Annotated in this window: 53 protein-coding genes and 1 pseudogene (1 of these 54 cut by a window edge); 37 read left to right on the top strand and 17 right to left on the bottom strand. The window is 71.3% G+C overall.

The genetic code is table 11. From position 1 onward, the window contains the following. Together ACIOKD_RS08460 and ACIOKD_RS08455 are read right to left on the bottom strand one after the other, a co-directional pair. Window positions 1-237 carry the start of a hypothetical protein gene (locus ACIOKD_RS08460; protein ID WP_402080020.1) on the bottom strand. The gene continues 807 nt to the left of window position 1, outside the view, so the window shows 237 of its 1044 coding nt (coding positions 1-237); its start codon is at window positions 235-237; its stop codon lies off the left edge, out of view. A 207-nt stretch (window positions 238-444) separates the two neighbouring features. Next, window positions 445-2025: an oxidoreductase gene (locus ACIOKD_RS08455; RefSeq protein ID WP_402080018.1), complete on the bottom strand. Its 1581-nt coding sequence runs from the start codon at window positions 2023-2025 to the stop codon at window positions 445-447. Between the two features lie 231 nt (window positions 2026-2256). Between ACIOKD_RS08455 and hisD the strand changes: the two genes are divergently transcribed. The 10 genes from hisD to ACIOKD_RS08405 all read left to right on the top strand — a co-directional run bounded on the left by hisD (window position 2257) and on the right by ACIOKD_RS08405 (window position 10215). Continuing rightward, window positions 2257-3594: a histidinol dehydrogenase gene (hisD, locus tag ACIOKD_RS08450; RefSeq protein WP_402080016.1), complete on the top strand. Its 1338-nt coding sequence runs from the start codon at window positions 2257-2259 to the stop codon at window positions 3592-3594. Beyond that, window positions 3591-4808 carry a histidinol-phosphate transaminase gene (locus tag ACIOKD_RS08445; protein ID WP_402080013.1) on the top strand — a complete coding sequence of 406 codons (1218 nt, stop codon included), beginning with the start codon at window positions 3591-3593 and terminating at the stop codon, window positions 4806-4808. Before hisD ends, ACIOKD_RS08445 begins: the two co-directional genes overlap by 4 nt. After that, on the top strand, window positions 4805-5398 hold the full coding sequence (hisB, locus tag ACIOKD_RS08440) for an imidazoleglycerol-phosphate dehydratase HisB (RefSeq protein ID WP_402080011.1): 594 nt from the start codon (window positions 4805-4807) through the stop codon (window positions 5396-5398). Before ACIOKD_RS08445 ends, hisB begins: the two co-directional genes overlap by 4 nt. 3 nt (window positions 5399-5401) lie before the next feature. Continuing rightward, window positions 5402-5566, top strand: coding sequence for a hypothetical protein (locus tag ACIOKD_RS08435; protein ID WP_384808052.1), 165 nt, complete (start codon window positions 5402-5404; stop codon window positions 5564-5566). Then, a complete protein-coding gene (hisH, locus tag ACIOKD_RS08430) occupies window positions 5557-6216 on the top strand; it encodes an imidazole glycerol phosphate synthase subunit HisH (protein WP_402080007.1) in 660 nt (219 codons plus the stop codon). Before ACIOKD_RS08435 ends, hisH begins: the two co-directional genes overlap by 10 nt. 3 nt (window positions 6217-6219) lie before the next feature. Beyond that, window positions 6220-6945, top strand: coding sequence for a bifunctional 1-(5-phosphoribosyl)-5-((5-phosphoribosylamino)methylideneamino)imidazole-4-carboxamide isomerase/phosphoribosylanthranilate isomerase PriA (gene priA, locus ACIOKD_RS08425; RefSeq protein ID WP_402080004.1), 726 nt, complete (start codon window positions 6220-6222; stop codon window positions 6943-6945). After that, entirely contained in the window at window positions 6942-7355 is a 414-nt protein-coding gene (locus ACIOKD_RS08420) for a RidA family protein (protein WP_402080001.1), read from the top strand. The genes priA and ACIOKD_RS08420 overlap by 4 nt, the downstream gene beginning before the upstream one ends. After that, the gene (gene hisF / locus ACIOKD_RS08415) at window positions 7352-8107 is read left to right on the top strand and encodes an imidazole glycerol phosphate synthase subunit HisF (protein WP_402079998.1); all 756 of its coding nucleotides are present in this window, start codon (window positions 7352-7354) and stop codon (window positions 8105-8107) included. The genes ACIOKD_RS08420 and hisF overlap by 4 nt, the downstream gene beginning before the upstream one ends. A gap of 188 nt (window positions 8108-8295) precedes the next feature. Continuing rightward, a complete protein-coding gene (locus ACIOKD_RS08410) occupies window positions 8296-8883 on the top strand; it encodes an ArsR/SmtB family transcription factor (RefSeq protein WP_402079995.1) in 588 nt (195 codons plus the stop codon). 87 nt (window positions 8884-8970) lie between these two features. After that, window positions 8971-10215, top strand: a complete 1245-nt coding sequence (locus ACIOKD_RS08405) for an MFS transporter (RefSeq protein ID WP_402080688.1) — start codon at window positions 8971-8973, stop codon at window positions 10213-10215. A 54-nt stretch (window positions 10216-10269) separates the two neighbouring features. Here ACIOKD_RS08405 and ACIOKD_RS08400 read toward each other — a convergent pair whose 3' ends face one another. Beyond that, window positions 10270-10905: a TIGR03085 family metal-binding protein gene (locus tag ACIOKD_RS08400; protein WP_402079992.1), complete on the bottom strand. Its 636-nt coding sequence runs from the start codon at window positions 10903-10905 to the stop codon at window positions 10270-10272. Window positions 10906-11021: 116 nt separating this feature from the next. Between ACIOKD_RS08400 and hisI the strand changes: the two genes are divergently transcribed. The 11 genes from hisI (at window position 11022) to lgt (ending at window position 20290) form a co-directional block, all read left to right on the top strand. After that, entirely contained in the window at window positions 11022-11450 is a 429-nt protein-coding gene (hisI, locus tag ACIOKD_RS08395) for a phosphoribosyl-AMP cyclohydrolase (protein ID WP_402079989.1), read from the top strand. 11 nt (window positions 11451-11461) lie between these two features. Then, on the top strand, window positions 11462-12949 hold the full coding sequence (locus ACIOKD_RS08390) for an anthranilate synthase component I (RefSeq protein ID WP_402079986.1): 1488 nt from the start codon (window positions 11462-11464) through the stop codon (window positions 12947-12949). Window positions 12950-13088: 139 nt separating this feature from the next. Further along, window positions 13089-13730, top strand: coding sequence for a TIGR02234 family membrane protein (locus tag ACIOKD_RS08385; RefSeq protein WP_402079983.1), 642 nt, complete (start codon window positions 13089-13091; stop codon window positions 13728-13730). Between the two features lie 276 nt (window positions 13731-14006). Next, entirely contained in the window at window positions 14007-14240 is a 234-nt protein-coding gene (locus ACIOKD_RS08380; RefSeq protein WP_402079981.1) for an HGxxPAAW family protein, read from the top strand. 87 nt (window positions 14241-14327) lie between these two features. Then, on the top strand, window positions 14328-14777 hold the full coding sequence (locus tag ACIOKD_RS08375; RefSeq protein WP_402079978.1) for a DUF2752 domain-containing protein: 450 nt from the start codon (window positions 14328-14330) through the stop codon (window positions 14775-14777). 176 nt (window positions 14778-14953) lie between these two features. Next, window positions 14954-15763: an indole-3-glycerol phosphate synthase TrpC gene (trpC, locus tag ACIOKD_RS08370; RefSeq protein WP_402079976.1), complete on the top strand. Its 810-nt coding sequence runs from the start codon at window positions 14954-14956 to the stop codon at window positions 15761-15763. A 9-nt stretch (window positions 15764-15772) separates the two neighbouring features. Continuing rightward, on the top strand, window positions 15773-16036 hold the full coding sequence (trpM, locus tag ACIOKD_RS08365; protein ID WP_402079973.1) for a tryptophan biosynthesis modulator TrpM: 264 nt from the start codon (window positions 15773-15775) through the stop codon (window positions 16034-16036). A 169-nt stretch (window positions 16037-16205) separates the two neighbouring features. Then, a complete protein-coding gene (trpB, locus tag ACIOKD_RS08360; protein ID WP_402079971.1) occupies window positions 16206-17498 on the top strand; it encodes a tryptophan synthase subunit beta in 1293 nt (430 codons plus the stop codon). Continuing rightward, complete coding sequence (gene trpA / locus ACIOKD_RS08355; protein ID WP_402079968.1) at window positions 17495-18313, top strand: tryptophan synthase subunit alpha; 819 nt, start codon at window positions 17495-17497, stop codon at window positions 18311-18313. The genes trpB and trpA overlap by 4 nt, the downstream gene beginning before the upstream one ends. A gap of 75 nt (window positions 18314-18388) precedes the next feature. After that, window positions 18389-19165: a DsbA family protein gene (locus ACIOKD_RS08350; protein WP_402079965.1), complete on the top strand. Its 777-nt coding sequence runs from the start codon at window positions 18389-18391 to the stop codon at window positions 19163-19165. Between the two features lie 126 nt (window positions 19166-19291). Beyond that, entirely contained in the window at window positions 19292-20290 is a 999-nt protein-coding gene (gene lgt, locus ACIOKD_RS08345) for a prolipoprotein diacylglyceryl transferase (RefSeq protein WP_402079962.1), read from the top strand. A gap of 72 nt (window positions 20291-20362) precedes the next feature. On the opposite strand, the gene ACIOKD_RS08340 is transcribed toward lgt, so the two are convergent. From ACIOKD_RS08340 to ACIOKD_RS08315, 6 genes are read right to left on the bottom strand one after another with little or no spacing between them, the layout of a single operon-like run. Further along, complete coding sequence (locus ACIOKD_RS08340; RefSeq protein ID WP_402079958.1) at window positions 20363-21202, bottom strand: HpcH/HpaI aldolase/citrate lyase family protein; 840 nt, start codon at window positions 21200-21202, stop codon at window positions 20363-20365. After that, a complete protein-coding gene (locus ACIOKD_RS08335) occupies window positions 21199-22437 on the bottom strand; it encodes a CaiB/BaiF CoA transferase family protein (protein WP_402079956.1) in 1239 nt (412 codons plus the stop codon). The genes ACIOKD_RS08340 and ACIOKD_RS08335 overlap by 4 nt, the downstream gene beginning before the upstream one ends. Then, complete coding sequence (locus tag ACIOKD_RS08330) at window positions 22434-23939, bottom strand: ADP-ribosylglycohydrolase family protein (protein WP_402079953.1); 1506 nt, start codon at window positions 23937-23939, stop codon at window positions 22434-22436. Before ACIOKD_RS08330 ends, ACIOKD_RS08335 begins: the two co-directional genes overlap by 4 nt. Next, the gene (locus ACIOKD_RS08325) at window positions 23936-25174 is read right to left on the bottom strand and encodes an ADP-ribosylglycohydrolase family protein (RefSeq protein ID WP_402079950.1); all 1239 of its coding nucleotides are present in this window, start codon (window positions 25172-25174) and stop codon (window positions 23936-23938) included. Before ACIOKD_RS08325 ends, ACIOKD_RS08330 begins: the two co-directional genes overlap by 4 nt. 8 nt (window positions 25175-25182) lie before the next feature. Further along, window positions 25183-26430, bottom strand: coding sequence for an ADP-ribosylglycohydrolase family protein (locus ACIOKD_RS08320; protein ID WP_402079948.1), 1248 nt, complete (start codon window positions 26428-26430; stop codon window positions 25183-25185). Then, window positions 26427-27440, bottom strand: coding sequence for an ADP-ribosylglycohydrolase family protein (locus ACIOKD_RS08315; RefSeq protein WP_402079945.1), 1014 nt, complete (start codon window positions 27438-27440; stop codon window positions 26427-26429). Before ACIOKD_RS08315 ends, ACIOKD_RS08320 begins: the two co-directional genes overlap by 4 nt. Window positions 27441-27733: 293 nt before the next feature. Here ACIOKD_RS08315 and ACIOKD_RS08310 point away from each other — a divergent pair, with 293 nt between their 5' ends. From ACIOKD_RS08310 to ACIOKD_RS08300, 3 genes are all read left to right on the top strand, one after another. After that, window positions 27734-28465, top strand: a complete 732-nt coding sequence (locus ACIOKD_RS08310) for a VIT1/CCC1 transporter family protein (RefSeq protein ID WP_402079942.1) — start codon at window positions 27734-27736, stop codon at window positions 28463-28465. Between the two features lie 496 nt (window positions 28466-28961). Then, window positions 28962-33473: a glutamate synthase large subunit gene (gltB, locus tag ACIOKD_RS08305; RefSeq protein ID WP_402080685.1), complete on the top strand. Its 4512-nt coding sequence runs from the start codon at window positions 28962-28964 to the stop codon at window positions 33471-33473. Further along, window positions 33466-34926, top strand: a complete 1461-nt coding sequence (locus tag ACIOKD_RS08300; protein WP_402079939.1) for a glutamate synthase subunit beta — start codon at window positions 33466-33468, stop codon at window positions 34924-34926. The genes gltB and ACIOKD_RS08300 overlap by 8 nt, the downstream gene beginning before the upstream one ends. Window positions 34927-35186: 260 nt before the next feature. On the opposite strand, the gene ACIOKD_RS08295 is transcribed toward ACIOKD_RS08300, so the two are convergent. Then, window positions 35187-36017, bottom strand: a complete 831-nt coding sequence (locus ACIOKD_RS08295; protein WP_402079936.1) for a chitosanase — start codon at window positions 36015-36017, stop codon at window positions 35187-35189. Between the two features lie 53 nt (window positions 36018-36070). Here ACIOKD_RS08295 and ACIOKD_RS08290 point away from each other — a divergent pair, with 53 nt between their 5' ends. From ACIOKD_RS08290 to ACIOKD_RS08280, 3 genes are all read left to right on the top strand, one after another. Continuing rightward, entirely contained in the window at window positions 36071-36310 is a 240-nt protein-coding gene (locus ACIOKD_RS08290; protein WP_402079934.1) for a hypothetical protein, read from the top strand. 11 nt (window positions 36311-36321) lie between these two features. Continuing rightward, on the top strand, window positions 36322-37425 hold the full coding sequence (locus tag ACIOKD_RS08285; RefSeq protein ID WP_402079931.1) for a hypothetical protein: 1104 nt from the start codon (window positions 36322-36324) through the stop codon (window positions 37423-37425). 524 nt (window positions 37426-37949) lie between these two features. Further along, a complete protein-coding gene (locus tag ACIOKD_RS08280) occupies window positions 37950-39581 on the top strand; it encodes a cytochrome bc complex cytochrome b subunit (protein WP_402079928.1) in 1632 nt (543 codons plus the stop codon). A 30-nt stretch (window positions 39582-39611) separates the two neighbouring features. On the opposite strand, the gene ACIOKD_RS08275 is transcribed toward ACIOKD_RS08280, so the two are convergent. Together ACIOKD_RS08275 and ACIOKD_RS08270 are read right to left on the bottom strand one after the other, a co-directional pair. After that, window positions 39612-40625, bottom strand: a complete 1014-nt coding sequence (locus tag ACIOKD_RS08275; RefSeq protein WP_402079925.1) for an acyl-CoA dehydrogenase family protein — start codon at window positions 40623-40625, stop codon at window positions 39612-39614. Then, window positions 40625-41785, bottom strand: coding sequence for an acyl-CoA dehydrogenase family protein (locus tag ACIOKD_RS08270; RefSeq protein ID WP_402079923.1), 1161 nt, complete (start codon window positions 41783-41785; stop codon window positions 40625-40627). The genes ACIOKD_RS08275 and ACIOKD_RS08270 overlap by 1 nt, the downstream gene beginning before the upstream one ends. Before the next feature lie 118 nt (window positions 41786-41903). On the opposite strand from ACIOKD_RS08270, the gene ACIOKD_RS08265 reads away from it, so the two are divergent. From ACIOKD_RS08265 to ACIOKD_RS08255, 3 genes are all read left to right on the top strand, one after another. Further along, window positions 41904-42710, top strand: a complete 807-nt coding sequence (locus ACIOKD_RS08265; RefSeq protein WP_402079921.1) for an SDR family oxidoreductase — start codon at window positions 41904-41906, stop codon at window positions 42708-42710. A gap of 161 nt (window positions 42711-42871) precedes the next feature. Then, a complete protein-coding gene (locus ACIOKD_RS08260; RefSeq protein WP_210883560.1) occupies window positions 42872-43483 on the top strand; it encodes a TetR/AcrR family transcriptional regulator in 612 nt (203 codons plus the stop codon). Between the two features lie 42 nt (window positions 43484-43525). Further along, window positions 43526-44683, top strand: a complete 1158-nt coding sequence (locus ACIOKD_RS08255; protein ID WP_402079917.1) for an acetyl-CoA C-acetyltransferase — start codon at window positions 43526-43528, stop codon at window positions 44681-44683. Here the strand turns inward: ACIOKD_RS08255 and ACIOKD_RS08250 are convergent. The 4 genes from ACIOKD_RS08250 to ACIOKD_RS08235 are packed head-to-tail and all read right to left on the bottom strand — an operon-like array spanning window position 44680 to window position 48375. Beyond that, entirely contained in the window at window positions 44680-45813 is a 1134-nt protein-coding gene (locus ACIOKD_RS08250; protein ID WP_402079914.1) for an NAD(P)H-dependent flavin oxidoreductase, read from the bottom strand. The genes ACIOKD_RS08255 and ACIOKD_RS08250 overlap by 4 nt on opposite strands. Beyond that, window positions 45813-46607, bottom strand: coding sequence for a CoA-transferase subunit beta (locus ACIOKD_RS08245; protein WP_402079912.1), 795 nt, complete (start codon window positions 46605-46607; stop codon window positions 45813-45815). Before ACIOKD_RS08245 ends, ACIOKD_RS08250 begins: the two co-directional genes overlap by 1 nt. Then, window positions 46604-47467, bottom strand: coding sequence for a CoA transferase subunit A (locus ACIOKD_RS08240; RefSeq protein ID WP_402079909.1), 864 nt, complete (start codon window positions 47465-47467; stop codon window positions 46604-46606). Before ACIOKD_RS08240 ends, ACIOKD_RS08245 begins: the two co-directional genes overlap by 4 nt. Window positions 47468-47469: 2 nt before the next feature. Then, window positions 47470-48375, bottom strand: coding sequence for an enoyl-CoA hydratase family protein (locus ACIOKD_RS08235; protein ID WP_402079906.1), 906 nt, complete (start codon window positions 48373-48375; stop codon window positions 47470-47472). A gap of 187 nt (window positions 48376-48562) precedes the next feature. Between ACIOKD_RS08235 and ACIOKD_RS08230 the strand changes: the two genes are divergently transcribed. Beyond that, window positions 48563-49321 carry an SDR family oxidoreductase gene (locus ACIOKD_RS08230; RefSeq protein WP_402080683.1) on the top strand — a complete coding sequence of 253 codons (759 nt, stop codon included), beginning with the start codon at window positions 48563-48565 and terminating at the stop codon, window positions 49319-49321. An 8-nt stretch (window positions 49322-49329) separates the two neighbouring features. Beyond that, window positions 49330-50259, top strand: a complete 930-nt coding sequence (locus tag ACIOKD_RS08225) for an SDR family oxidoreductase (RefSeq protein ID WP_402079904.1) — start codon at window positions 49330-49332, stop codon at window positions 50257-50259. Window positions 50260-50488: 229 nt separating this feature from the next. Here ACIOKD_RS08225 and ACIOKD_RS08220 read toward each other — a convergent pair whose 3' ends face one another. Further along, a complete protein-coding gene (locus tag ACIOKD_RS08220) occupies window positions 50489-51427 on the bottom strand; it encodes a hypothetical protein (protein WP_402079902.1) in 939 nt (312 codons plus the stop codon). A 184-nt stretch (window positions 51428-51611) separates the two neighbouring features. On the opposite strand from ACIOKD_RS08220, the gene ACIOKD_RS08215 reads away from it, so the two are divergent. From ACIOKD_RS08215 to pepN, 5 genes and pseudogenes are all read left to right on the top strand, one after another. Beyond that, entirely contained in the window at window positions 51612-52406 is a 795-nt protein-coding gene (locus ACIOKD_RS08215; protein ID WP_402079900.1) for a S1 family serine peptidase, read from the top strand. 264 nt (window positions 52407-52670) lie between these two features. Beyond that, a pseudogene (locus ACIOKD_RS08210) lies at window positions 52671-52775 on the top strand (AraC family transcriptional regulator); the annotation flags it as partial. Window positions 52776-52890: 115 nt separating this feature from the next. Beyond that, window positions 52891-53235 (top strand): chorismate mutase, encoded by a 345-nt coding sequence (locus tag ACIOKD_RS08205; protein ID WP_402080680.1) that lies wholly within the window; start codon window positions 52891-52893, stop codon window positions 53233-53235. Between the two features lie 152 nt (window positions 53236-53387). After that, the gene (locus tag ACIOKD_RS08200) at window positions 53388-53900 is read left to right on the top strand and encodes a two-component system response regulator (RefSeq protein ID WP_402079897.1); all 513 of its coding nucleotides are present in this window, start codon (window positions 53388-53390) and stop codon (window positions 53898-53900) included. 298 nt (window positions 53901-54198) lie between these two features. Continuing rightward, window positions 54199-56709, top strand: coding sequence for an aminopeptidase N (gene pepN / locus ACIOKD_RS08195; protein WP_402079894.1), 2511 nt, complete (start codon window positions 54199-54201; stop codon window positions 56707-56709). Window positions 56710-56927 lie beyond the last annotated feature (218 nt).

Below are 56927 nucleotides of genomic sequence, written 5' to 3'. Positions count from 1 at the left end.
GGCCGCGAGGCGGGTCGTGTACCGGTCCCGGTTCTCCCACTCTGCGGACTCGCGGGTGGTGGACAGGAGCTTGGCCGCCGGGCCGTACTCGCCGCGGCCCGCCGCGACCAGGGCTGGGCCGAGCCGCTCGTCCGGGGCGTCGAGCAGCACCTCGTCGTCGTCGGGCAGACCGGCGGCGAGACTCGAAGTGTTCCGCGCCATCCGGACCGTACGGAGGAGCGCTCGCAGCAGTGCCATGGTGGGTCCATTGAAAACCGCAGGTCGGACGTGTACCAGTGGGTGTGCGGTGACGCTTTCGTAACCGTGGTTTGGTTGCGCGAGGATCGGTCAAGGGCAGGTAAAAGGTGACTGTCGCTCAGGTGTCAGAAGGCTGTACGGCGCCCACGCGGCCGGCGCCGCACCCCTCGCGCGACAGCCGTGGCTCAGCCGCCGTTCAGTCGCCGCTCAGCCCCTGCGGAGTGTGCGGGTCGCGCCCGCCGCCACCGTCGTCGCCAGGACCCAGCCCAGCAGGATCACCACCGCGGACAGCCACTGCCAGCCGCCGCGCAGCTGCCAGAAACCGGCCTGGCCGAGGTCGATGAGCGGCAGCAGCAGGTCGAGGGCGAAGATCGACGGGTTCCACGGCGGATGCTCACCGCTCTTGAGCGGCGGATGGGCGGCGTGCGCGAAGGCGAAGGAGGTCACCGCCCACAGCACGCCCATCCAGACGGCCGCACGCCCCGGCCGGTACCCGTAGGCGACCGTCCAGTCCTGTACGTAACCCCACAGCTTCGCCGCGATTGGCAGGTTCTCGCGGCGGTGGCGCTGCTTGGCGAGCAGCACCTCGCGCGCCTCCTCGTCCTCGCCGCCGTTGCGCAGCACGGTCGCCAGTCGCTCGTACGGCTCAGGGTTGTACTCGGGAGTGGCCGCGGCCACCCACTGCAGGCGCCGGGCCAGCGGGAACGGGCCGCGCGGCACCAGGTACTCGTACTGGAAGCCGGCCATCTGCAGCTGGCCCGCGCCCGGCCAGCTGGTCGCCTGGTCGATGAGGGTGACCACCCGCGCCCCGTTCAGCACGACCCGCCCGCGCTGCGGACGCCGGCCGAGGAACCGCAGTTCGGGCACCTGGACGCGGCGCATCGAGATCTCCTGGTCGTCGCGCAGGGTGAGGCGGGCCTGCTCGAAGTCCACCGCGTCGCCGAACCGGCCGTCGTCCAGCCGGATCCCGCCCTCGCACTCGAACCGCTGCACCCGGGTACCGCGCGCGGGGGTCCGGCCGCTGGTCAGCACGGGGTCGCCGATGCCCGCGGGGGTCAGATACATGGTGCGTTCGACGGTCAGCTGCGGTGTGTTCAGCGCCCGGCGCCCGTACGGATTGGACAGTCGGCTGCCGCGCAGGCTGAGCGAGACGCCGACCTTCGCGCCGCGCAGGCTCAGCTCGCCGTGCGACTCCATCATCTCGGCCTGGAGGTCCTGCCCGATGGTCATCCCGTCGCCGACGAGGGAGTTGTCGCGCCGGTCCCGGTAGATCACCGCCTGGTTGAGCAGCAGGTCCGTGCCTATCTGCGCGTCGGTGAGGCGCACGCCGTTGTGGAAGCGGCAGCGCGGCAGATGCAGATCACCCTCGGTGTGCAGCCGGGCCGCCTCCAGCCGCGGTATCGCGCAGTCCACCAACCGCAGAGTAGTGAACCGGGACTCCGGCAGCAGGATCTCCTTCTCGAAGCGGCAGCCCTTCATCTCGACGTACGGCTCGACGGTGCCGCCCGCGAGATCGAGCGGGTCGACGATCCGCACCCCGGCCAACTTGAGGGAGGCCACGCGGCCGTCCAGCGCGGGCGGCCCGTTCAGCAGCAGCCGGCACACGATCCGGGCCCGCACCGTGCGCTCAGGGCCCCAGGGGCGGTCGCCGTGCGGATCGTCGACGTCGTCGTCCCCGGCGCGCAGGTCGTACACGCTGCCGTCGCGGAATGCCTGCCACATGCCGGCCTCGACCGTGCTCAGGTCGTCGGGCAGTTCGCCGACGCGCGGGCCGGCCCCATCGGTCACGGTTTTCTCGCACTCCTCAGTTACTCGCCAGTTCGTACAGCCGTCCCTGTGATGCCCGCTGAGTCGGCGTCTGAACGCTGAGAGTGACGATGGTGACTCTCGGTGACTTTCGAGAGGTCGGATCAAGCCACCCGCCGACCGGCGATCCGCGGCTCGTATCAGCGATTGATACAGCCGTCCGACGCCCGACGGCCGTCTGAGAGAATTGGCTACGTGCTGCAACATTTCGCTATGGCCCGAATCGATCTGCGCGGCGACGCCCTCCCCGAGGGCCCCGCCCTGCGCGACCTGCTGCCCCGAGCCGACTTCGACGTCTCGGCCGCCCTGGAGAAGGTGCGTCCGATCTGCGAGGCCGTGCGTCATCGGGGCGACGCGGCGCTGATCGACTACGCGGAGAAGTTCGACGGCGTCCGCCTGGAGTCCGTACGGGTCCCCGCGCAGGCCCTCACGGACGCGCTCGAACAGCTCGATCCGGCTGTCCGCGAGGCCCTGGAGGAGTCGATCCGCCGCGCCCGGATCGTCCACCGCGAGCAGCGCCGCACCACGCACACCACCCAGGTGGTCCCCGGCGGATCGGTGACCGAGAAGTGGGTGCCGGTCGACCGCGTCGGGCTGTACGCGCCCGGCGGCCGGTCGGTCTACCCGTCGTCCGTGATCATGAACGTGGTCCCGGCGCAGGAGGCCGGCGTCGAGTCGATCGCCCTCGCCTCGCCCGCTCAGGCCCCCCGTTTTGGAAATGACGCAGCCGGCGGGCTTCCCCACCCGACGATCCTGGCCGCCTGCGCGCTCCTCGGCATCGACGAGGTGTACGCGGCCGGCGGCGCGACCGCCGTGGCGATGTTCGCGTACGGCACCGAGTCCTGCCCGCCCGCCAACATGGTCACCGGACCGGGCAACATCTGGGTCGCCGCCGCCAAGCGCTACTTCGCCGGCCGGATCGGTATCGACGCCGAGGCCGGTCCGACCGAGATCGCGATCCTCGCCGACGAGAGCGCCGACCCCGTGCACGTCGCCTCCGACCTGATCAGCCAGGCCGAGCACGACCCGCTCGCCGCCGCCGTCCTCGTCACCGACTCGGTCGCGCTGGCCGACGCGGTCGCCAAGGAACTGGAACCGCAGGTCGCCGCCACCAAGCACGTCGAGGACCGGATCGTCCCGGCGCTCGGCGGCAGGCAGTCCGCGATCGTGCTGGTCGACGGTGTGGAGGAGGGCCTGCGGGTGGTCAACGCCTACGGCGCCGAGCACCTGGAGATCCAGACGGCCGACGCGCACGCGGTCGCCGACCGGGTCACGAACGCCGGCGCGGTCTTCGTCGGCCCCTGGGCGCCCGTCTCGCTCGGCGACTACGCGGCCGGCTCCAACCACGTCCTGCCGACCGGCGGCTGCGCCTGCCACTCCTCGGGCCTGTCCGTCCAGTCGTTCCTGCGCGGCATCCACATCGTCGACTACACCCGTGACGCGCTCGCGGAGGTCGCCCACCACGTGGTGACGCTCGCCGAGGCGGAGGATCTCCCCGCCCACGGCGCGGCGGTCAAGGCCCGGTTCGGCTGGAAGGTGCCCGGCAAGTGAGCGCTCCCGGCGGTTCCTCCGACAGCTCCTCCGACAGCTCCTTCGGTATAAAAGACCTGCCCGTCCGCGACGAGCTGCGCGGGAAGTCCCCGTACGGCGCCCCGCAGCTCGACGTCCCCGTACGGCTGAACACCAACGAGAATCCGTACCCGCTGCCCGAACCGCTCGTCGAGCGGATCACCGAGCGGGTGCGCGAGGCCGCGCGCCACCTCAACCGCTACCCAGACCGGGACGCGGTGGAGCTGCGCACCGAGCTGGCCGCCTATCTGACGAAGACCGGCAAGCACGTGGTCGGCGTCGAGAACGTGTGGGCGGCCAACGGCTCGAACGAGGTCATCCAGCAGCTGCTGCAGACCTTCGGCGGACCCGGCCGCTCCGCGATCGGCTTCGAGCCCTCGTACTCGATGCACGGGCTGATCTCTCGCGGCACCGGGACCGGATGGATCTCCGGCCCCCGCAACGACGACTTCACGATCGACGTCGCCGCGGCGGAGAAGGCCATCGCCGAACACCGGCCCGACGTCGTGTTCATCACCACCCCCAACAACCCCACGGGCAACGCGGTGCCGCCCGCCACGGTCCTCGCGCTGTACGAGGCGGCGCAGGCGGCCAGGGCCGGGACCGCCGGCGCGATGGTCGTCGTGGACGAGGCGTACGTCGAGTTCAGTCACGGTGAGTCACTGCTGCCGCTGCTCGAAGATCGGCCGAATCTCGTCGTCTCGCGCACCATGTCGAAGGCGTTCGGCGCGGCCGGGCTGCGCCTCGGCTACCTCGCCGCCCACCCGGCGGTCGTGGACGCCGTCCAGCTCGTACGGCTGCCGTACCACCTGTCGGCCGTCACCCAGGCGACCGCGCTGGCCGCCCTGGAGCACACCGACACACTGCTCGGGTACGTCGAGCAGTTGAAGACCGAGCGTGACCGGCTGGTGGCCGAACTGCGCGCGCTGGGCTTCGCGGTGACCGAGTCCGACGCCAACTTCGTCCAGTTCGGACGGTTCGACGGCGCGAGCGGGTCGCACGAGGCCTGGCGGCGCATCCTCGACCGGGGCGTCCTGGTCCGGGACAACGGCGTACCGGGATGGCTGCGGGTCACCGCCGGCACCCCCGCCGAGAACGACGCGTTCCTCGACGCGGTCCGTGCGTTGCCGCGAGAGTTGCAGACATCCGTGCCCGTGGGAGACACCCCCGCACCCCCGAAGGAGCAGAGCGCATGAGCCGCGTAGGCCGGGTCGAACGGATCACCAAGGAGACCTCCGTCGTCGTCGAGATCGATCTCGACGGCAGCGGAAAGGTCGATGTGTCGACAGGCGTCGGCTTCTACGACCACATGCTCGACCAGCTCGGCCGGCACGGTCTGTTCGACCTGACCGTGAAGACCGAGGGCGACCTGCACATCGACTCGCACCACACCATCGAGGACACCGCCCTCGCCCTGGGCGGCGCCTTCAAGCAGGCACTCGGCGACAAGGTGGGCATCTACCGCTTCGGCAACTGCACCGTCCCGCTGGACGAGTCGCTCGCCCAGGTGACCGTCGACCTCTCCGGGCGCCCCTACCTCGTGCACAACGAGCCCGAGAAGATGGCGCCGATGATCGGCGAGTACGACACGACGATGACCCGGCACATCCTGGAGTCCTTCGTCGCCCAGGCGCAGATCGCCCTGCACGTGCACGTGCCGTACGGGCGCAACGCCCACCACATCGTGGAGTGCCAGTTCAAGGCGCTCGCCCGGGCCCTGCGGTACGCCTCCGAGCGCGACCCCCGCGCGGCGGGCATCCTTCCCTCCACGAAGGGCGCGCTGTAAGCCATGAGCGGCCTCTCCACCATCCTGATCGTCGTCGGGCTCTTCCTGCTCGGCGGCATCTACTCCTTCGTCAAGCAGCAGATGCCCAAGAGCCTCATCATCCTGCTGTCCATCGGCGCGGCCATGTGTCTCGTGGCCGGCGTCGTCCGCCTGGAGGTGTGGAATTGAGTACCCCCGCCACCCCTTCGAAGCGCGTGGTCGTCTTCGACTACGGCTTCGGGAACGTCAGGTCCGCCGAACGCGCTCTCGCGCGCGCGGGCGCCGAGGTCGAGATCACCCGCGACTACGACAAGGCCATGAACGCGGACGGGCTGCTGGTGCCGGGCGTCGGCGCCTTCGCCGCCTGTATGGGCGGGCTGCGGGAGGCGCGCGGCGACTGGATCGTCGGCCGCCGACTCGCCGGGGGCCGCCCGGTGCTGGGCATCTGCGTCGGTATGCAGATCCTCTTCGAGCGCGGCATCGAACACGGCGTCGAGACCGAGGGCCTCGACGAGTGGCCGGGTTCGGTCGAGCCGCTCCAGGCCGACATCGTGCCCCACATGGGCTGGAACACCGTCGAGCCGCCGGCCGGCTCACGGCTCTTCGCCGGCCTGGACGACGACGCGCGCTTCTACTTCGTGCACTCGTACGCCGTCCACGACTGGTCCCTGGAGACCGCGAACCCGGCGATGCGCTCACCGCTCGTCACCTGGTCCACGCACGGCAAGCCCTTCGTGGCGGCCGTCGAGAACGGCGCCCTGTGGGCCACCCAGTTCCACCCCGAGAAGTCCGGCGACGCCGGAGCCCAGCTGCTCTCCAACTGGATCGGAACCCTGTAGACCATGGCCAAGCTCGAACTCCTCCCCGCCGTCGACGTCCGCGACGGCCAGGCCGTCCGGCTCGTGCACGGCGAGTCCGGCACGGAGACCTCGTACGGTTCCCCGCTCGATGCCGCCCTCGCCTGGCAGCGGTCCGGTGCCGAGTGGCTGCACCTGGTGGACCTGGACGCCGCGTTCGGCACGGGCGACAACCGCGCGCTGATCGCCGAGGTCGCCCGCGCCATGGACATCGAGGTGGAGCTGTCCGGCGGCATCCGCGACGACGACACGCTCGCCGCCGCCCTCGCCACCGGCTGCACCCGCGTCAACCTCGGCACCGCCGCCCTGGAGACCCCCGAGTGGGTCGCCAAGGTCATCGCCGAGCACGGCGACAAGATCGCGGTCGGTCTCGACGTACGCGGCACCACCCTGCGCGGCCGCGGCTGGACCCGTGACGGCGGCGACCTCTACGAGACGCTGACGCGCCTCGACAAGGAGGGCTGCGCGCGGTACGTCGTCACGGACATCGCCAAGGACGGCACGCTCCAGGGCCCGAACCTGGAGCTGCTGAAGAACGTCTGCGCGGCCACCGACCGTCCCGTGGTCGCCTCCGGAGGCGTGTCCTCGCTGGACGACCTCCGGGCCATCGCCGACCTCGTGTCGCTCGGCGTCGAGGGCGCGATCGTCGGAAAGGCCCTCTACGCCAAGGCGTTCACCCTGGAAGAGGCGCTCGCGGCGGTGGCCGCATGAGCGCCCTGCGACGCGTCACGACCGGCGCGCCCTGGGAGGAGGCCTTCGGCTGCTCCCGCGCGGTGGAACTGCCGAACGGCCTGGTGCTGGTCTCCGGCTGCACCTCCGTGGTGGACGGCCAGATGGCCGGCGGCGGCCCGTACGAGCAGGCCGTCACTTCCTTCAAGGTCGCCCTCGCGGCCCTGGAGCAGCTCGGCCTCGGCCGCGAGCACGTCGTCCGTACGCGCATGTACCTCACGCACGCCCGGGACGTGGAGGACATCGGCCGCGCCCACAAGGAGTTCTTCGACGCGGTCCGGCCGGCCGCCTCGGTGATCATCGTCTCCGGTTTCGTGGACCCCGGCCTGGTGGTCGAGGTCGAGGTGGAGGCGTACCGGGAGGCGGCCCCGGGGGAGGCGTCCGCGTCATGACCCTGGCCGTACGTGTCATCCCCTGCCTGGACGTCGACAACGGCCGGGTCGTCAAGGGCGTCAACTTCCAGAACCTGCGCGACGCGGGCGACCCCGTCGAGATGGCCAAGGTGTACGACGCCGAGGGCGCCGACGAGCTGACGTTCCTGGACATCACCGCGTCCTCGGGCAACCGCGAGACCACCTACGACGTGGTGCGCCGCACCGCCGAGCAGGTGTTCATCCCGCTCACGGTGGGCGGCGGCGTGCGCACCGCCGAGGACGTCGACAAACTTCTGCGGGCCGGCGCCGACAAGGTCGGCGTCAACACCGCCGCCATCGCCCGCCCCGACCTGATCCGCGAGATCGCGGAGCGCTTCGGACGGCAGGTGCTCGTCCTGTCGGTGGACGCCCGCAGGACGGCCGCCGGGACCTTCGAGGTGACCACCCACGGCGGTCGCGAGGGCACCGGCATCGACGCCGTCGAGTGGGCGCACCGGGCCGCCGAGCTGGGCGCGGGCGAGATCCTGCTCAACTCGATGGACGCCGACGGCACCAAGGACGGCTACGACCTGGAGATGATCGAGGCGGTGCGCAAGCACGTCACGGTCCCGGTCATCGCCTCCGGCGGCGCGGGCCGGCTGGACGACTTCGCGCCGGCCGTCACCGCGGGCGCGGACGCCGTGCTCGCCGCCTCCGTCTTCCACTTCGGCGATCTGCGGATCGGCCAGGTGAAGCAGGCGCTGCGGGAGGCGGGACACCCCGTGCGGTGACGATCCGCCCGACGCTATACCGATACCCATACCGATACTGATACCGATACCGATACCGATGAGAGCCCCGGCCGCGGCCGGGGCTCTTTTTCGCGCTGATACGAAGGACAAGTCGCGCAGTTCGTATTGCGCAGTCGTATTGCGCAGTTTTTATTGCGCAACTTTTCTTTCGTATCTACGGTGACGGTATGACCGGCACGGAGAACCACCCGATCACGGACCTCGGCACCCTCAAGGCCCTGGCCCACCCCCTGCGGATGCAGCTGTACCGGGGCCTGTGCGTGGCCCGTACCGCCACCGCCTCCCAGCTCGCCGAGCAGGTCGACGAGGCCGTCTCACTGGTCAGCTACCACCTGCGCAAACTCGCCGAGCACGGGCTGATCGAGGCGGCCGACCCGCAGAGCGGCGACGCCCGCGAGCGCTGGTGGCAGCCCGCCACCCAGGGCGTGAGCATCAGGGACAGGGACTTCCGGGACGCGCCCGAGAGAGCCGCCGCGCACCTGGCCGCCACCCGGCTCTTCCACCGGCAGCGCTCCGACATGTACCGCCGCTACCTCGACGAACGCCTCACCTGGGGCCCCGAGTGGAACTCCGCCGCCCCGGACAACGAGTCCCTGCTACGGCTGACCGCCGCCGAACTCGCCGAGCTGAGCGCGGAGTTGCTGGCCCTGGCGAAGAAGTACGACGAGAAGGGGCGGGCCGCCGAGGCCGCCGGCGAGACCGAGGGGCGCGAGAACGTCGCGCTGCACGCGCTCGCGTTCCCGTTCCGCACCTGAGAGACCTGAGAGACCTGAGACCTGAGACCTGCAACCTGAGACCTGAGAGACCTGAGAGAGGCCGTCGATGTGACCGCCACCCCCGCGATGTCCGAACCGGTGACCGGGGAACGACCCGCGCACCGCGACCCCGACGTCCTGCGCTGGCTCGGCGCGTACGCCGCCTCGGCGACCGGCGACAACGTCTACTACATGGCGCTGTCCTGGGCCGCCGTACAGGCCGGTACGCCCTCGCAGGCCGGGCTCGTGATGGCCGCGAGCGCCGTACCGCGTGCCCTGCTCATCCTGGGCGGGGGAGTGATCGCCGACCGTTTCGGCCCGCGTCGCGTGCTGCTCACCAGCAGCGGCGTGCGGTGCGCGGCGGTGGTCACCGTCGCCGTCCTGCTGCTCGTCAGCAGTCCCGGGCTGTGGCTGCTCGGGGTGCTCGCTCTGGTCTTCGGCGTGGTCGACGCCGTGCTCATGCCCGCGCTCGGCGCGCTGCCGGCCCGGATCACCGCCCGCGGCCAACTGGCCCGCGTACAGGGCATGCGGGGCATGGCGAGCCGTCTCGCAAACGTCGTGGGCGCTCCGCTCGGCGGCCTCGGAGTGGCCCTCGGTGGCGCCGCGGCGGCCTTCGGCACGGCGGCGCTGCTCTTCGCGGTCTCACTGCCGCTGCTGGCGACCGTCCGGATGAGGCGCCGGCCGTGGGACGGGGCTGTCGGACAGGACCTGCCCCCACGGCCGACGGCCGCACGGGAACTGCGCGACGGACTGAGCTACATCCGGCGCAGCCCCGTCCTCGCCCGGCTCATGGTGGTCATCGCGCTGAGCGACCTGGGTTTCGTCGGCCCGCTGAACGTCGGACTGACCCTGCTCGCGGACGAACGCGGCTGGGGCGCCTCGGGGATGGGCTGGGTGCTGGCCGGCTTCGGGGCCGGGGCGGGAGCGATGTCCCTGCTGCTGACCGTGCGGGGGCGGGTGCCGCGCGCGGGGCTGGTGCTGTCCGTGACGATCGCCGTCGGGGCCGTCGCCGTCGGGGCGATCGCGTACATGCCGACGCTCGCCGCGGCCGTCGGCGTGGCGCTGGCCGTCGGCCTGCTCGCCGGGCTGAGCGGGGCGTTGTGCGGGGCGCTGATGCAGACCGAGTCGGATCCCGCGTACATCGGACGGGTGACCTCCGTGGCGAATCTCTTCAACCTGGGGCTCGCCCCGCTCACGTTCCCGCTGACCGGCGCGGCGATCGCGCTGTGGGGGACCGGCCCCGTCTTCGCCGCCAGCGCGGGCGTGTGCGCGCTCGGTGGGCTGACAGGGCTTGGCTCCCGGGCGTTGCGCCACGCGGAACTTCCCCGGTAGCGGCCACCCGTCCAGCCACCCGCGCCCTCGCGGGGCACGGGTGCGCGGACCGGCCTACAGACCCAGTTGCTTCGTCTCCTGGAGCCTGGCGATCGCGTCCTTGTCGCCGTCCACCTCCACATCGGCCACACCCTGCCGGCCGTGGGCGAAGAGGACCAGCTCGGAGGGGTCACCGGTGACCGTGACCACGGGGGTGCCCTTGTGGGCCACGACCGTCTGGCCGTCCGGGCGGCGCAGGACCAGGCCGGTGGGCGCGCCCCGGCCCATCAGCCGGGCCGCGCGTTCGAGACGGGACCACAGGGCGTCCTGGAAGACCGGGTCGAGCACCCGGGGGACCCAGTCGGGCCGGGCACGGCGTACGTCCTCGGTGTGGACGTAGAACTCGATCGCGTTCGACGCCTCGTCGATCTGCTTCAGGGAGAACGGCGAGAAACGCGGCGGTCCCGTACGGATGAGCTGGATCAGCTCCTCGTACGGCTTCGCGGCGAACTCCGCCATCACCCGGTCGAGCCTTGAGGCGAGCTGCTTGATGAGGATGCCGCCGGCGGCGTCCGGGCGGCGCTCGCGCACTACGACATGGGCGGCGAGATCCCGGGTGTTCCAGCCCTCGCACAGAGTGGGGGCGTCCGGTCCCTCGGCCTCCAACAGATCGGCGAGGAGAAGTCGTTCACGCTTCGCATGGGTCGACATGTCTGCCAGCCTACGACCGCCCCGGCGGTCCGCCCACTCCTGCGGACCGACGATCTCCGCTCTCAGCCAGTGGACGCCGTCCGGGAGCGGTTGGCCGGCGCGGCACAATGGTCGGCATGACCAGCACGCCCACGCCCAGCACGCCCAGCGGCCTGGACCCCGAGATCGCCGCACGCCTCAGGCGCAGCGCCGACGGGCTCGTACCCGCCATCGCCCAGCAGTACGACACCGGTGAGGTGCTGATGCTCGGCTGGATGGACGACGAGGCGCTGCATCGCACGCTGACGACCGGGCGGTGCACCTACTGGTCGCGCAGCCGCCGGGAGTACTGGGTCAAGGGCGACACCTCCGGGCACTTCCAGTGGGTCAGGTCCGTCGCGCTCGACTGCGACGCCGACACCGTGCTGGTCAAGGTCGACCAGGTGGGCGCCGCCTGCCACACCGGCGACCGCACCTGCTTCGACGCCGACGTGCTCCTCAAGGACGCCGGGGACGCCGGGGACGCCGGGGACGCCGGTTCCGGCGTGCCTGCCGCGGATCAGTAAGGTCAGCGGCCATGGACCTCGACACCTTCCGCAAGCTGGCCACCGACCGGCGTGTCATCCCCGTCAGCCGCAAGCTCCTCGCGGACGGCGACACGCCCGTCGCGCTCTACCGCAAGCTCGCCGCCGAACGCCCCGGCACCTTCCTCCTGGAGTCCGCGGAGAACGGTCGCACGTGGTCCCGCTACTCCTTCGTGGGCGTCCGCTCCGCCGCCACCCTCACCGAGCGCGACGGACAGGCGCACTGGCTGGGCACCCCGCCCGTCGGGGTCCCGGCCGACGGCGACCCCCTCGCGGCCCTGCGCGCCACCATCGAGACCCTGCACACCCCGCACGACCTCGCCGACGGCCAGGCGCTTCCGCCGTTCACGGGCGGCATGGTCGGCTACCTCGGCTACGACATCGTGCGCCGCCTGGAGAAGATCGGCCCCGGCGAGCGCGACGACCTGAAACTGCCCGAACTGACCATGCTGCTGACCAGCGACCTCGCGGTCCTGGACCACTGGGACGGCTCGGTCCTGCTGATCGCCAACGCGATCAACCACAACGACCTCGACTCGGGTGTCGACGAGGCCTACCACGACGCCGTGGCCCGCCTCGACGCCATGGAGGCGGACCTCTCACGGCCCGTCTCGCAGCCGCCGGCCGCGCTTCCGCCGTCCGAACTCCCCGAGTACACCGCGCTGTGGGGTGGCCCCGACTACCAGGTCGCCGTCGACGACATCAAGGAGCGCATCCGGGCCGGCGAGGCCTTCCAGGTCGTCCCCTCCCAGCGCTTCGAGACGGCGTGCACGGCGAGCGCGCTGGACGTCTACCGGGTCCTGCGGGCGACCAACCCCTCCCCGTACATGTACCTCTTCCGCTTCGACGGCTTCGATGTCGTGGGGTCCTCCCCGGAGGCACTGGTCAAGGTCGAGGACGGGCAGGCGATGGTCCATCCCATCGCGGGCACCAGGCCGCGCGGCGCCACCGTCCAGGAGGACCAGGCCCTCGCCGACGAGTTGATCTCCGACCCCAAGGAGCGCGCCGAGCACCTGATGCTCGTCGACCTGGGCCGCAACGACCTGGGGCGAGTCTGCGAGCCGGGTTCGGTGGAGGTCGTCGACTTCATGTCCATCGAGCGCTATTCGCACGTCATGCACATCGTGTCGACCGTCACCGGCAAGGTCGCCGAGGGCCGTACGGCCTTCGACGTACTCACCGCCTGTTTCCCCGCCGGTACGCTCTCGGGCGCCCCCAAGCCCCGCGCGATGCAGATCATCGACGAACTGGAGCCCTCGCGGCGCGGTCTGTACGGCGGCTGCGTCGGCTACCTCGACTTCGCGGGCGACTCCGACACCGCCATCGCCATCCGCACGGCCCTGCTGCGGGACGGGACGGCGTACGTGCAGGCGGGCGCCGGGGTCGTCGCCGACTCGGACCCCGTCGCCGAGGACGCCGAGTGCCGCAACAAGGCGGCGGCGGTCCTGCGCGCGGTCCACACGGCCAACCGGCTCTCCTGACAGGGGGCGCCGGCCGTCACCGGGGCGCCGGTCGTCGCGGGGGCACCGGTCGTCAAGAGGTCGACAAGCAGACATTCGCGGGCAGTGCGACGTGGCTCACGTGTCCTCGGGTGACGGTTCGCCCTGAGTTCAGGCGATAGTGGGGTACGTGACTGCTGTACCGCACCCCCGATCCGAAGCTCCCGGGCCCGCCCGCTCCGGCCGCCGAAGCCTCGCCGTCGCCCTGTCTTCCGGCGCGCTCGGCGCGGCCCTCGTGCTGCTCGCCACCCGGCGCGGCTGGTCGGGCGGCAGGGCGACCGTGGCCGGTGGCGACTTCCCGCTGAGCGCCTCAGGCAGTGACGTCACGGGCGTCCCCGCCTCCCTGGCGATCGTGGGACTCGCCTCCCTCGTCGCCGTCTTCGCCGTCCGCCGGGCCGGCCGCTTTCTGGTCGCCGGGCTCCTCGCGCTCTCGGGCGCCGGCACGATCGCCGCGGCGGTGCTCGGTCTCTCCGACAGCTCCGCGCTGGACGAGAAGGCCGCCGCGGCCACCGGGGACACGGCCGCGACCGTGGGAACCATGACGCACACCGGCTGGCCGTACGTGGCCGCGGTGGGCGGTCTGCTGCTGCTTCTCGCGGGGCTTCTGGCACTGCGGTACGGGCGGTCGTGGCCGACCATGTCGGGGCGGTACGAGCGGGACGGGACGCCTCGGCCCCGGCGCGTCCGGGCGCCGGTCGATCCGGACCGGCCGGAGGAGATCTGGAAGGCGCTGGACCGGGGCGAGGATCCTACCGGGGCGTGACCGTTCCACCGGCGGGTCGCGTTCTCGGCCGCGGGCCGGTGAGGGCCGTTCGCGCCGTTCCCCGCGCCCCCGAAGGCGGAAAGATTGCGCCGTTCCCCGCGCCCCTGAGGGCGGCAGTTGGGGTGTGGCCCCGTTTTTGGGGGTGCGGGGAACTGCGCGGCTGACCCCCGCGCACCCGCACCCGTCCGTGAACCCCAGTGGAAGCGCGCACACTCCCGTGCGGGACAATGGGGGCGAGCGTCCGGCTCACACACGTACAGCAACGAGGAGCAAGTCATGGCGGGCAGCAGCCACGGCCACACCCCGGCCGCCTGGACCGGTGTCATCATCGCCTTCATCGGTTTCTGCGTCTCCGGTGCCTTCATGGTGCTGGCCAGCCCGCTGGGCTTCTGGGCCGGCATGGTCATCGTCGTCCTCGGTGGCGTGGTCGGCACGGCCATGCGCGCGGCGGGCCTCGGCCAGCCGAAGAACTCGCACCCCACCCACCAGGTGGCGTCGGCCGACAGCTGACCACGGAGTCGCCCAGCAGACGGGTTCGGCTCTTCGGGCGCCGGGGCCGCCTCCCGCCGTGTGCGGCCGGCACCCCGGCGCGGCAGAATGCGACGCGTGAACGCCGACTATCCGAGGGTGACGCCCGCTCGCGGATCCGCGGCCGTGGTACGACGGCTCGCCGTGCCCGGCGGGCTTCTCGTGGCCGTCGCCGCGGCCTTCGCGTATGTGGGAACCGTCGACCCGAACGAACCCGGCCACTACCCCGCCTGCCCCCTGCTCCGCTACGCGGGCCTGTACTGCCCCGGCTGCGGAGGGCTGCGCAGCGCCCACGCCGTCGTGCACGGGGATTTCGGGGCGGCCCTCGGGGCCAACGCGCTCGCCGTCATCGGCTATCTGGTCTTCGCCGTGCTGTGGACCGTCTGGGTGGTCCGCACGGTCCGGGGCCGTCCGACGCGCGTCGATCCCGGGCCTGCCCTGCTGTGGTCGCTGGGCGCGTTGTCGCTGGTCTTCACCGTTGTCCGGAACCTGCCGTTCGGTGGCTGGCTGCACCCTTGATCAATCAGGGAACGTCCAGGTAGTGGGACCGCCGTCAACCGGATGTGAGGCCCAAGCCCTCCTGCGGATACCATCGCAGTGACCACCGGTTTCGTCCGATGCGACGAAACCCCGGTCCACAGCAGAACCGATTCAACCGCTTGAACCGTTCACCGTCAGGGAAGGGGGCCGCTCGCGTGAGTGTGCTCGACGAGATCATCGACGGAGTCCGTGCCGACCTCGCGGAACGGCAGGCGCGCGTCAGCCTCGACGAGCTCAAGGAGCGCGCCGCGAAGGCCCGGCCTGCCAAGGACGGTGTCGCGGCCCTGCGCGGCGACGGCGTCAAGGTCATCTGCGAGGTCAAGCGCTCCAGCCCGTCCAAGGGCGCCCTCGCCGCGATCGCCGACCCCGCGGCCCTCGCCGCGGACTACGAGGCGGGCGGCGCGGCCGTCATCTCCGTGCTCACCGAGCAGCGCCGCTTCGGCGGCTCGCTCGCCGACCTGGAGGCCGTCCGGGCCCGGGTCGACATCCCGGTGCTGCGCAAGGACTTCATCGTCACGTCGTACCAGCTGTGGGAGGCCCGGGCGTACGGGGCCGACCTCGCGCTGCTCATCGTGGCCGCCCTCGACCAGCCCGCCCTGGAGTCCCTCATCGAGCGCGCCGAGTCCATCGGACTCACCCCGCTCGTCGAGGTGCACGACGAGGACGAGATCGACCGGGCGGTGGACGCCGGGGCGAAGGTCATCGGCGTCAACGCGCGCAACCTCAAGGACCTCAAGGTCGATCGCGGCACCTTCGAGCGCATCGCGCCCGAGATCCCCGCGCACATCGTGAAGATCGCCGAGTCCGGTGTCCGCGGCCCGCACGACCTCATCGCCTACGCCAACGCGGGCGCCGACGCCGTACTCGTCGGCGAGTCCCTCGTGACCGGCCGGGATCCCAAGACCGCCGTCTCGGACCTGGTCGCCGCGGGCGCGCACCCCGCGCTGCGGCACGGACGGGGCTGACATCTCCCGATGAGCACCGGCCGAACCCCCGCCGCGACCACCCGTCCGGGCGCCCGCCCCGACGGTGGTCCGGCGTGTGTCCGGTCCGTCGACGCGGGACTCTCGCCGGCTCCCGGCCCCTACGCCCGGCTCGCCCGCGGCTGCCGTCCGCGCGGCTGCCGGGCGCCCGCGCGGCGCGTGCACGGTCGTCGGGTGCGGTATGTCATCGGCGACGAGCCGGGACAAGTCAACGGCATGCGATGGCGTCGGCGCGTGTCACCCGTGGCGAGCTGAGCCGCGTCTCCTGAACACCGGGTGTGTCGCCGTCGCGGCGGGGAGGTCGTTCCCGCGGCGAGGTCGTTCCCGCGGCGGGACGAAATGTGCTGCTCACCGAAGGTGCCACGCGACCCACGTGACCCCTTTCCGACCGATTACGGGGCCGACGCCCCTGCGAGGTAACCGCATGTCCAGCGAGTTCTTCATTCCCGACCCCGAGGGCCGGGTTCCCAGCGCCGAGGGCTACTTCGGCGCGTTCGGCGGCAAGTTCATCCCGGAGGCGCTGGTCGCCGCCGTGGACGAGGTCGCCGTCGAGTACGACAAGGCCAAGTCCGACCCCGAGTTCGCCCGGGAACTGGACGACCTGCTCGTCCACTACACCGGCCGGCCCAGCTCCCTCACCGAGGTGGAGCGGTTCGCCGAGCACGCCGGGGGCGCCCGCGTCTTCCTGAAGAGGGAGGACCTCAACCACACCGGCTCCCACAAGATCAACAACGTGCTCGGCCAGGCCCTGCTCACCAGGCGCATGGGCAAGACCCGCGTCATCGCCGAGACCGGCGCCGGCCAGCACGGCGTCGCCACGGCCACCGCCTGCGCGCTGTTCGGCCTCGAATGCACCATCTACATGGGCGAGATCGACACCGAGCGCCAGGCCCTGAACGTGGCCCGGATGCGCATGCTCGGCGCCGAGGTCATCGCCGTGAAGTCCGGCAGCCGCACGCTGAAGGACGCCATCAACGAGGCCTTCCGCGACTGGGTCGCCAACGTCGACCGCACCCACTACCTGTTCGGCACGGTCGCCGGACCGCACCCCTTCCCGGCGATGGTCCGCGACTTCCACCGCGTCATCGGCGTCGAGGCCCGCCGCCAGATCCTGGAGCGCGCGGGCCGCCTCCCCGACGCGGCGATCGCCTGTGTCGGCGGCGGCTCCAACGCCATCGGCCTCTTCCACGCCTTCATCCCGGACGCGGACGTACGCCTCATCGGCTGCGAGCCCGCCGGACACGGCATCGAGACCGGCGAGCACGCGGCCACCCTGACGGTCGGCGAACCGGGCATCCTGCACGGCTCCCGCAGTTACGTCCTCCAGGACGAGGAGGGCCAGATCACCGAGCCCTACTCGATCTCGGCCGGACTCGACTACCCGGGCATCGGCCCCGAGCACGCCTACCTCAAGGACAGCGGCCGGGGCGAGTACCGCGCCGTCACCGACGACGCGGCCATGCAGGCACTGCGCCTGCTCTCCCGCACCGAGGGCATCATCCCGGCCATCGAGAGCGCCCACGCGCTCGCCGGGGCCCTGGAGGTCGGCAGGGAACTCGGTCCGGACGGCCTGATCGTCGTCAACCTCTCGGGCCGCGGCGACAAGGACATGGACACGGCCGCGCGGTACTTCGGCCTGTACGACGAGGGCGCCGACGCCGTCGTCGAGGCGGACGCCGGCAGCGACACCGCCGAGATCGAGGGGGACGCCAAGTGAGCGGCAACGTACAGCTGTTGAGTGACACCCTCGCCGGGGCGAAGGCGGAGGGCCGGTCCGCGCTGATCGCCTACCTGCCGGCCGGCTTCCCGACCGTGGACGGCGGTATCGCGGCGATCAAGGCCGTCTTCGAGGGCGGCGCGGACGTCGTCGAGGTCGGGCTGCCGCACAGCGACCCCGTCCTGGACGGACCCGTCATCCAGACCGCCGACGACATCGCCCTGCGCGGCGGCGTCAAGATCGCGGACGTGATGCGCACGGTCCGCGAGGCCTACGAGGCGACCGGCAGGCCCGTCCTCGTGATGACGTACTGGAACCCCATCGACCGCTACGGGGTGGAGCGCTTCACCGCCGAACTGGCCGAGGCGGGCGGCGCCGGGTGCATCCTGCCCGACCTCCCCGTCCAGGAGTCGGCACTGTGGAGGGAGCACGCCGAGAAGCACGGGCTCGCGACCGTCTTCGTCGTCGCGCCCAGCAGCAAGGACGCCCGCCTCGCCGACATCACCGAGGCCGGTTCCGGCTTCGTGTACGCGGCCTCGCTGATGGGTGTCACCGGCACCCGCGCGTCCGTGGGCGCCCAGGCGCAGGACCTCGTCCGGCGCACCAAGGCCACCACCGACCTCCCGGTCTGTGTCGGCCTCGGCGTCTCGAACGCCGTACAGGCGGCCGAGGTCGCGGGCTTCGCCGACGGCGTCATCGTCGGTTCGGCCTTCGTGAAGCTGATGCTGGACGCCCCCGACGAGGCCGCGGGCCTGGACGCCGTACGCGCTCTCGCCGCCGACCTCGCCAAGGGCGTGCGCGGCGCGATGCAGTAAACGGTTTACTCACTCGAACGGGTGGACCTGGGGCCGGGGAGGCGCGGTGCGCCTCCCCGGTTCGTTCTGCGGGATGTGAGCGAGAAGAACCGTGAGGGAAAGCGCACCGCCCGCGAGCGGCTGGCGGAAGAGCGAGACAAGCAGAAGACGGCCGACAAGCGCCGCCGGGTGCTGGTCGTGGGCGGAGCGATCGTCTGCGTACTGGCCCTGGCCGGGGTGATCGGCGTCCTGGCCGCGAACTCGGGCGACGACAAGGCGGACACCGAGGCGGGACCGCTGACGGCTCCCTCGGGGGCGAACGGCGACGACAGCCTCGCCATCCCCGTCGGCAGGGAGAGCGCGAAGTCGACCCTCACCGTGTGGGAGGACTTCCGCTGCCCGGCCTGCAAGAGCTTCGAGGACGGCTACCGCTCGACGATCCACGAGCTGACGGATTCCGGACAGCTGAAGGTCGAGTACCACCTGGCGACCCTGATCGACGGGAACATGCGCGGCAGCGGCTCCCTGCGTGCCGCCAACGCCGCCGCGTGCGCCCAGGACGCCGGAAAGTTCCCGGCCTACCACGACGTGCTCTTCGAGAACCAGCCCGCCGAGACGGACGACGCGTACGCGAAGAACGGCAAGCTGATCGAGCTGGCCGGAAAGGTCGACGGGCTCACCACCGGCACGTTCAAGAAGTGCGTCGAGGACGGCACGCACGACAGCTGGGTCGCCAAGTCCCACCAGGCATTCCAGGGCGGCGGCTTCAGCGGCACACCGACGGTCCTGCTGAACGGGAAGAACATCTACCAGGACCGGACGATGACCCCGGCCAAGCTGAAGCAGATGGTGCGGCAGGCCGACAAGGCGTGAGCCCGGCGGGCTACCCGGCCGGGCGCCCCCGGCCGGGCCCCGGCGCTCCCGCGCGGTCTCGTTATGGACCCGTAGCCCGGGCGGGTTGCCCTACGTGCCGCCCGGCAGGGTAGCGTCGACTCCGCCATGGAACTTGCCTATATCCCCAGCCCCTCGCGCGGTGTGCTGCACCTCGGCCCCATTCCGCTGCGTGGCTACGCGTTCTGCATCATCATCGGCGTCTTCGTAGCCGTCTGGCTCGGCAACAAGCGGTGGGTCGCGCGCGGGGGCCGGCCAGGCACCGTGGCGGACATCGCCGTGTGGGCCGTACCGTTCGGCCTCGTCGGCGGGCGGCTGTACCACGTCATCACCGACTACCAGCTGTACTTCAGCGAGGGTCAGGACTGGGTCGACGCCTTCAAGATCTGGGAGGGCGGCCTCGGCATCTGGGGGGCCATCGCGTTCGGCGGGGTGGGTGCCTGGATCGGCTGCCGCCGCCGTGGCATCCCGCTGCCCGCCTGGGCCGACGCCCTCGCCCCCGGTATCGCCCTCGCGCAGGCCATCGGCCGCTGGGGCAACTGGTTCAACCAGGAGCTGTACGGGCGCGAGACCGACCTGCCCTGGGCGCTGCACATCACGTCCGTGACGGACGGCCGGGAGCCCGGCTACTACCACCCGACGTTCCTGTACGAGTCGCTGTGGTGCATCGGTGTCGCGGTCCTCGTCATCTGGGCCGACCGCCGTTTCAAGCTCGGCCACGGCCGTGCCTTCGCGCTGTACGTCGCCGCGTACTGCGCAGGCCGCTTCTGGATCGAGTACATGCGTGTCGACGAGGCCCACCACTTCCTGGGCCTGCGTCTGAACTGCTGGACCGCGGTCGTGGTCTTCCTCCTCGCCGTGCTCTACATCGTGCTGTCGGCGAGGCACAGGCCGGGCCGCGAAGAGATCGTCGAGCCGGCCGCCCCGGACGATGACACGGACGAGGACGGCGCCGCGGTGGACCTGGACAAGAAGTCCGAGGACACCACAGCCGCCGCCGACTCCGACAAGGACAAGGCGGAGGACAAGGCAGAGGACAAGGCAGAGGACAAGGCAGAGGACAAGGCGGAGGAGAAGGACGAGGCCGGGTCGGCCAAGAAGTCCTGACCTCCGCGGGTACGTGGAAGGGGGCGCCCCAGCCGCTTGGGGCGCCCCCTTCCACGTACCCCGCCGCGATTCCTAGGCGCGGCGGGCCATTGCCAGGGTGCGGTGCGCCCCCGCCACCACGGCCGTGTCGATGAAGCGGCCGTCCTGGAGGGCCTGGGCACCGGAGTGGGTGGCCGCGGCACTGAGGATCGTCTCGGCCGTTTCGATCTCCTCCCGGGTCGGGAGATAGGCGGCCTCGATCACCGGGAGCTGACGGGGGTGGATGGCCGCGCGGCCGAAGAACCCCAGGTCACGGCCGTGGGCGCAGGACGCGGCGAGGCCGGCGAGGTCGCGCACGTCGGGGTGGACGGACTGGGGCGGTGGGGCGAGGCCCGCCGCGCGGGCGGCCAGGACCACTCGGGAACGCGGCCAGTCGAGGCCCGCGTCGGCGCGTACGCCCAGGTCGGCCCGTAGGTCGGTCTCGCCGAGCGCGATGCCGCGCAGGGCGGGATGGGCCGTGGCGACGGCGAAGGCGTGCTCGACGGCCAGGGCCGATTCCAGGAGGGCGTACAGGGGGAGGCGCGGGACGAGCTCCGCCGTACGCAGGATCTGGGCGGGGGAGGAGACCTTCGGCAGGCGCAGGCCCGTGAGGGTTCCGAGCGCGGCCGGGGTGCGGAGGGCGTGGAGGTCGGCGCTGAACTCCGGGCCGTCCAGGGCGTTGACGCGGACGTGGACCGGGACCGGGGGCGGCTCGGCGAGGAGTTCGGCGGTGGCGGCGCGGGCGTACTCCTTGCGGTCGGGGGCGACCGCGTCCTCCAGGTCGACGACGACCACGTCGGCCCCGGCGGCCAGCGCCTTCGCCACCGTGTCGGGGCGGTCGCCGGGGACGTACAGCCAGGTGAGCGGTACCCCCGTGACGACCTGTGTGGTCACAGGGCGCCCTCCGCGCGGAGTTTGGCGATCTCGTCGTCCGTCAGGCCGAGTTCGGTGAGGACCGCGTCCGTGTCGGCGCCGTGCGGGCGGCCGGCCCAGCGGATCCCACCGGGGGTGTCGGTGAGGCGGAAGAGGACGTTCTGCATGCGCAGCGGGCCCAGTTCGGGATCGTCGACGGTGGTGATCGAGTCGAGGGCGGCGTACTGCGGGTCCTCCATGACGTCGCGGACGTCCTGGACGGGGGCCACCGCCGCCTCCGCCTTCTCGAAGGCGTCGATGACGTCGGCGCGGGTGTGCCGGGCGATCCACGAGCCGACCGCCTCGTCGAGGACGTCGGTGTGGCGGGCCCGGTCCGCGCCCGTGGCGAACCACGGTTCGGTGATCAGCTCAGGACGGCCGACCAGGCGCATCACGCGTTCGGCGACCGACTGGGCCGACGTCGAGACGGCGACCCAGGTGCCGTCGGCGGTGCGGTAGGTGTTGCGCGGCGCGTTGTTCTGCGAGCGGTTGCCGGTACGGGCCTGGACATGGCCCAACTGGTCGTACCAGAGCGGCTGCGGGCCCAGCACCGTGAGGATCGGCTCGATGATCGCCATGTCCACGACCTGCCCGCGGCCCGTGCGGTCGCGAGCGGCCAGGGCCGTCATCACCGCGTAGGCCGTGGCCAGGCCCGCGATCGAGTCGGCGAGGCCGAAGGGCGGCAGGACCGGCGGGGCGTCCGGTTCACCGGTGATCGCGGCGAACCCGCTCATCGCCTCGGCGAGGGTGCCGAATCCGGGGCGGCGCGAGTACGGCCCGAACTGGCCGAAGCCGGTGACCCGGGCGAGCACCAGACGGGGGTTCGCGGCCGAGAGCTCCTCCCAGCCGAGGTCCCACTTCTCCAGTGTGCCCGGCCGGAAGTTCTCGATGATCACGTCGGCGGAGGCCGCGAGGCGCAGGAGCGTGGTCCGTCCGCCGAATGTGGAGAGGTCCAGGGTCATCGTGCGCTTGTTGCGGCCGAGTAGTTTCCACCAGAGGCCGACGCCGTCCTTCGACGGACCGTGGCCGCGGGACGGATCCGGTCTGCGGGGGTGTTCGATTTTGACGACCTCCGCGCCGAAGTCGCCGAGCATCGTGGCGGCGAGGGGACCGGCGAAGAGGGTCGCCAGGTCGAGGACACGGAGACCGTCGAGAGGTACCGCCGGGGCGGTCGGGGTGGGCGCACTGGTCACGGTGTTCACGGTGGTGGGAGTCATGGGTGCGGGGCCTCCGGGGGGACGGGGCGGGGGTCCGGCTGCGTGTCCGGACGCGTGGTCAGCCGGGCGGTCAGCTGGGCGAGGGTGTCGAAGCCTGTTCCGTCGAAGTCGCCGACGGTCGTGGCCAGGCGGTTCTTCAGGGGGGTCGTCCAGCGGGACGGGAGTGCTTCCGGTGCGCCCGCGAGCAGGCCCGCGATCGAACCGGCCGTCGCGCCGTTCGAGTCGGTGTCCCAACCGCCTGACACCGCACGGCAGATGGAGGCCGTGAAGTCGCCGTCCGCGTGGGTGAGGGCGGCGGCGAGCAGGGCCGTGTTCGGGACGGCGTGGACCCAGTGGTACGAGGAGTGGGTGGCGTGCAGTTCGTCCACGATCCGGTCGAAGTCCTCGTGTGCGGTCGCCAGTTCGACGGCGTGGCGGACCGCGCGGGCGAGGCGGGAGTCCGGCGGGACGACGGTCAGGCCCGTACGGAGGCAGGCGTGGATGTCGCTCGTGCCGGTGGCCGCCTCCGCGATGACGGCCGCCGTGAACATCGCCGCGTAGACACCGTTGGCCGTGTGGGTGAGGACGGCGTCACGGTGCGCCTGTTCAGCGGCGGCGGCCGGGGCGCCGGGGTTGGTCCAGCCGTGGACGTCCGCGCGGATCAGGGCCCCGATCCATTCGCGGAACGGGTTGCGGTGGCGGGCCGTGCGCGGGGGTTCGATGCCGTCGAGGAGGTTGCGGTAGGCGACGCGTTCCGCCGTGAACGTACGGCCTGCGGGGAGCTCGTCCAGCCAGAGGCGGGCCACGTCCGTGGTGGTGAAGTGTCTGCCGTGGCGTTGGAGCAGGAGGAGGTTCAGGAGGGGGTAGTTGAGGTCGTCGTCCTCCGGCATGCCGTCGATGTTCTCGGCGAGGGAGGTGGGGGCGGAGCGGCGGTTCCAGGGGTATGTCGCTTTGAGCTCGGGTGTCAGGCCGCGCTCTGTGAACCAGGTGGTGAGGGGCCAGTTGCCGGTGGCCCGGGCCAGTTGGCGGATGCCGGTCAGGGGGAGTTTCTCCACCGGTTTGCCCAGGAGGCAGCCGGCGGCTCTGCCCAGCCAGGCCGCGTGCAGGGCTGCTTCTTCCCCGGACCCGCCCCTTCCCGGAAGTGAGGGCTCTGCCCCCACGCCCCCCGGCGACCCGCTGCGGTCCGCAGTCGCTGTGCCCACCCGTTCCGCCCTTGCGGAACGCCTGCCCACAGCTGTGGTGGGGCAGAGGGCGCGGATGCCGGCGAGGTCGGTCGGCTCTCTGTCCGCCAAGGTGCTCGGCAGGTCCGCCAGTTCGTCCAGGAGGTCCTGGGACAGGGCACGTAGGTAGGGGGAGGCCGGCCGGGGGGAGGCGCCCGCCCGGCGGGGGGACTGGAGGCCGCCCGCTCTGAGCCAGCGGGCGGCGACGGCCGCGGGCCGGCGGCCGTCCTCCTCCGCCTGGCGGAGTTCGTGGCCCAGAAGGTCCTCCGGCTGGACCCAGGTCAGACGCAGGGAAGGAGTCATGACAGCTCCGCGTACGCCGTCTCGTGGGCGCGGCGGCGGGTGACGTCTCGCGCGAAGATCTCCTGGGTCACCTCGGTGAGGGTTCGCGCGGGTGCCTTCAGGTCCAGGCGGCTGGACTCCGCCACCGTCTTGGCCCAGTCGGACGGGATCTCCGCGCCCAGGGCCCCCGCGAGGGCACCGGACATCGTCGCGATGGAGTCGCAGTCCCGGCCGTAGTTCACCGAGCCCAGCACCGCGTGCCGGTAGTCGCCGCCGGAGACCAGCAACATGGCCAGCGCCACCGGCAGTTCCTCGATCGAGTGGATGCGGGAGGGGCGGCGGGCGCCCAGGGACGGGCTGCGGTAGTCCGGGCCGACCGTGTCGTACGGGGCGACCGCCGCACGCAGGGGACGCAGCGCCGACTCGAAGTCCGAGTACCGCGTGGCCGTGTCGCAGACCGTCTCGATCGCGGCCCGCGTGCCGTCCTTCGCCACGGCGAGACAGGCCTCGACCACCGAGTCCGGGGTCGCGCCGGGGGTGCAGGCCGCCGCCACGGCCGCCGCGAAGACACCGGCCGCCTCGCGCCCGTACGACGACTGGTGGGCGCCCGTGACGTCGAGGGCCTCGGCGTACGCACCCGCCGGGTTCGCCGCGTTGACCAGGCCGACGGGGGCCATGTACATCGCGGCACCGCAGTTGACGATGTTGCCGGTGCCGGCCTCGCGCGGGTCCGCATGGCCGTAGTGGATCCGGGCCACCAGCCACTTCTCGGCGAGGAAGATCCGCTGGAGGGGCAGGGCGTCCGCTTCGAGTTCCGGGATCCAGCGGGGCGTCGTCATCAGGTCGGGCACCAGGTGTCCGGCGACGGCGTACGCGTCCAGGTGGTCGCGGACCGTCGCGTAGACCCGTACCAGCGCGTGGGTCATCAAGGTGTCGTCGGTGACGTGTCCGTCGCCCTTGTGGTAGGGGGCGAGGGGGCGTGCCGTGCGCCAGTCGTCGCCGTGCCAGGGGCCGACGATGCCGTGGACGCGTCCGCCGTGCCGTTCGACGATCTGCTCGGGGGAGTAGCCCTCCACGGGGCCGCCGAGCGCGTCGCCGACGGCGGCTCCGACGAGGGCTCCGGTGATCCGTTCGTCGAGGGCCGCTGTTCGCGTCCCTGTTGTTCCCGTTCCCGTTCCCGTTCCCTTTTCTGTCCGCGTTCGCGTTTCTGTCCGCGTTCGCTTTTCTGTGACAGTTTCTGGTGTTTTGGGTTTCATGGGGCGAATCATCCCTCCGGGAGGGTCAGTTCCGTCGCTTCCAGCAGATCGGCGAGTCCGATGAGGTCCGTGCCGGTCAGGCGCGGCAGCGTGCAGCCGGAGAGGGTGCGGCAGGCGTCGCGCCAGGCGGCCGGGATGGCCGTGCCGCCGCCGAGCGCGCCGGTCAGCGCGCCGGCGAGGGCCGGGGCCGAGTCCGCGACCCGGGACAGGCACGCCGCCGCCGGCACCGCCTCCGCGATCCGGCCGCGGGCGGCGACGGCGAGTGCGAGGGCGACCGGGACGGTCTCGGCGGCGGCGATGCCGTAGCTGTAGACGTGGTCCACGATCTGGTGTTCCAGGAGGGGGACGAGCCCGAAGGCGCCGTGCCCGTCCGCTTCGGAGGCGCGGGCCAGGGCGAGGGCGTGGCGGGCGTTGCGGGCGATCTCCGTGGCGTCCGGGAGTTCGGCGAGGGCCGCTTCCGCGCAGGCGTCCACGTCGGCGCCGCTCAGTGCGAGTGCGACCGCCGCGGCCATCGCGCGGGCGCCGTGCACGCCGTCGCCGTCCTGGGTGTAGCGGGCGTCGAACTCGGCCAGTTCCGCGGCGGACCGGGGGTCTCCGGCGTGGGCGACCGCCAGGACGCAGGCCCGTACGCAGGCCGCGTCGTCGAAGTAGTGGGGGTTGTCGTGGCCCGAGGCGGGTGGGCGCAGGCCGGCGGCGAGGTTGCCGAGGCCTGCCCGTACGGAGATGCGGGCGCGCAGGGGGAGTACCGCCGACTCGACCTCGGGGGCGAGGTCGGCGGCGGCGGCGACCTCGCTGGCGACCGCGTTCCAGGAGAGGTCGATCGCTGCGCGCATGCGGCGGTCTCGGCTGAGGTCGCCCAGTGCGGCGGCGTCTGCGGCCCGTAGGACCGCCTCCGCCGCGAAGGCCGCCCACTCGGCGTCGTCCGAGGGGCCGAGTCTCAGGGGTTCCGGGGGTTGGTTGAGGGCGATGGGGACGGGGAGGGTGGTGGTCGCGTTCTGTTCCGCGAAGGTGTCCAGTTCGCGGGTGAGGCGTCTTGTCCATTCGGGCATGCGGGTCGCTCTGTGCCTGGCTGCCGGCCAGCCCGCGGCGTCGCCTGCGGCCAGGCCCAGGAGGAGGCCCTCGATTCGGCGGGGTGGGTTGGGGTGGGTGGGGGTGTGGGGGGTTTGGGGAGTGTGCGGGTGCGTTGTGGCTTGTCGCGCAGTTCCCCGCGCCCCTGAAAGGTGCGCCCCTGCGGCCGTTGTCGGGTCGGCGGTCATTGGGTGTCCTCCGGTGGGGTCAGTAGGTCTGCTACGTCCAGGACGTGGTGGCCCCGCATGGAGGGGAGGCAGCTGCCCTTCGCTGGGCCGATCGCCGCCGCCCAGGCGGGTGGGATCGCGGCGGCGCCGCGTGTGGCGCCGGCCAGGGCGCCCGCCACCGCCGCCGTCGTGTCGGCGTCGCGGCCCATGTTGACCGCCGTGAGGACGGCCTCCTCGAAGTCGCCGTCGGCCGCCGCGTACGCGCCGAAGGCCAGGGCGACGGCCTCGGGGGCCAGGTCCGTCCACGGGTAGCCGCCGATGACCACCGCCGAGCGCACCGCGCGTTCGCCGCGGTGCGCGCAGGCCACCGCCCTGCGCAGGGAGCGGGCCGTCCAGGAGTCGTCGGGGACGACCGCCAGGGCGGAGGCGACGACCACGATGGTGGGGGCGCCGGCCATCGCCGCGGCGACGCCCGCCGCGACGGCCTGGCCGCCGTAGATCCCCTCGCCGTCGTGGCTCACCGAACCGTCGATCGCCACCAGCCGGGCCGCCTCCGCGGGGCGGCCCGCCGCGAAGACCCCGAAGGGCGCCGCCCGCATGGCGAGGCCGTCGCTCCAGGCGTGCCGGTGCTGGGCGGAGATGGGGGCGGCGAGCCCCCGGCGCAGGTTCTCCAGCGTGCCCCGTTCACTGAAGCCCGCGCCCCGGAACGGCCCCTCGTCCCGGTCCGCGATCCACTGGTGCCAGGCGGACTCCACATGGGCGACCGTGAGCGCCGAGCCGTGCCGGGCGAGCAGCAGTCCCGAGAAGATCGCGTACTCGGTGTCGTCGGTGCCGGCCGGGTCCTCGGCCACGTACCCCGTGATGCGGCCCCAGCGTGCGCGGATCTCGGACGGTTTCATGTTCTCCGCCGGTGCCCCCAGCGCGTCCCCGACGGCGAGCCCGAGCAGCGCGCCGCGCGCACGGTCACGAAGAGCGGTGGCGCCCCCGTCCCCGGGCGCCGGTACCGGTGGAACGCAGGCGGTCGATGCCATGGCGGACCCTCTCCGTCGCGGGGTCCCAGGTGATCGGAAGCCGGTCGCAGGCCAATCGGGAGCCCTTTCGCGGATGTGTCCCCCGGGAGGGGTTCACCGGAGCCTCACGCGGCCCAGAGTCACCCGGTCGACATTTGTGCGCAGGTAGGCACGGATGAGCGAAGAGGGGCGAAGGTGCAGGTAAGTACGGCCTTCCTTGCTGGCGGGGGCGGAATTCCAGGCGTACTTTGGCAGTTGTCCAAAAGTAGAAGAAGTCCAAATAAGCAGTGAACGAGCACTTGGGGGACCCCCGCATGGCCATCATCGAGACCGAGGCCGCGCTGCACGAGGCGCACCGCGACAACCACACCCACCGGGACGTGAACGGCGGATGGCTGCGCCCGGCCGTCTTCGGTGCGATGGACGGCCTCGTCTCCAACCTGGCGCTGATGACCGGTGTGGCCGGTGGAGCCGTCTCCCATCGGACCGTCGTCATCACCGGGCTCGCGGGTCTGGCCGCGGGCGCCTTCTCCATGGCCGCCGGCGAGTACACCTCTGTCGCCTCGCAGCGCGAACTCGTCGAGGCCGAACTCGACGTGGAGCGGCAGGAGTTGAGGAAGCACCCGCAGGACGAGGAGCGCGAGCTCGCCCTGCTCTACGAGGCACGTGGGGTCGAGTCCGCGCTGGCCGGTGAGGTCGCCCGGCAGTTGTCCCGGGATCCCGAGCAGGCGCTGGAGATCCACGCGCGGGAGGAGCTGGGCATCGATCCCGGCGACCTGCCCTCACCTCTCGTCGCCGCCGTGTCGAGCTTCGGCGCGTTCGCCCTGGGCGCCCTGCTCCCCGTCCTCCCGTACCTGCTGGGGGCCGCAACCCTCTGGCCCGCCCTGCTCCTCGCGGCTTTCGGGCTGTTCGCCTGCGGTGCGGTCGTCGCCCAGGTGACCGCCAGGTCATGGTGGTTCAGCGGGCTGCGGCAGCTCGCGCTGGGCGGGGCCGCGGCCGGTGTGACGTACGCCCTGGGCAGTTTCTTCGGAACGGCCGTAGGATGACCGGCACCGCCTGATCGCGCACCTATGCAAGGGACTGCATAAGTAGCCGTTACTCGGCGGTTTCGAACGCTTAACCATTGGGCATGAGCCGTAAGCGCCGCGGGCAATGACGCACGCGCCGCACAACACGCACATCACGAGCAGCAGGTGACGTTGCCTGCCGCGATCGGGCCGACGGTCATTGATCTGACCGAAAAGGCCCCCTTTTTCAGCCGCCACGAGCGGCGCCCCGCCGCGACCCGTGGCGTCCGCATGTTGGAACGCGGTATCCGGTTCACGAGAATCGCTCCATCATGTAACCTGCACGAAATTTTGCACTCTCGCTAAGGGCCAACGTCGTCCCTCCGCACTTGCCCCCAGAGCCTCAAGGCCTGGGAGGTGCCCCCCAGACACGACGACGACGGGAGAGCCGATGCGTACGCCGCGCCAGCCGTCCCAGCACTCCGAGAATGGCCGGAACTGGTCCTTCATGGATGCTCGCCCTGCCGCGCAGGGAATGTACGACCCGCGCAACGAGCACGACGCCTGCGGCGTCGGCTTCGTGGCGACCCTCACCGGTGAGGCGAGCCACGCGCTGGTCGAACAGGCGCTGACCGTGCTCCGCAATCTGGAGCACCGCGGCGCGACCGGCTCGGAACCCGACTCCGGTGACGGTGCGGGCATCCTGTCCCAGGTCCCCGACGCCTTCTTCCGCGAGGTGGTCGAATTCGAGCTGCCCGAGGCCGGCTCGTACGCGGTCGGAATCGCCTTCCTTCCGGAGGAGACCGCCGCCGACGCCGTCTCACGGATCGAGACGATCGCCGCCGAGGAGAACCTCACGGTGCTCGGCTGGCGCGAGGTCCCGGTCGCCCCCGGACTCCTCGGCGCCACCGCCCGCTCGACGATGCCCCACTTCCGCCAGGTCTTCGTGACCGACCGGACCAGCCAGGGCATCGACCTCGACCGCAAGGCGTTCGTGCTGCGCAAGCGTGCCGAGCGTGAGGCCGGCGTGTACTTCCCGTCGCTCTCCGCCCGCACCATCGTCTACAAGGGCATGCTGACCACCGGCCAGCTGGAGCCCTTCTTCCCCGACCTGTCCGACCGCCGCTTCGCCTCCGCGATCGCGCTCGTGCACTCCCGGTTCTCGACGAACACCTTCCCGAGCTGGCCGCTCGCACACCCGTACCGCTTCGTCGCGCACAACGGCGAGATCAACACCGTCAAGGGCAACCGCAACTGGATGGCGGCCCGCGAGTCCCAGCTCGTCTCCGACCTGTTCGGCGAGCAGGACAAGATCGACCGGGTCTTCCCGATCTGTACGCCCGACGCGTCCGACTCCGCCTCCTTCGACGAGGTCCTGGAGCTGCTGCACCTCGGCGGCCGGTCCCTCCCGCACTCCGTGCTGATGATGATCCCGGAGGCCTGGGAGAACCACGCCTCCATGGACCCGGCCCGCCGTGCCTTCTACCAGTTCCACTCCACGCAGATGGAGCCCTGGGACGGCCCGGCCTGCGTCACCTTCACCGACGGCACCCAGGTCGGCGCGGTCCTCGACCGCAACGGCCTGCGCCCCGGCCGCTACTGGGTCACCGACGACGGCCTCGTCGTCCTCGGCTCCGAGGTCGGCGTCCTCGACATCGACCCCGCGAAGGTCGTCCGCAAGGGCCGCCTGCAGCCCGGCCGGATGTTCCTCGTGGACACCGCCGAGCACCGGATCATCGAGGACGACGAGATCAAGGCCGGCCTCGCCGCCGAGAACCCGTACGCGGAGTGGCTGGAAGCCGGCGAGATCGAGCTCTCCGACCTGCCCGAGCGCGAGCACATCGTGCACACCCACGCCTCGGTCACCCGCCGCCAGCAGACCTTCGGCTACACCGAGGAAGAGCTGCGGATCATCGTCGCCCCGATGGCCAAGACCGCCGGCGAGCCGCTCGGCTCCATGGGCACGGACTCGCCGATCGCAGCCCTGTCCGAGCGCCCCCGGCTGCTCTTCGACTACTTCACCCAGCTGTTCGCGCAGGTCACCAACCCGCCGCTGGACGCCATCCGTGAGGAGCTGGTCACCTCCCTGCGCTCCTCGCTCGGCCCCGCCGGCAACCTCCTTGAGCCGACCGCCGCCTCCTGTCGAAGCGTCACCCTGCCCTTCCCGGTGATCGACAACGACGAGCTGGCCAAGCTCATCCACATCAACGCCGACGGCGACATGCCCGGCATGAAGGCCGCCACGCTCTCCGGCCTGTACCGCGTCTCCGGCGGCGGCGACTCCCTCGCCGCCCGCATCGAGGAGATCTGCGCCGAGACCGACGCCGCCATCGAGAACGGCGCCCGCCTGATCGTCCTCTCGGACCGGCACTCCGACGCCGAGCACGCGCCGATCCCCTCGCTGCTGCTCACCGCCGCCGTCCACCACCACCTCATCCGCACCAAGCAGCGCACCCAGGTGGGCCTGCTGGTCGAGGCGGGCGACGTCCGCGAGGTCCACCACGTGGCCCTCCTCATCGGCTTCGGCGCCGCGGCCGTCAACCCGTACCTGGCCATGGAGTCCGTCGAGGACCTGGTCAGGGCCGGGACGTTCCTGACGGGCATCGAGCCCGAGCAGGCCATCCGCAACCTGATCTACGCGCTCGGCAAGGGCGTCCTCAAGGTCATGTCGAAGATGGGCATCTCCACCGTCGCCTCCTACCGCGGCGCCCAGGTCTTCGAGGCAGTCGGCCTCGACACGGCCTTCGTCCAGAAGTACTTCAGCGGCACCGCCACCAAGATCGGCGGCGTCGGCATCGACGTCATCGCCAAGGAGGTCGCCGCCCGCCACGCGAAGGCGTACCCGGCCAGCGGCATCGCGCCCGCGCACCGCGCCCTCGACATAGGCGGCGAGTACCAGTGGCGCCGCGAGGGCGAGCCCCACCTGTTCGACCCCGAGACGGTCTTCCGCCTCCAGCACTCGGCGCGCAGCAACCGCTACGACATCTTCAAGAAGTACACGGACCGCGTGAACGAGCAGTCCGAGCGCCTCATGACCCTGCGCGGCCTGTTCGGCTTCAACTCGGGCCGCGAGGCGATCTCCATCGACGAGGTCGAGCCGGTCAGCGAGATCGTCAAGCGCTTCTCCACCGGCGCCATGTCGTACGGCTCCATCTCCAAGGAAGCCCACGAGACGCTCGCCATCGCCATGAACCAGCTGGGCGCCAAGTCCAACACCGGTGAGGGCGGCGAGGACCCGGACCGCCTCTACGACCCGGCGCGCCGCTCGGCCATCAAGCAGGTCGCCTCCGGCCGCTTCGGCGTCACCTCCGAGTACCTGGTCAACGCGGACGACATCCAGATCAAGATGGCCCAGGGCGCCAAGCCCGGCGAGGGCGGCCAGCTGCCCGGCCACAAGGTCTACCCCTGGGTCGCCAAGACGCGCCACAGCACCCCGGGCGTGGGCCTCATCTCCCCGCCCCCGCACCACGACATCTACTCCATCGAAGACCTCGCCCAGCTGATCCACGACCTGAAGAACGCGAACCCGCAGGCGCGGATCCACGTGAAGCTGGTCTCCGAGGTCGGCGTCGGCACGGTCGCCGCCGGTGTCTCCAAGGCCCACGCGGACGTCGTCCTGATCTCCGGCCACGACGGCGGTACGGGCGCCTCCCCGCTCACCTCGCTCAAGCACGCGGGCGGTCCCTGGGAGCTGGGCCTCGCCGAGACCCAGCAGACGCTGCTCCTGAACGGGCTGCGCGACCGCATCGTCGTACAGACCGACGGGCAGCTGAAGACCGGCCGTGACGTCGTCATCGCCGCGCTGCTCGGCGCCGAGGAGTTCGGTTTCGCGACCGCGCCGCTCGTCGTCTCCGGCTGCGTCATGATGCGCGTCTGCCACCTCGACACCTGCCCGGTCGGCATCGCCACCCAGAACCCCGTCCTGCGCGACCGGTTCACCGGCAAGGCCGAGTACATCGTGAACTTCTTCAAGTTCATCGCCGAAGAGGTCCGCGAGATCCTCGCCGAGCTGGGCTTCCGCACCATCGAGGAGGCCGTCGGCCACGCCGAGGCGCTCGACGTGGCCCGCGCGATCGACCACTGGAAGGCGCAGGGCCTGGACCTGACCCCGCTCTTCTACGTGCCCGAGCTGCCCGAGGGCGCGGCCCTGCACCAGACCACCAGGCAGGACCACGGCCTGGAGAAGGCGCTCGACAACGAGCTGATCAAGCTCGCCGCCGACGCCCTCAACGCGACCGGCGCCACCGACGCCCAGCCGGTCCGCGCCCAGGTCGCGATCCGCAACATCAACCGCACGGTCGGCACCATGCTCGGCCACGAGGTGACGAAGAAGTTCGGCGGCGCGGGCCTGCCCGACGACACCGTCGACATCACCTTCACCGGCAGCGCGGGCCAGTCCTTCGGCGCGTTCCTGCCGCGCGGTGTGACGCTGCGCCTGGAGGGCGACGCCAACGACTACGTCGGCAAGGGCCTCTCCGGCGGCCGGGTGATCGTCCGTCCCGACCGGGGCGCCGACCACCTCGCCGAGTTCTCCACGATCGCCGGCAACACCATCGCGTACGGCGCGACGGGCGGCGAGCTCTTCCTGCGCGGCCGCACCGGCGAGCGCTTCTGCGTCCGCAACTCCGGTGCGACCGTGGTCGCCGAGGGCGTGGGAGACCACGGCTGCGAGTACATGACCGGCGGTCACGCCGTCGTCATCGGCGAGACGGGCCGCAACTTCGCGGCCGGCATGTCGGGCGGCATCGCGTACGTCATCGACCTGGACCGCGACAACGTCAACGCCGGCAACCTCGGCGCGATCGAGGCGCTGGACGAGACAGACAAGCAGTGGCTGCACGACGTCGTGCGCCGCCACCAGGAGGAGACGGCCTCCACCGTCGCCGAGAAGCTGCTGGCCGAGTGGGACACCGCCGTGGACCGCTTCAGCAAGATCATCCCCAGCACGTACAAGGCAGTGCTCGCCGCCAAGGACGCCGCCGAGCGAGCCGGACTCGACGAGTCCGCGATCACCGAGAAGATGATGGAGGCGGCGATCAATGGCTGATCCCAAGGGCTTTCTGAAGCACGGCCGAGAGGTCGCCAGGACCCGCCCCGTCGAGGAGCGCGTCAGGGACTGGAACGAGGTCTACGTCCCGGGCTCCCTCCTGCCCATCATCCCGACGCAGGCCTCGCGCTGCATGGACTGCGGCATCCCCTTCTGCCACCAGGGCTGTCCGCTCGGGAACCTCATCCCCGAGTGGAACGACTTCGCGTACCGCGAGGACTGGTCCGCCGCCTCCGAGCGGCTGCACGCCACGAACAACTTCCCGGAGTTCACCGGGCGGCTGTGCCCCGCGCCCTGCGAGTCGGCGTGCGTGCTCGGCATCAACCAGCCCGCCGTGACCATCAAGAACGTCGAGGTCTCGATCATCGACAAGGCGTGGGACAGCGGCGACGTCGCTCCCCAGGCCCCCGAGCGCCTCTCCGGCAAGACCGTCGCGGTCATCGGCTCGGGCCCCGCGGGCCTCGCCGCCGCACAGCAGCTCACCCGCGCGGGCCACACGGTCGCCGTCTACGAGCGCGCGGACCGCGTCGGCGGCCTGCTGCGCTACGGCATCCCCGAGTTCAAGATGGAGAAGCGGCACATCAACCGCCGCATCGAGCAGATGCGCGCGGAGGGCACCCGCTTCCGTACGGGCATCGAGATCGGCCGCGACCTCAAGGCAACCGACCTGCGCAAGCGGTACGACGCCGTGGTCATCGCCGCCGGCGCCACCGTCTCCCGCGACCTGCCGGTCCCCGGCCGCGAGCTGAACGGCATCCACTTCGCCATGGAGTACCTGCCGCTCGCCAACAAGGTGCAGGAGGGCGACTTCGTGGCGCCCCCCATCACCGCCGAGGGCAAGCACGTCGTCGTCATCGGCGGCGGCGACACCGGCGCCGACTGCGTGGGCACCGCCCACCGCCAGGGCGCGGCCTCCGTCACCCAGCTGGAGATCATGCCCCAGCCGGGCGAGGACCGCGCTCCGCACCAGCCCTGGCCGACGTTCCCCATGCTCTACAAGGTGACCTCCGCGCACGAGGAGGGCGGCGAGCGGGTCTACGCCGTCTCCACCACGCACTTCGAGGGCGACGAGGACGGCAACGTCCAGTGGCTGCACCTCGGTGAGGTCGAGTTCATCGACGGCAAGCTCACCCCGAAGCCGGGCACGGAACGCAAGATCCCCGCCCAGCTCGTCACTCTCGCCATGGGCTTCACCGGCACCGACCAGGAGAACGGACTGGTCTCCCAGTTCGCCCTCGACCTCGACGAGCGCGGCAACATCGCCCGCGACCGCGACTACGCGACCAACGTCCCCGGCGTCTTCGTCGCCGGTGACGCCGGGCGCGGCCAGTCCCTCATCGTCTGGGCCATCGCGGAGGGCCGCTCGGCCGCCCGCGGGGTCGACCGCTTCCTGACGGGCGTCAGCGAGCTGCCGGCCCCGGTCCGCCCCACGGACCGCTCCCTGATGGTCTGACGCCCACCCTCCCAAAGACGTCCCGTACAACGGTGTACGGAACTGAGCGCGGCGCCTGCCCTCGTCCCCGACCGGACTTGGTGGGCGCCGTGGTGCGTCCGGGGCGGTTCGCGTCCGCGGGGGCGGGCCTCAAAAATTGCGCAGTTCCCCGCGCCCCTGGGCATCTGGGGGCGCGGGGAACCGCGCAGCGGGGGTTCGGGGGCGGAGCCCCCAGGTGGTGACGGGAACGGGCAGGGGCGGCGGGGGCGGGAGAAGAAGGGCTACTTCAGCTCGTAGGACTGGCCGTAGACCTTCCACTTCAGTGGGGTCGCGAGGTCGAGGTTGCCGTCGTACAGGAAACGCCGCTGGGCCGTGTCCACACGAGTCGTGTCCCGCTTCTCGTCCTTCATCGTGCCGCGCCGGACATCCAGGAAGATGTCGAGGTAGGCCTTCTCGTCGCCGCCCTCGGCCGGAGTGTCCGCCTGCGCGACGGCCCGCTCACGAATGCCGTAGAAGCCGGGATCGCTGCCGGGCCCGTGCATCACCATGGCGTCGTAGTAGATGAACTGCCCGAGCGTACCGAGCCCGTCCCGCCGCGCGAGGCGTACCGCCGGATCGAAGTACACCCGGTCCCGCTCGGAGTCCTGCGCGCGCTGGAACACCGGTTTCCGCGCCTCCGCCTTCCAGGCCGCGACGAACGCGGCGCCCAGCCCCTCGTGGGACTCGGAACCGTCGACCTTCCGGAGAGCGGGCAGATAGCGGGCCAGGCGGTTGTCCGGATGGGACTTCGTATAGCGCTCGACCAGGACGAGCAGATCGTGCGTACCGGTGGTGAAGCCGATGATGCCCGCGGTGTACCCACGGCCGTCGTCGATGTCCTCGATGTAGTCGTACTGCGCACGCCAGTCCAGACTGGAGTTCTCGGCGCTGGACACGATCCGCTGCGCCAGCTCCTTCTTCTCCGGCGAGTCCAGGCCGGCCGCACGGACGTCGGGAGTGGCGCTTCGGCCGTCCGGACGCGCACTGTCGTCGCCATGACCGGGCACGACGAAGCAGGCCGCCACCGCGAAGAGAGGGACGACGGCGAACAACAGACGGCCAGCGCGTTTCATGAGCAAAGAGTACGATCAGCGCAGGGTGCCGTGCCGCATCGGGTGGACCATCTGTGAGCATCGGGGGAGGACCTGTGGGCGCGGACGAACTGGCGCTGCTGAAAGCGGAGTTGGCAGGTCCACTGCCGCCGGGCTTCGGTGAACTGGACGGTCCACAGGCCCTGTTGCTGGCACAGGCACTCCGCCGGGCACGGGAGCGCCGAGCCTCCGGACTGCACGAGTCCGTCGAGGACGCCCTCACCCTCGTACCGGCCCTGACCAGGAAACCTGTCCGCCGGATGCTCTTCCGCTGAGGGGAATCCGCATGGACACACTGCGCGGCAGAGCCGAGACCCTCAAGCTCGCCCGGCTGCTGGACGTCGAGCCACGGCAACTGGCGTTCCTCGAAGAACTGCCCGCCGACGACGTACGCCTCTTCCGCGAGCGGGCCGTCGCCGCGCTCTTCGACGAGGACCCCGCCCTGCTCGACCGCATCGTCGGCGTGACGAAACTGCTGCCCGCCGCCGTCGCCGCGGGCATCGCCCAGAAGGCACTGGGCCCGCGCCTGGCCGCCGCGCTCGCCGGGCGCCTCGAACCGGCCCGCGCGGCCGACATCATCGACAGACTCCCGGCCGAGTTCACGGCCCGCTGCTGCCACCACGTCGACCCGCGCCGCATCGCCGCGATCATGGGCAGGCTGGACGACGACATCGTCGTACGCATCGCCCTCGTCCTCGCCGAGCGCGGCGACCACCTCACGATGGGCAGGTTCGTCGGGCACCTGCGGGACTCGGCGCTGAAAAGCATCCTGCCGCAGCTCGACGAGACGACCCTGCTGCGCACGGGCTTCGTCATCGACCACCCCGAGCGGCTCGGACACATCGTCGGACTGCTAGACGACCAACGCGTCTCCTCGGTCATCGCGGCCGCCGCCGACCACGGCCTGTGGCCCGAGGCCATCGCCGTCGCGAGCATGGCGGCCGGTGAGCAGCGGGCCCGGATCGCGTCGCTGACCGCCGCGCAGCCGGAGGGCCGGCTCGACTCCTTGATACGCGCCACCGCCGAGCAGGACCTGTGGGAGTCGCTGCTGCCCATCGTGTCGCTGCTGAGCGAGGACGAGCTGCGGGCTGTTGCCGCGCTGCCCGCTCTGCGGGACCCCGCGGTGCTGGGCGGGCTCGTCCGCGGGGTCGTGGCCACTGGTCACTGGGGGGACTTTCTGCCGCTGGTGGGGGTTTTGCCGCCGAGTGCGCGGCGGACTGTGGCGGGGGTTGCGGGGGCGCTCGACGACGCGGGTCTTGACTCGCTGGCCCGGGGGGTCGACAAGGAGGACCTGTGGGAGCTGGTCCTGCCGCTCGTCGAGCTGATGGACGACTCGGTGCGGGGGCGGGTTCTTGCACTGCGTGCGTTCCAGGAGCGGGCGGCGGGGTAGGGGGACCGCTCCCACCGGTCCCACCGCTCCCACCGCTCCCACCGGTCCCTCCGGGGCGGGGCGGTCGCGGCTTGTTCATACCGTGCGGGCCGGTGGGGTTGATCGCGCCGTTCCCCGCGCCCCCAGGAGGCGCAGCCAAACGATTGCGCCGTTCCCCGCGCCCCTGAAGGGCAAAGGCGAAAGATTGCGCTGTTCCCCGCGCCCCCAAGAGGCAAAGCCAAACGATTGCGTCGTTCCCCGCGCCCCTGAAGGGCAAAGGCGAAAGATTGCGCTGTTCCCCGCGCCTCTGGGAGTTGACGCCTGGGAGTTGGCGCCCTGGGAGTTGAGGTGAGCGGGGACTGCAAGTTCGGTCCGGGGATGTCGGTGCTCCGGCGCGCCCCCGTACCCAGGGGCGCGAGGAGCGTCGTGACCAGCCCCCACCGGCAAGCAGCCGAATGCCGGACCGAACAACCCCTTCGCCTTCGCGGAACCCCGTGCCACTCTGAACGACGAACGCAGCCGATGGGAGCCGATGGGGAGGCCGCATGGACGGGCGAAGCGGAAAACGAGCGGCCGACGCCGGCCGCGGCGAACGCGTCGCCGACTGGGCGGACGGACGCCTCGGCATCTACACCCTCGCCAAGACCCAGATGCGCAAGGTGTTCCCGGACCACTGGTCCTTCATGCTCGGCGAGATCTGCCTCTACAGCTTTCTCATCCTGATCCTCACCGGCGTCTACCTCACCCTCTTCTTCGAGCCCAGCGGCGTGGAAGTGGTCTACAACGGCTCGTACGAGCCCCTCAACGGCATCATCATGACCAGGGCGTACGAGTCCACCCTCGACATCAGTTTCGACGTACGCGGCGGACTCCTGATCCGCCAGATCCACCACTGGGCAGCACTCGTCTTCGTCGCCGGAATGCTCGTCCACATGATGCGCGTCTTCTTCACCGGCGCGTTCCGCAAACCGCGCGAGCTGAACTGGGTCTTCGGCTGGACCCTGCTGTTCCTCGGCATCCTCACCGGGCTGACCGGCTACTCGCTCCCCGACGACCTGCTCTCCGGCACGGGCATCCGCTTCTCCCAGGGCGCGATCCTGTCCGTACCGATCGTCGGCACGTACCTCTCCTTCTTCCTCTTCGGCGGAGAGTTCCCAGGCCACGACATCATCTCCAGGCTCTTCCCGGTCCACGTCCTCCTCCTCCCCGGGATCATGCTCGGCCTGGTCGTGGCCCACCTGATCCTGGTCTTCTACCACAAGCACACGCAGTACCCCGGCCCCGGCCGCGACCAGAAATCAGTCGTCGGCATGCCGTTCATGCCGGTCTACATGGCCAAGGCCGGCGGCTTCTTCTTCCTGGTCTTCGGCGTGCTGTCGATGATGGGCGCGATCGCCACGATCAACCCCGTGTGGGCGTTCGGCCCCTACCGCGCGGACCTGGTCACCACCGGCGCCCAGCCCGACTGGTACCTCGGCTTCTCCGAGGGCCTGATCCGGGTGATGCCGGGATGGGAGATCGACGCCTGGGGCCACACCCTGCAACTGGGCGTCTTCATCCCCTTCACCCTTTTCCCGCTGATCCTGCTGGCGATCGGTGTCTACCCGTTCATCGAGGCGTGGATCACCGGCGACAAACGCGAGCACCACATCCTCGACCGCCCCCGCAACGTCCCCACCCGCACCGCCCTCGGCGTGGCCTGGCTGAGTCTCTACGCCGTACTCCTCATCGGCGGAGGCAACGACATCGTCGCCACCCACCTCCACCTGTCGATCAACGCGATCACCTGGTCCGTACGGATCGCCGTCATCCTCGTACCGCTCCTCGCCTTCATCGTCACCAAGCGCGTCTGCCTGGGCCTGCAGCGCCGCGACCGGGACAAGGTGCTGCACGGCAGAGAGTCCGGCACGATCAAACGACTGCCGCACGGCGAGTACGTCGAGGTGCATGAACCCCTCACCCAGGCGCAGCGGTTCACCCTCACCCAGCACGACCAGGTCCGGCCCTACGACGTGGGCCCGCTCGTCGACGCGAACGGTGTCGAACGCAAGGTCGGACCCACCCACCGCCTGCGGGCGCGCCTCGCCCACGCCATGTACGGCCAGAACGCGCACATCCCCAAGCCGACCGCCGAGGAGTACCGCGAACTCACGAGCAGCGACGACCACCACCACTGAGGGCGTCCCACGTCCCGAAGGGCCCAGCCCTTACTGCCGCAGTCCCAGCACCACCGCCCGGCACTCGTCCGGACCGCCCCAGGCGGAACGCAGCGCCCGCGCCCTGGTCAGCCACAGGGAGAGGTCGTACTCCGCGGTGTAACCGATCGCGCCGTGCAACTGCAGGGCCGTACGGGCCGTCGCGTACGCCGCCTCGCAGGCCGCGACCTTGGCGGCGGCGACGTCGGCCGGGTCCATCGACAGCGCGGCGCCGAAGACCAGCGGACGTGCGAACTCCAGCGCGATCTTCGCATCGGCCAGCCGGTGCCGGACCGCCTGGAACGAACCGACGGGCACACCGAACTGGCTGCGCCGCTTCACGTACGCCACGGTCCTGTCGAGCAGGGCGCAACCCACTCCGAGAGCCTGGGCGGCGGTCGCGAGACGCGCCCAGCGCAGCGCGTCGGCGGCACCCGCGGTGATCTGGGGTCCGGCCGCCAGGAGTTCGCCCCCGGGGCGGGGGGCGCGGAGCCGACGGGCGGGATCGAAAGAACGCCGCACACGCGGGCGTGGCCCCTCCCGGGACGCGAACGCGGCCCACAACCGCCCCTCCCCGGTGCCGGACCCACCCCCGGTCACGGTCAGCTCCACATCCGCCACGTCCCCGTCCAGGACATACGGCCCCCCACCTGGCAGAGCCACCGTCACGACCGTCTCCCCCGAAGCCACCCCCGGCAAGAACCTCTTCGCGAGGTTCGTGAACCCGGGCCCGGAGAGCAACGCGGCCGCCGCCACCGTCTCCACCACCGGCCCCGGCACCACATGCCTCCCCAACTCGACGCAGGCCACAGCCAGTTCGACGGGCCGCGCTCCGACCCCCTCGTACGCCTCGGGCACCGCCAGCGCGAACACCCCCAGGTCCGCGACACGCGACCACAGCGCCCGCCCGGCCGCAGGGTCGCCGGTACTCCAGGACCGGACGACCGCGGGCGTGTCCGCAGCCGTCAGCAGGGCGTCCAGCGAGCGGGCGAAGGCGGTCTGTTCGTCGTCCAGGAGGAAACGCATCAACGACGCCCCTTCGGCAGGCCGAGAAGCCGCTCGGCGATGATGTCGCGCTGGATCTCGTTCGTGCCCGCGTAGATGGGCCCCGCGAGCGAGAAGACGTACCCTTCCGCCCACCCTCCGCCGCCGTCCGCCAACTCCCCGTCCGTCAACTCTCCGTCCGCGCCGAGCAGATCGAGCGCCGTCTCGTGCAGGGCGATGTCGTACTCGGACCAGAAGACCTTGTTCAGACTGGACTCCGCACCGAGGGGCTCGCCGTCCAGGAAGCGGGACGCCGCCGCGTACGTGAACAACTGGTACGCGCGGGCACCGATCACCGCGTCGGCCACCCGGTCACGCGTGTACGGGTCCCGGCCGCGCTCGTGCCACAGCGCGGCCAGCCGGTCCGCCGACGCCAGGAAACGGCCGGGGGAGCGGAGCGTCAGACCGCGTTCGTTGCCCGCCGTGGACATCGCCACCCGCCAGCCCCGGCCGGGCTCACCGATCACGTCCTCGTCCGGTACGAACACCTCGTCCAGGAAGAGTTCGGCGAAGGCCGGCTTCCCGTCCAGCCTGCCGATCGGGCGGACGGTCACGCCCGGCGCCCGCAGGTCGAACATCAGATAGGTGAGGCCCTGATGGGGCTTCGGGGTGTCCGGCTCGCTGCGGAAGAGGCCGAACGCGCGGTCGGCGAACGCGGCCCGCGACGACCACGTCTTCTGCCCGCTGAGCAGCCACCCACCGTCCGTACGCACCGCTCTGGACCTGAGCGAGGCGAGGTCGGACCCGGCCTCCGGCTCGGACCAGGCCTGCGCCCAGACGGCCTCGCCGCGGGCCATCGGCGGCAGGATCCGCGCGCGCTGCTCCTCGGTGCCGTGGTCGAAGAGGGTCGGTGCGAGGAGGCTGACGCCGTTCTGCCCGACCCGGCCCGGGGCCCCCGCCGCCCAGTACTCCTCCTCGAAGACCAGCCACCGCAACAGTCCGCAGTCCCGCCCGCCGTACGCGGCCGGCCAGGACACCACCGACCAGCGGTCCGCGGCGAGTTCGGCCTCCCAGGCGCGGTGGACCGCGAAGCCCTCCTCGGTCTCCAGGGAAGGCAGGGGGTCGGCCGGTACGTGCGCGTCGAGCCAGGCCCGGGCCTCGGCGCGGAACGCCTGATCGGCGGGGGAGTACGTGAGATCCACGGTCGCCTTCCTCCTGCTCGGCCTGCGTGGCTTGCCCGGCCTGTTCGGTCTGTTCGACTTACGTGATGCTGCCGGTGCAGTCTTCCCTAACAAGTGTTTGGTAGGTTAGCGTGGCCCTATGACAGACGTCGAGGGTCCGGTGTACGAGCCCGGGCACGGGCTGCTGAAGGGACGCACCGCCGTCATCACGGCCGCCGCCGGCGCGGGCATCGGCGGTGCCACGGCCCGCCGCTTCCTGGAGGAGGGCGCGCGCGTGCTGATCGGCGACGCGCACGAGCGGCGGCTCAAGGAGTACGAGGCGGAACTGGCGGCGGAGTTCGAGGGGGTCGCGGCGCTCGCCTGCGACGTCACCGACGAAGCCCAGGTGCAGGCACTCTTCGGCGCGGCCCTGCGGCTGCACGGGCGGCTCGACATCGTGGTCAACAACGCCGGCCTCGGCGGCACTTCGGACCTCGTCGACATGAGTGACGAGCAGTGGTCGAGGGTGCTCGACGTGACGCTGAACGGCACGTTCCGGTGCACGCGCGCGGCGCTGCGTGCCTTCCGCGAAGGCGGCCTCGGAGAGGGCGGTGGCGGTCACGGCGGGGTAATAGTCAACAACGCCTCCGTGGTCGGCTGGCGCGCCCAGGCCGGCCAGGCGCACTACGCGGCTGCGAAAGCGGGCGTGATGGCGCTGACCCGCTGCGCGGCGATGGAGGCGGCGGCATTCGGAGTGCGGGTCAACGCCGTCGCACCGAGCCTCGCCATGCATCCGCACCTGGTGAAGGTGACGACACCCGCACTGCTGGAGGAGCTGACGGCCCGAGAGGCGTTCGGGCGGTACGCGGAGCCGTGGGAGGTGGCCAATGTGATCGTGTTCCTGGCGTCCGGGTACTCCTCGTATCTGACGGGTGAGGTGATCTCCGTGAGCAGCCAACATGCGTGAGCGCTCCGCTGGGCTCGGCCGTGGGGTCTTGGGGGTGGCGGGGTGATCCGTCCTCTGCGGGTCCGTCGTGGCTGGGCGCGCGATTCCCCGCGCCCCTTGAAGGGTTCGCGCCCCTTGGGGGGCCTGCGTCCCTTGACGGGTTCGCGGCCCACAATGGGGCCGTGCCTACCAAGAAGAAGCCCCAGGTGACCGCCTCGCCCGAGCGGCGCCGTGAACTCCTCGGCACCGCCGCCGAGGTCTTCGCCGAGCAGGGCTACAACGCCACCACCGTGCGCAAGATCGCGGACCACGCGGGCATGCTCGCGGGCAGCCTCTACTACCATTTCGACTCCAAGGAGTCGATGCTGGAGGAGATCCTGCGGACCTTCCTCGACGAGCTCTGGGACGGCTACGACACCGTCCTCGACGCCGAACTGGGCCCGCGCGAAACGCTGGAGGCACTGGTCACCGAGTCGTTCCGGGAGATCGACCGGCACCGCGCGGCCGTCGCGATCTACCAGAAGGAGTCCAAGCAGCTCGTCGCGCAGGAGCGCTTCGCGTTCCTCGCCGAGTCGCAGCGCAAGTTCGAGAAGGCGTGGCTCGCCACGCTGGAGCGGGGCGTGGCGGGCGAGGTCTTCCGGGACGACCTCGACATCCGGCTCACCTACCGGTTCGTGCGCGACACCGTGTGGGTCGCCGCGTCCTGGTACCGGCCCGGCGGACAGCACAGCCCGGACGAGATCGCCCGGCAGTACCTGTCGATGGTGCTGGACGGGATCGCCGTACGCAGTTGATCGCACCTCGCACTTGATCACAGCTGATCCAGGGGAGTTGGCATGGCCGAGGCCTACATCGTCGAAGCGGTCCGTACACCCGTGGGGCGTCGCAAGGGCGGCCTGAGCGGGGTCCATCCGGCCGACCTCGGAGCGCATGTGCTGAAGGCACTGGTCGCGCGCTCCGGAGTCGACCCGGCCGCCGTCGAGGACGTCGTCTTCGGATGTCTGGACGCCGTGGGGCCGCAGGCCGGTGACATCGCCCGTACGTCGTGGCTGGCGGCCGGACTGCCCGAGGAGGTCCCGGGGGTGACGATCGACCGGCAGTGCGGCTCCTCGCAGCAGGCACTGCACTTCGCCGCACAGGGCGTCCTCTCGGGCACGCAGGACCTCGTGGTCGCGGGCGGCGTCCAGAACATGACGCAGATCCCCATCGCCTTCGCCTCCCGCCAGGCGGCCGAGCCGCTGGGCCTCACACAGGGGCCGTTCGCGGGCAGCGAGGGATGGCGGGCGCGGTACGGGGACCAACCCGTCAACCAGTTCCTCGGCGCCGAGTCCATCGCGGCCAAGTGGGGGATCAGCCGGCGGGACCAGGAGGAGTTCGCCCTGCGGTCCCACCAGCGGGCGCTCCACGCGATCGACGAGGGTCGCTTCGCGCGGGAGACCGTGCCGTTCGGGGACGTCACGGTCGACGAGGGGCCGCGCCGGGACACCTCGCTGGAGAAGATGGCGGGCCTGCGACCGGTGGTCGAGGGCGGCACCATCACCGCCGCCTGCTCCTCCCAGGTGTCCGACGGGGCCGCCGCGATGCTGCTCGCCTCGGAGCGGGCCGTCCGTGAACACGGGCTCACTCCCCGGGCGCGCGTGCACCACCTCTCCGTGCGGGGGGAGGATCCGATACGGATGCTCTCGGCGCCGATCCCTGCCACCGCCCACGCCTTGAAGAAGGCCGGGATGTCCATCGGGGAGATCGATCTCGTCGAGATCAATGAGGCCTTCGCGCCTGTTGTCCTCGCCTGGCTGAAGGAGACGGGAGCGGATCCGGACCGGGTCAACGTCAATGGGGGTGCGATCGCGCTGGGGCACCCCCTCGGGGCCACGGGGGTGAAGTTGATGACGACCCTGCTGCATGAACTGGAGCGCGTCGGGGGGCGGTTCGGGTTGCAGACGATGTGTGAAGGCGGGGGACAGGCGAATGTGACCATCGTCGAGCGGCTTTAGGTCTCCTGCCCGCTGCGGGCCGGCGGGGGCTCGTCGCGCAGTTCCCCGCGCCCTTGGGCCGCCCCCAGGGGCGCCTTGCGGGAACCCGGATCAGGGAGTGCGCGCAGTGTCTGTTGCGCCTCTCGCATCACCCTTTCCACCAGGTCCGCGCACGACGGCAGGTCGTCGATCACGCCCGCCACCTGGCCCGACGCCATCACCCCCAGGTCCGTCCGGCCTTCCACCATGGACGCCCGCAGGAGCATGGGCGTGTTGGCGGCCAGCAGGACCTGGCTCCAGGTCAGGTCCTTGCCGTGCTTCATCGACAGGCCGTCGCGGATCAGCTGGGGCCAGCTGAGACCGGAGAGCTCTCTGAAGCCGGCGGCTCTGCGCACCGCTCGCGTCAGCGTTCTCGCGCGGCCCGCTCCTTCCAGGGAGTCGATGAGGTCCGTACGGAGCATGCGGTGCGGCAGGCCGTCCACGGCGGTCGTCACCGTGACGTCCGTGACCGTGGCCGCGAGGTACCGGGCCTTCACCGCGTCCGGCACCGTCGAGTCCGAGGTGAGGAGGAACCGGGTGCCCATGGCGACGCCCGCGGCGCCGTACGCGAGTGCCGCGACCAGGCCCCGGCCGTCGAAGAAGCCGCCCGCGGCGACGACGGGTACGCCCACCGCGTCCACGATCTGGGGGAGGAGCACGCTGGTCGCCACCTCGCCGGTGTGGCCGCCGCCCTCGCCGCCCTGCACGATCACCGCGTCCGCTCCCCACGCGGCGACCTTCTCGGCATGACGACGGGCCCCGACGGAGGGGATGACGACCACGCCCGCGTCCTTGAGCTCGGCGATCAGCTCACGGGACGGCGCGAGCGCGAACGAGGCGACCTTCACCCCCTCCTCCACGATGATCCGTACACGGTCCCGGGCGTCCCCCGCATCAGCGCGGAGGTTCACCCCGAACGGCGCCTCCGTACGGGAGCGGACCTCGCGAATGGCCGCCCGCAACTGATCGGGTGTCATCGTCGCGGAGGCGAGAATGCCCAGCGCGCCCGCGTTCGCCGCCGCGGAGACCAGGCGCGCCCCCGCCACCCAGCCCATCCCCGTCTGCACGATCGGATGCCGGACACCGACAAGCCGCGTGAGGGCCGTCTCCATCAGCCCTTGACCTCGCGGTCGCGCAGGCCCTTCGGGTCCAGGTCCTCGCGGATGGATATCAGCTCCGCCGGGGACGGTTCACGGGTGTACGGGACGTCGTCCGGGACGGTCAGCTCGAAGCCCGTCGCCGCGACCACCTCATCGACCGTCACCCCCGGATGCAGCGAGGCGAGCCGCATCGAGTGGTCCTCGGTTTCGAAGTCGAACACCCCGAGGTTCGAGACCACTCGCGGGATGCGGTGGAAGCGGGTCGCCGTGGGACCGGCCGCCGCGGCGCTGTCGTACCCCACTCCGCCGATCATGTCGACCTTCTCCACGAAGACCCGCGCCGAGTGTCTGGGCACCCAGTAACTGACCGGATTGTTCAACGTGTTGACGGGGCCGCCGCGCACTCCGAGCAACTGCCGGGTGGGCCGCTCCCAGTCGCCCACGCAGGAGATGTTCTGGTTGCCGAAGCGGTCGATCTGGCTCGCGCCCATCATCACGTGCCGGCGCCCACCGGCCACCAGGGCCAGATGCTGCCGGTACGGCAACCAGCCCTCCGGGGTGCCGTCGGGACCGACCAGCAGCGCCTCGCCGTCGGTCAGCAGCAGGTCGGGCGAGAAGGTGCGCCGGGCGAGGCGGGCCCCTATCGAGGGGATCGGGCCCATCGGGCTGGCCAGCACCTCGCCGTCGCCACGCCACGCCTCCGCGCAGGCGATCACGCAGTACTCGGCGCGGGTCACACCACTGGGGGTCGCGCCCGGGGTCGCGCCCGGGGTCGCGCCCGGGGATGTGCTCGGCACCGCGCTCATGACCGCTCCTCGTGCCACGCCTCGACGGCGGTCCGGTAGGCCTGTTCGTCGCCCGAGAGGAACCTCTCCGCGAACTCGGGCCACGGCATGGACGCGTAGAGCCGCTGGAAGGCCTCGTCCCGGCCGTGGTCGGGCACGCACGACGTGAAGTGCGCGCCGCCCGGCGCCTCCACCACGCCACTCACGTTCAGCCGCTTGATCAGCAGGGTCTGGGGAGGTGCCGCCTTCGTCAGGTCCGCCGTGTCGACGATCCGCTCGCAGGACACGTACGCCGCCCGGGCCGCCTCGCAGAACAGGTCGTCGAAGTACGGGTCGGGGCCCAGATACTGGCCGTTTCCCGCGCGGTCGGCGCGGTTCACATGGACCAGCGCCGCGTCCAGCCGCAGGGCGGGCATGGCGACGAAGGTCTCGCGCACGCCCGTCGACTCGTCCTCGTACGGCGAAGTGACCGTACGCAGTCCGGGGTTGACCCGCATCACGTCCGAGCCGATGCCGGCCCGCACCGGCAGGAACGGCAGCCGGTTGGCGGCTGCCCGCAGCCCCCACATGAACATCGCCTCGTCGATCTCCATCAGTTCGAGCGAGCCGCTCTCACGGGCCGTGCGGTAGTGCGGTTCGAGCGGGATCGAGTCGAGTGTCGCGAAAGGGGCGACCAGTTTCCGTATCCGCCCGGCCGCCGCCAGCATGCCGACGTCCGGGCCGCCGTACGAGACGACCGTGAGATCGGTGATCGTGGAGCGGAGCAGTGCCCGTACGAGAGCCATCGGTTTGCGGCGGGAGCCCCAGCCTCCGATACCGAGGGTCATCCCGCTCCCCAGCCGGGAGACGGCCTCGTCGGCGGTCATCGTCTTGTCGCCCATCCTCACCTGCCCTCCTGTCCGAGAGTGTCCTGGACGCCGAATGCGTCCCGGGCTTCCCATCCGTCCGGGGCTTCCCATGTGTCCCGGGCGTCGCATGTGTCCCGGGCTCCGGACGAAGCCTGGGCTCCGGACGGGGTCTGGGCTCCGGACGACGCCTGGGCTCCGGACGGGCTCTGGGCTCCGAACGTGTTCCGAACGCGCCCGCCCGTGCCGCCGAGGCCCGCCTCGAACGTGAAGCCCTGCTCGAAGCGGTAGCTGCGGCGCACGTCGACGGGGTCGATGCCGTTGATCGCGGCCTTGGCGAGCCGGATCAGCCGGCCGTCCTTGCCCGCGATCTCCCGGGCCAGCTCCAGAACGGCCGGGCGCAGCCGGTCGCGCGCCACGACCCGCCACACCGACCCGTGCCCGTGCAACTCCGCGGCGGTCGCCGTGCGCGAGGTGTAGTACAGCGCGCGCATCAGGTGTTGCGGCACCAGCCGGGACAGATGTGTGGCCGCGCCCAGCGCGCCCCTGTCCAACTCGGGCAGACCGAAGGTGGCGTCGTCGCTCGCCACGATCGCGTCCGCGTTGCCCACCAGGCCTATCCCGCCGCCCAGACAGAAGCCGTGCACCTCCGCCACCACCGGTACCTCGCACTCGTACACCGCGGCGAAGGCCTCGGCGCAGCCGCAGTTGGCACCGAGCAGGGCGCTGTCGCCCTCGGCCTGTATCTCCTTGATGTCCACGCCCGCGTTGAAGCCCCGACCCTCGGCGGCCAGCACCACACAGCGGTTCCCGGCGTCGCGCCCCGCCGCGCGGACGGCGTCGGCCAGCGCGAACCAGCCGCGCACCGGCAGCGCGTTCACCGGCGGGAAGTCGACCGTGACGACGGAAATCCCTTTTTCCGGGGACGAGGTGGAGACACCCATGGACGCATCAGCTACCTTTCCACCAAACGTTTGTTAGGTGCGATCTGATGTCGAAGGTAACAGCGAATGCCGATGGGCGGGAGGCCCTGTGGACAACTGGCCGGGCGAGCGACCGGACGGGGGGCCCGGCGAGCGGTCGGGCAAGCGACCGGGCAAGCGGTCGGGCAAGCGGTCGGGCAAACGGCTCGTGGTGGTCACGGGCGGGACCAGGGGCGTCGGCGCCGGGATCGCGCGGGCGTTCGCCGAGGCGGGTGACGAGGTCGTGGTCTGTGCGCGCAGACCACCGCAAGCACCGCAAGCACCGCTCGACGGCGTCGAGTTCGTCTCCCTCGACCTGCGCGACCCGCCGGCCGTCCGTACCTTCTTCGGGCGGCTGCCCCGGCTCGACGTTCTCGTCAACAACGCGGGCGGCGCCCCGTACCGACTGCTGGCCGGGACGGAGGCCGAGCAGCACGCGCGCGTGATCGACCTCAACCTCGTCGCACCTCTCACGGCCTCCCTGGCGGCGTACGACCTGCTGAAGCGTGCCCGGGGCTCCATCGTGATGATCGGCAGCGTCAGCGGGACCCGGCCCTCGCCCGGCACGGCGGCCTACGGGGCGGCCAAGGCCGGACTGGAGAACCTGGCCCGCTCGATGGCCGTGGAGTGGGCACCGGAGGTGCGGGTCAACACGCTCGTGGTCGGGATGGTCCGCACCGAACTGTCGCACCTTCACTACGGGGGCGAGGACGGCGTCGAGGCCGTCTCCCGCACCGTCCCGCTGGGGCGGCTCGCCGTGCCCACGGACGTCGGCAGGGCGGCCGTCTTCCTCGCGTCGGACGCCGCCGCGTACATCACCGGGGCAGGCCTCCTCGTCCACGGCGGCGGCGAACGGCCCGCCTTCCTGGACGCCGCGACCGTCAACATGGACGCCGCGACCGTCAACAAGACCGACAAGGAGAAGTGAGAAGTGACATGACCCCGGGCACAAGTGCGGATGCCGGCCTCTGTGAGGGGCGCGTGGTGGTCGTCACGGGCGCCGGGCGCGGGCTCGGGCGGGCCCACGCGCGCGCCTTCGCGGCCGAAGGAGCACGCGTCGTCGTCAACGACCTGGGCGTCGGGCTCGACGGCTCCCCGGGGGCCGACAGCCCGGCCCGGCAGGTGGTCGAGGAGATCCGGGCGGCGGGCGGCGAGGCCGTCGCACACGCCGGGGACGTCGCGACGACCGAGGGCGCCGCATCCCTCGTGCACACGGCGCTGGACGCCTTCGGACGGCTCGACACACTCGTGAACAACGCCGGGTTCCTGCGCGACCGCATGCTGGTGAACCTGGACGAGGACGACTGGGACGCCGTCATGCGCGTTCATCTCAAGGGCCACTTCCTGCCGCTGAAGCATGCCGCCGCGCACTGGCGGGCACAGGCGAAAACGGGGCTCGTGCCGCAGGCGCGGGTTGTCAACACCAGCTCCGGAGCGGGCCTTTCGGGGTCCGTCGGGCAGGGCAACTACAGCGCGGCCAAGGCCGGCATCGTCGGGCTCACCCTGGTGGCCGCCGCCGAGATGGGGCGCTACGGAGTGCAGGTCAACGCCATCGCGCCGGCCGCACGGACCCGGATGACCGAGGCGGCCTTCGCCCCGGCCATGGCGGCGCCGGACAGCGGCTTCGACGCGATGGCTCCCGAGAACGTGTCGCCGCTCGTCGTCTGGCTCGGCTCGGCCGCGAGTGCCGGGGTCACCGGCCGGGTCTTCGAGACCGAGGGCGGCCGGATCACCGTCATGGACGGCTGGCGGCCCGGCCCCGGCGTCGACAAGGGGGCCCGGTGGACCCCCGCCGAGGCCGGGAACACCGCACTGGCACTCCTCGCGCGGGCCCAGGCTCCGACCGCGGTGCACGGGACGCAGTGATCGGACGCAGTAGTTACTGGTGATGCGACCGGCGGGAGGCGGATGCCAAGGCCGTCGTCCGTCCACGGGGCAGACGGGCCGCAGCCTTCCGCCGACGTGCTGACGTGCTGACGTGCTGACGTGCTGACGTGCCGGCTCGGGGGCGCGGGGAACTGCGTGACCTGCCACGACGCACCCGAACCCGCACCCGCACCCACCAACGCACGCAGCCCTCACGCCCACGCCAGTGCTACGTGTCGCACTCCAGCACAGTGCGACACAGCCCGCACCGCGCCCGCACCCGCCCCCTGACCGGCACCCGGATCCGCTGATGACAGGTCGGACAAGGGAACGACACCCGCAACGGCCCGCGCCCGTCCGGCGCGAAGGCATACGGCGCGCCCGCAGACGCAGACGCAGACGCGGACGCAGGCGCAGGCGCAGAGTCCGACGCAGCCGCGACGACGCGGCCCTGGGCGTGGCGGCGGTCCTTCGCATAGCGGCGCTGCCCCGCCCACCCCGCCGCGGTCAGCGGCGGCTGCCGCTCGTCGTCCCGGGCCCGCGCCTTACCCCTCGTGTACGCCGTGTACGCCTGTGGACTGGTGAACCAGGTGGCGGGATCCTCACCGAACACCAGGGACCGCTTGGCCAGTACGTACCCGAACTCCTCCGGTGTGAGATAGCCGAGCTTCTGCGAGGACGACGCGTCCTCCCGGTACGCGTCCAGCAGCAGCCAGCCCGCACCGAGATACGTCGTCGCCGTGTCCGTGAGGATCTCGTTGTCCCGGGTGCCGGGGAACGACAGGTCCAGCCGGTGCAGGTAGACGTGCATCACCTCGTGCGCCAGCGCGGCGCCGATGTCCCGCCGATGGGTACGGAAGCGGTCGTTCAGCTCGATGAAGTACTCAGGTCCCGCGGCCAGCTCGACACTCGCCGCGTGCTCCATCTCCCGGAAGCTCACGATCATGCGGGCGTCCGGCAGCCGGAAGTGGCGCACCAACTCGCGAGCCACCCGCTGCGCGCCCAGATACAGGTCGTCCGTGTCGCAGAACGCGACGTCGGCGGGGGCCACGCTGGCGGCGAACGTGTGGACGGTGTCGTACGAGAGCCGCTTGTACAGCGCGGTGACCGCCGCACGCACCGTCTCCAGGTGCGGGTAGCCGTGCTTGACCGGACCGCCGTTCGCCACGCCCGAACCCCCAAAGCCCCGAAGAGGCCCTGAACCTCGTTCCACCTTAAGGGGACGCGAGAGGATTCGCCCGGGTTGGGTTGCCCGACGTGTACGTGACATCCACCCTTGCCTCAGATGCTTCATGATCTTCATACTTCTGTGCACTCTTCTGTGCGCTCAACTCATCACGAAAGGGAACAAGTTGACCAATAGAACGCTCGGTCTCCTCAGGAGATCCGCCTTCCGGCGGGCCGCGGCGGTCGGTGCCGTCGCTCTCGCGACCGCCAGCCTCCAGCCCGTCGCCGCGCACGCCGCGCCCACTCCGATAGTCGGCGGCGCGCCTGCCGCGCAGGGTGAGTTCCCGTTCATGGTCAGCCTGTCCATGGGCTGCGGCGGCTCGCTCTACAAGAAGGACGTCGTCCTGACCGCCGCGCACTGCGTGGACGGCTCGGGCAACAACACCCGCATCACCGCGACCGCGGGGGTCGCCGACCTCGGCGCGGCCGGTGCGATCAAGGTCAGGTCCACCAAGGTCGTCCAGGCCCCGGGCTACAACGGCAACGGCAAGGACTGGGCGCTCATCAAGCTCGCCCGGCCCATCGAGCTGCCCACGCTGAAGATCGCGACGACCACCCGCTACAACAGAGGGACGTTCACCATCGCAGGGTGGGGCGACCCCGCGGAGAACGCGAACACCGGTTCCACGAAGCTGCTCAAGGCCAAGGTGCCGTTCGTGGCCGACTCGAAGTGCAAGCGGCACTACGGGGGTCGGTTGATCGCCTCGCAGGAGATCTGTGCGGGGATTCCTCGTGGTGGGGTCGACACCTGCCAGGGGGACTCCGGGGGGCCGATGTTCCGCAAGGACGACAGCGGCAAGTTCATTCAGGTCGGGATCGTCAGCTGGGGTGACGGGTGTGCGCGGCCGATGGTGCCGGGTGTGTACACCGAGGTGTCCACGTTTGCTTCGGCGATAGCTCGGGCGGCTTCTTCGCTCTAGCCGGTTGGCACTTCCAGGGGGCGTTCCCGGTGTTTGCCGGGGGCGCCCGTTTTCCTCTGTCCGCGGGGTCCGATGTGGCTGGTCGCGCCGTTCCTCGCGCCCCTTGAGGCGGAAGGAGGCTTCCCACAACATCGCCCAGCGCGGTGGCTGTGTGGATTGCGGGGCGTGAGTCACGCGTCCCAGCACCTTCCTGGGTGTCCGGACGGAGGCGGCCACACCACAGCCAGTGGTGCCCTACCTCCAAGCCCGGTCGTTCACGGCCGGGTCAAGTTGACGGAACAACAGGCCCACACGGTCCCCGGCGGCTGGAGCGACCGGGTCCCCGATCCCGACGATCCCCCGATCATCGGGAGGATCCACGCCGGCTGAGACACCCGACGTAGGGTTGGCATCCATGACCACCAGCAACATCGACAACAGCAGCATCGCCGACAGTGGCAACGTCGACAGCAGCAGCATCGCCGACAGCAGTGGCAACACTGGTATCGGCAACAACACCGGCATCGGTAACAACACCGGTGACATCGACCCCGCCGTCCGCGCCGACCTCGACCGGCTGCGCGAGAGCATCGACAACATCGACGCAGCCGTCGTCCACATGCTCGCCGAGCGCTTCAAATGCACCCAGCAGGTCGGCCACCTCAAAGCGGCCCACCAACTGCCGCCCGCCGACCCCTCCCGCGAGGCCCAGCAGATCGCCAGACTCCGCCGACTGGCCGAAAACGCCAACCTCGACCCGGCGTTCGCGGAAAAACTGCTGAACTTCATCATCGCCGAGGTCATCCGCCATCACGAGCGCATCGCGGAGGACACCAACACCCGCGAATGACCACTCCCGGCCCCCGGCGCGCACCCGTTCTCAGGCCGTTGTGAGCCCCGCCCCCTCGGCGTGCGCGCCGAAATGAGGCATCCTGCGCTGAGCACTCCCTGTCAGTCGGTTCGGACTTAAGCTGGATGGTCCAAGCGAGGGGACTTCGCTCCATGCCGCCGGATGCCAAGATCCTCATAGTCGACGACCACGAGGACACGCTCTACGCACTGGAAAGCTCCCTGGCCCCCCTCGGCCACCAGCTGACCCGGGCGACCAGCGGCGACGACGCGCTGAAGGAAGTCCTGCGCGGCCAGGTCGGCCTGCTCCTGCTCGACGTGCACATGCCCGGCGTCAGCGGCCTCGACGTCGTCCGCTACATGCGGGGCGTCGAACAGACCCAGCTCATCCCGATCATCCTCGTCACCGGATTCGGCGCCAACACCGCACTCACCTCCGCCGCGTTCCGCCTCGGCGTCGCCGACCTCGTCATGAAGCCCATCGATCCGTGGACCCTGCGCACGAAAGTCCGCTACCTGTACGACTCCCACCAGCGATACCGGTCCCTGGAGAAGGAAGTCCGCGAACTGCGGGCCCTCGTGAAGGAACCCACCGCCCACTACGACCCGCCGATCACCGCCCAGCGCCCCGCTCCCCGCAAACAGGAACAGGGCCGCACGGCGTAGAAGCGCCCGCACCACCACGAGAACGACCGGGTACGAGAACGACCGGGTACGAGAACGACCGGGTACGAGAACGACCGGGTACGCGAACGACCGGGTACGCGAACGACCGGGTACGCGAACGACCGGGCACGCGAACGACCGGGCACGCGAAAGCACCGGGCACGCGAACGACCGGGCACGCGAAAGCACCGGGCACGCGAACGACCGGGCACGCGAAAGCACCGGGCGCACGAGCCCACCGGGCCCCGCGCGCGGCATACCAGGCCGCCCCTGTGCCGAGCCCCGCCCATCAGGCAGCATGGCACCCATGTCCGTACTGACGCGCGACGAAGCGCAGACCCGTGCCACACTCCTCGACGTCCACCGCTACCGGATCGCACTCGACCTGACGCGCGGCGACGAGACGTTCCACTCCCACACCACCATCACCTTTACGGTCCGCGGGGACCAGGGTGGGGACCACGGCGGCGGGGACACCTTCGTCGAGCTCAAGCCCGCCGAACTGCGCTCCGCCACCCTCGACGGACACCCCCTCGACCCGGCGACGCTCCACGAGAACCGGCTCCCCCTCACCGGCCTCACCGCGGGCACCCACGAACTGCGCGTCGACGCCGACATGCGCTACTCCCGCACCGGCGAAGGCATGCACCGCTTCACCGACCCCACCGACGGCGAGACCTACCTCTACACCCAGCTGTTCATGGACGACGTCCAACGCGTCTTCGCCGCCTTCGACCAGCCCGACCTCAAATCGGTCTTCGAACTCACGGTCACGGCCCCCGACAAGTGGACCGTCCTCACCAACAGCGTCACCACCCGCACCGCCGACGGCACCTGGCAGGCCGCGCCCACCCCGCCCATCTCCACCTACCTCGTCGCCGTCGCCGCCGGACCCTGGCACTCCGTACGCACCGAACACCGCGGCCTGCCCTTCGGCATCCACTGCCGCCGCTCCCTCGCGCCCCACCTCGAAGCCGACGCCGACGAAATCCTCGACATCACCCGCGCCTGCTTCGACCGCTACCACGAGAAGTTCGAGGAGCCGTACCCCTTCGACTCCTACGACCAGGCGTTCGTCCCCGAATTCAACGCGGGCGCCATGGAGAACCCCGGACTCGTCACCTTCCGTGACGAATTCATCTACCGCTCCGCCGTCACCGACACCGAACGCCAGACCCGCGCCATGGTCATCGCCCACGAGATGGCCCACATGTGGTTCGGCGACCTCGTCACCCTGCGCTGGTGGGACGACATCTGGCTCAACGAGTCCTTCGCCGAGTACATGGGCTACCAGACCCTCACCGAAGCCACCCGCTTCACCGGCACCTGGACCGACTTCGGCATCGTCCGCAAGGCCTGGGGCTACGACGCCGACCAGCGCCCCTCCACCCACCCCGTCGCCCCCGACCCCGAAGCCGTCCCCGACACCGCCTCCGCACTCCTCAACTTCGACGGCATCTCCTACGCCAAGGGCGCCTCCGCACTGCGCCAACTCGTCGCCTGGCTCGGCGAGAAGGACTTCCTCACCGGCATCAACACCCACTTCGCCCGCCACAAGTTCTCCAACGCCACCCTCGCCGACTTCATCGAATCCCTCACCGCGGCCACCGAACGCGACGTCCACGCCTGGGCCGGCGCCTGGCTGCGCACCACCGGCGTCGACACCCTCACCGCGACCGTGACCTCCCAACCGGGGGAGTGGACCCTCACCGTCGACCGGACCGGCAGCCGCCCCCACCGCGTCAACATCGGCGTCTACGACCGCGACCTCGGCGGCGACCGCGCACTCGTCCTGCGCGAACGCTACGAGACCGACATTCCCCCGAACGGACCGGCCGCCCCCCGCCCCGGCACCCGGCCCGCCCTCGTCGTCCCCAACGACCACGACCTCACCTACGCCAAGATCCGCCTCGACGACGCCTCCGAGAAAACCGTCCTGCGCGGCATCTCCGGCGTCCCCGACGCCCTCACCCGGGCCGTCCTGTGGAACACCCTGCGCGACATGGTCCGCGACGGCGACCTCGACCCCACCTCCTACCTGGACACCGTCCGCAGCCACCTCCCCGAGGAGACCGACCTCGCCATCGTCCAGGGCGTCCTCACCTTCGCCGCCACCCAGGTCGCCGACCGGTACCTCCCTGCCCACGACCGGCCCACCGCCCTCGCCACCCTCACCTCCCTGGGCCGCGACCTGCTGCGCCGCACCGAGGACGGCGACCACCCAGGACTGCGCCTCCTCGCCGTACGCCACCTCATCGACGTCGCCGCCCAGCCCGACACCATCAGCGCCTGGATCTCCGAGGGAACCGTCCCCGGCGGACCCGAACTCGACCCCGAACTGCGCTGGCGCATCCTCGGCCGCCTCTCCGTCCTCGGCGCCGTCATCGACGCCGAACTCGTCCAGGACCCCAGCGCCACCGGCCAGGAAGGCGCCGCCCGCTGCCGCGCCGCGCTGCCCGACCCGGTCGCCAAGAGCGCCGCCTGGGAGGCGATGTTCACCACCGACGACCTGTCCAACTACCTCTTCACCGCCACCGCCCGCGGCTTCTGGCAACCCGAACAGACCGATCTGGTACGCGCATACGTGCCGCGCTACTTCGAGGACGCCGTCGCGCTGGCTGCCCGCCGGGGGCCGGCCATCGCCGACGCGGCCGGCCGGTGGGCCTTCCCCGCGTACGCCATCACCCCCGAGACCCTCGCCCTCGGCGAACGCTGCCTGGCCGAAGCCGCTCCCATCCCGTCCCTGGCCCGCAAACTCACGGACCAGCTGGACGACTTGTCCCGCGCGCTGCGCTCGCGCGGGCGTTAGCAGAGGGAGCCCCGGGGGCTTCGTAGCGCGCCCATCTGCGGGTTACCGGGGCTGGCCGCGCAGTTCCCCGCGCCCCGCTGCCTTGCAGGGGCGCGGGGAACGGCGCAGTCTGTTGCCTTTCGGGGGCGCGGGGAACGGCGCAGTCTGTTGCCTTTCGGGGGCGCGGGGAACGGCGCAGTCTGTTGCCTTTCGGGGGCGCGGGGAACGGCGCAGTCTGT

This window comes from Streptomyces sp. NPDC087844, assembly GCF_044742785.1.
GTDB lineage: Bacteria > Actinomycetota > Actinomycetes > Streptomycetales > Streptomycetaceae > Streptomyces.
This window is presented reverse-complemented; position numbering and strand designations above follow the sequence as displayed.

Coding starts and splice junctions, on each gene's coding strand:
- ACIOKD_RS08405 (WP_402080688.1), top strand. CDS start 8,971: ATGTCCGAACCGGTGACCGGGGAACGACCCGCGCACCGCGACCCCGAC.
- ACIOKD_RS08320 (WP_402079948.1), bottom strand. CDS start 26,430: ATGACCGCCGACCCGACAACGGCCGCAGGGGCGCACCTTTCAGGGGCG.
- ACIOKD_RS08300 (WP_402079939.1), top strand. CDS start 33,466: ATGGCTGATCCCAAGGGCTTTCTGAAGCACGGCCGAGAGGTCGCCAGG.
- ACIOKD_RS08245 (WP_402079912.1), bottom strand. CDS start 46,607: ATGAGCGCGGTGCCGAGCACATCCCCGGGCGCGACCCCGGGCGCGACC.
- trpM (WP_402079973.1), top strand. CDS start 15,773: ATGAGCACCGGCCGAACCCCCGCCGCGACCACCCGTCCGGGCGCCCGC.
- pepN (WP_402079894.1), top strand. CDS start 54,199: ATGGCACCCATGTCCGTACTGACGCGCGACGAAGCGCAGACCCGTGCC.
- ACIOKD_RS08330 (WP_402079953.1), bottom strand. CDS start 23,939: ATGACTCCTTCCCTGCGTCTGACCTGGGTCCAGCCGGAGGACCTTCTG.
- gltB (WP_402080685.1), top strand. CDS start 28,962: ATGTACGACCCGCGCAACGAGCACGACGCCTGCGGCGTCGGCTTCGTG.
- ACIOKD_RS08250 (WP_402079914.1), bottom strand. CDS start 45,813: ATGGAGACGGCCCTCACGCGGCTTGTCGGTGTCCGGCATCCGATCGTG.
- ACIOKD_RS08375 (WP_402079978.1), top strand. CDS start 14,328: ATGCGACGCGTGAACGCCGACTATCCGAGGGTGACGCCCGCTCGCGGA.
- ACIOKD_RS08390 (WP_402079986.1), top strand. CDS start 11,462: ATGGACCTCGACACCTTCCGCAAGCTGGCCACCGACCGGCGTGTCATC.
- priA (WP_402080004.1), top strand. CDS start 6,220: ATGGCCAAGCTCGAACTCCTCCCCGCCGTCGACGTCCGCGACGGCCAG.
- ACIOKD_RS08280 (WP_402079928.1), top strand. CDS start 37,950: ATGGACGGGCGAAGCGGAAAACGAGCGGCCGACGCCGGCCGCGGCGAA.
- hisD (WP_402080016.1), top strand. CDS start 2,257: ATGGCCCGAATCGATCTGCGCGGCGACGCCCTCCCCGAGGGCCCCGCC.
- ACIOKD_RS08240 (WP_402079909.1), bottom strand. CDS start 47,467: ATGGGCGACAAGACGATGACCGCCGACGAGGCCGTCTCCCGGCTGGGG.
- ACIOKD_RS08380 (WP_402079981.1), top strand. CDS start 14,007: ATGGCGGGCAGCAGCCACGGCCACACCCCGGCCGCCTGGACCGGTGTC.
- ACIOKD_RS08400 (WP_402079992.1), bottom strand. CDS start 10,905: ATGTCGACCCATGCGAAGCGTGAACGACTTCTCCTCGCCGATCTGTTG.
- hisF (WP_402079998.1), top strand. CDS start 7,352: ATGACCCTGGCCGTACGTGTCATCCCCTGCCTGGACGTCGACAACGGC.
- ACIOKD_RS08410 (WP_402079995.1), top strand. CDS start 8,296: ATGACCGGCACGGAGAACCACCCGATCACGGACCTCGGCACCCTCAAG.
- ACIOKD_RS08420 (WP_402080001.1), top strand. CDS start 6,942: ATGAGCGCCCTGCGACGCGTCACGACCGGCGCGCCCTGGGAGGAGGCC.
- ACIOKD_RS08315 (WP_402079945.1), bottom strand. CDS start 27,440: ATGGCATCGACCGCCTGCGTTCCACCGGTACCGGCGCCCGGGGACGGG.
- ACIOKD_RS08255 (WP_402079917.1), top strand. CDS start 43,526: ATGGCCGAGGCCTACATCGTCGAAGCGGTCCGTACACCCGTGGGGCGT.
- ACIOKD_RS08435 (WP_384808052.1), top strand. CDS start 5,402: ATGAGCGGCCTCTCCACCATCCTGATCGTCGTCGGGCTCTTCCTGCTC.
- ACIOKD_RS08285 (WP_402079931.1), top strand. CDS start 36,322: ATGGACACACTGCGCGGCAGAGCCGAGACCCTCAAGCTCGCCCGGCTG.
- ACIOKD_RS08295 (WP_402079936.1), bottom strand. CDS start 36,017: ATGAAACGCGCTGGCCGTCTGTTGTTCGCCGTCGTCCCTCTCTTCGCG.
- ACIOKD_RS08275 (WP_402079925.1), bottom strand. CDS start 40,625: ATGCGTTTCCTCCTGGACGACGAACAGACCGCCTTCGCCCGCTCGCTG.
- ACIOKD_RS08335 (WP_402079956.1), bottom strand. CDS start 22,437: ATGACTCCCACCACCGTGAACACCGTGACCAGTGCGCCCACCCCGACC.
- hisB (WP_402080011.1), top strand. CDS start 4,805: ATGAGCCGCGTAGGCCGGGTCGAACGGATCACCAAGGAGACCTCCGTC.
- ACIOKD_RS08325 (WP_402079950.1), bottom strand. CDS start 25,174: ATGAAACCCAAAACACCAGAAACTGTCACAGAAAAGCGAACGCGGACA.
- ACIOKD_RS08265 (WP_402079921.1), top strand. CDS start 41,904: ATGACAGACGTCGAGGGTCCGGTGTACGAGCCCGGGCACGGGCTGCTG.
- lgt (WP_402079962.1), top strand. CDS start 19,292: ATGGAACTTGCCTATATCCCCAGCCCCTCGCGCGGTGTGCTGCACCTC.
- trpB (WP_402079971.1), top strand. CDS start 16,206: ATGTCCAGCGAGTTCTTCATTCCCGACCCCGAGGGCCGGGTTCCCAGC.
- ACIOKD_RS08235 (WP_402079906.1), bottom strand. CDS start 48,375: ATGGGTGTCTCCACCTCGTCCCCGGAAAAAGGGATTTCCGTCGTCACG.
- hisI (WP_402079989.1), top strand. CDS start 11,022: ATGACCAGCACGCCCACGCCCAGCACGCCCAGCGGCCTGGACCCCGAG.
- ACIOKD_RS08225 (WP_402079904.1), top strand. CDS start 49,330: ATGACCCCGGGCACAAGTGCGGATGCCGGCCTCTGTGAGGGGCGCGTG.
- ACIOKD_RS08310 (WP_402079942.1), top strand. CDS start 27,734: ATGGCCATCATCGAGACCGAGGCCGCGCTGCACGAGGCGCACCGCGAC.
- ACIOKD_RS08200 (WP_402079897.1), top strand. CDS start 53,388: ATGCCGCCGGATGCCAAGATCCTCATAGTCGACGACCACGAGGACACG.